The sequence below is a fragment of the Paracoccus subflavus genome, assembly GCF_004310345.1.
GTDB classification, from domain to species: Bacteria; Pseudomonadota; Alphaproteobacteria; order Rhodobacterales; family Rhodobacteraceae; genus Paracoccus; species Paracoccus subflavus.
Window position 1 is genome coordinate 1 of the sequence record NZ_SISK01000005.1, and the last position, 56,095, is coordinate 56,095.

Here is a 56,095-nt window from a genome sequence, read left to right on the forward strand (position 1 = left end):
GCCGAAGCCGTTCAAACTGCGCGTCGCTTAACCAGAACTCCGAAGCCATGTCCGTCCTCCTGCTTCAAACCGCAGGGAATCACACTTCGGCCCAGCGGGGAATCCCGTTTATGGGTCCAGACACTAGGCCGGTTGGCTTTCGGATCGCATTTTTGATAGGGTCCGGCGAAACGCCTTTTGCAACGGGGACGCAGCCCATGGCCTATGAAACCATCATCGTCGAAATCGAGGACAGCGTCGCCTTGATCCGGCTGAACCGCCCAGACGCGCTGAACGCGCTGAACGCCGCGCTGATCGGCGAACTGGGTCAAGCCCTGGCCGACGCCGATCGCAACGACAAGATCCGCTGCATCGTGCTGACCGGGGGCGAAAAGGCCTTTGCCGCCGGTGCCGACATCAAGGAAATGTCCACCAAGACCTTTGTCGATGCCTATGACGAGGATCTGTTCGGCGCCCATGTCGATGCCTTTACGCGCATCCGCAAGCCCATCATCGCCGCCGTCAGCGGCTATGCCCTGGGCGGAGGGTGCGAACTGGCAATGATCTGCGATTTCATCATCGCCGCCGACACCGCCAAGTTCGGCCAGCCGGAAATCAACCTCGGGATCATCGCGGGAATCGGCGGCACCCAGCGCCTGACGCGCTTCGTGGGCAAGTCCAAGGCCATGGACATGCACCTGACCGGCCGCTTCATGGATGCCGCCGAGGCCGAGCGTTCGGGCCTTGTCAGCCGTGTCGTCCCCGCCGCCAAGCTGATCCCCGAGGCGATGGCCGCGGCCCGCAAGATCGCCGAAAAGTCGCAGGTTTCCATCAAGGCCGCCAAGGAAGCCGTCAACCGCGCCTTCGAAACCACCCTGGCCGAAGGCCTCCTGTTCGAACGCCGCAGCTTTCACGCGCTGTTCGCCACCGAGGACCAGAAGGAAGGCATGGCCGCCTTTCTGGAAAAGCGCGAGCCGCAGTTCCGCGACCGCTGATTTTTGCTTTTCTTTCCGGGCCGCCTGCCTTATAGGGCCGGGCTTACATGCGCGTGGGCCCGCTTAGGCAAGAATCATGGCTGCTTCCAGCGAAGCGGTTCTTTGGGTCTTTTGCGCAACCGAAACGCTGAAAGACCAAGAGGACCAGAACCCATGGCCAATACGCCCCAGTCCAAGAAGCGCGCCCGCCAGATCGAGCGCCGCACCGACGTGAACAAGGCCCGCCGTTCACGCATCCGCACCTTTATCCGCAAGGTCGAGGAAGCGATTGCTTCGGGCAATGCCGAGGCCGCCAAGGCCGCCCTGCAGGCAGCCCAGCCCGAACTGATGCGCGGCGTGACCAAGGGCGTTGTCCACAAGAACACCGCATCGCGGAAGATCTCGCGCCTGGCAGCCCGTGTGAAGGCGCTGCCCGCGTCCTGAAACCGTTTCCCCAAGGGGTCGGATTCACAGGAAATCACGGTCTTGCGGGCCGGAAAACAGATCGGGCACGGGACATCCCCGGTGCCCGATCTTTCATTTCCGCGACCGCGCAATATCCGTGCAATGTGGCAAAAATGCCATGATTACAACGCCTTCAGGATTCTTTCCTTTTGAGTCAAGGCTCTCGCAGATTCGGTTTCGTGCCAAGGCTGTCAAGCGCATAGTTCGGTTGCGGGCCTCGTGGCGGCACGGATAACCTGACAGGGCGATTCACGTCGCTGTGTTGGGGACTGGCCGGTCGGCTGCGGATCATTCCGCCATGACGGGTCGGGCCACGGGGCTTACAGGCGCCCTGCTGGCTTCGGGTCTTCTGCGGACGGCTGCCACCGGCTGCATGAAGGCTTGTGTCCAAGGATGGAATGTCGGGTTATTGCCCCGTCATGTGTCCCGTTCCGGGCCGCAGGGGCTTTTGTTTCCGTTGTTCCAGCCCGTCCGATGCGCGCCGCTGAATCCTGTTTCGCCGGACGACCGGCGAAGGCTGGGGACAGGAAAGATAGGGCACAAAACGATGGATGACCTGTGGGGTGAAGCCTGCGCGACGCTGGAGACCAGCGTCGGGCCGAACAATTTCAATCATTGGATCAAACCCCTGCGCCTGACCGGACTCGAATCCGGGATCGCCCATTTCGTCAGCCCGACGCGCTTCATCTCGGACTGGGTGAACCGCCATTTCGCCAAGGACATCATCGGGGTGCTGAGCCGCCCTGGCCAGCCGGTCGAGCGGCTGCGTTTCGACGTGGTGCCGCAGGCCGCGCCGGGCCGCGCCCGGTCCGCCGCATCGGGTTCCGCCGCCTCGGTCCGCCCGGTCGCCTCGGCCGCAGCACCCGCCACGACGCGCGCGCTGCGCGCCGACCTGGGGGCGCCGCTGGACCCGCGCTATACATTCGGCAATTTCGTGGTGGGCAAGCCCAACGAACTGGCCCATGCCGCCGCCCGCCGCGTGGCCGAGGGCGGCCCGGTGGGTTTCAATCCGCTGTTTCTGTATGGCGGCGTGGGTCTGGGCAAGACGCATCTGATGCATGCCATCGCCCATGACTATCAGATGCGTCACCCTGCGGCGCAGGTTCTGTATCTGTCGGCCGAGCAGTTCATGTACCGATTCGTGCAGGCGCTGCGCGAAAGCACGATCATGGATTTCAAGGGCATGTTCCGCAACGTGAACATGCTGATGGTCGATGACGTGCAGTTCATCGCCGGCAAGGACAGCACGCAAGAGGAATTCTTCCACACCTTCAATGCCTTGGTCGATCAGGGCAAGCAGATCGTGATTTCCGCCGACCGCGCCCCTGCCGAGATCAAGGGCCTTGAGGAACGCATCAAGTCGCGCCTGTCCTGCGGGTTGATCGTGGACCTGCACCCGACCACCTACGAGCTGCGTCTTGGCATCTTGCAATCCAAGACCGAAGGGTTCCGCGCCCAGCAGCCCGACCTCCAGATCGGCACAGGCGTTCTGGAATTCCTGGCCCACCGCATCACCACCAACGTCCGCGTGCTGGAAGGCGCGCTGCAACGCCTGTTCGCCCATGCCAGCCTGCTGCGCCGCGAGATCACGCTGGAGGTTGCCCAGGAATGCCTGGCCGACATCCTGCGCACCAACGACCGCAAGATTTCCATCGACGACATCCAGCGCAAGGTGGCCGAGCATTACAACATCCGCCTGGCCGACATGGTGGGTCCGAAACGCGCCCGCAACATCGCCCGGCCGCGCCAGATCGCCATGTATCTGTCGAAACAACTGACCAGCCGCAGCCTGCCGGAAATCGGCCGCCGCTTCGGCGGGCGCGACCATACCACCATCATGCACGGCATCCGCAAGATCGAGGAACTGCTGTCCGAGGACAAGGCCATCGCCGAGGATGTGGCCATGCTGAAACGCCTTCTGGAGGCGTGAACGAAACCCTTGTGACTGCCCCCGCAGCCCGCTACAAATCAGGTCCGTTTACGGGCCGGAAAGGCCGCAGGCACAGGGAAAAGCGATGAAATTCTCGATCGAGCGCGCCGTTCTGGTCAAGGCCGTGTCGCAGGCCCAGTCGGTGGTGGAGCGTCGCAATACCATTCCGATCCTGGCCAATGTCCTGATCGAGGCGACCCCCGAAGGCGTCAGCTTTCGCGCGACCGACCTTGATACCGAGGTGGTGGACCAGGCCGCGGCCCAGGTCGAACGGCCCGGCGCCACCACCGTCAGCGCCGTGATGCTGAACGAGATCGCCAGAAAGCTGCCCGACGGCGCCCTGGTTCAGATCAGTTCGGACGATGCCTCGGGGCGGCTGTCGGTGCAGGCCGGGCGGTCGTCCTTCAGCCTGGCCACGCTGCCGCGCGAGGATTTCCCCATCATGGCGTCCAGCGAATACGGCACCCGCTTCAAGGCCCGTGCCGATGTCCTGCGCCGTCTGTTCGACAAGGCCAAATTCGCAATTTCCACAGAGGAAACCCGGTATTACCTGAACGGCGTCTATATGCATGTGGCCCAGGCCGACGGGGCGCCGGTCCTGCGCTGCGTGGCGACCGACGGGCACCGGCTGGCGCGCATCGACGCCCCCCTGCCGGTGGGCGCCGACGACATGCCGGGCGTGATCGTGCCGCGCAAGACGGTGGCCGAACTGCGCAAGCTGCTGGACGACGACACGGCCGAGATTTCCGTGTCCGTCAGCGAAACCAAGGTCCGTTTCGCCACCCCCACGCTGACCCTGACATCCAAGGTGATCGACGGGACGTTCCCCGATTATTCCCGCGTCATCCCCCTGAACAATGCCCGCAAGCTGGAGGTGGACGCCGCCGATTTCGCGCGCGCGGTGGACCGCGTGGCCACCGTCAGCAGCGAACGTTCGCGCGCGGTCAAGCTGGCGCTGGATCAGGACCGGCTGATCCTGTCGGTCAATGCCCCCGACGCGGGCGCCGCCGAGGAGGAGCTGATCGTGGCCTATGCCGACGATCCGCTGGAGATCGGCTTCAATGCCAAGTACCTGCAGGAAATCGCATCCCAGGTGGATCGCGACAATGCCGTGTTCCTGTTCAACGGCTCGGGCGATGCCGCGCTGATCCGCGAGGGCGGGGATCAAAGCGCGGTCTATGTCGTCATGCCGATGCGCGTGTGATCCTAGGCCACCTTTCGCTGGCGCAGTTCCGGTCCTGGTCACGGCTGGATCTGGACCTAGACCGGCGGCCCGTGGCGATCTTCGGTCCGAACGGATCGGGCAAGACCAACATTCTGGAGGCCGTGTCGATGCTGGCGCCAGGCCGGGGCCTGCGGGCGGCACCGGCGCCGGACCAGGCGCGGCAGGGAATGGACGCGGGCTGGCGCATCCGTGCCACGCTTGGCGATCATGCGGTGGATACCGCCGCCTTGCCCGGCCAGCCGCGCGCCGTCCTGATCGACGACAAGCCGGTGGCGCAGACCGCACTGGGACGCCTGTTGCGCATTCTGTGGTTGGTGCCCGCCATGGACCGGCTGTGGTCCGACCCGCCCGAGGCACGGCGGCGGTTTCTGGACCGGGTGACTCTGTCGCTGTTTCCCGACCATGCGGATCTGGCGCTGACCTATGACAAGGCAATGCGGGAACGAAACCGCCTGCTGCGCGACGGGATCGGCGATCCCGGCTGGTACCGCGCCCTGGAATCGCAGATGGGCAGGGCGGGTGCCGCGCTGACCCGCAACCGGCAGGCGGCGCTGACGGCCATCATGGCCGCGCAGGACGGCGGCGATTTTCCCGCAGCCACGCTGACCCTGCTGCCCGGCGAGGGTCATGCCGACGACCCGGACCCGGACAGCATCGCTTCCCGCCTTTGCGGGATGCGGTCGCGGGACCTTGCTGCCGGCCGCACGCTGGCCGGCCCGCACCGCGCCGACCTGGGCGCCCATTGGGGACCGCAGGACATGCCCGCCGCGCTGTCATCCACCGGAGAGCAAAAGGCGCTGTTGCTGTCGCTGATCCTGGCCAATGCCCGTGCCCTGTCGGACCAGCCGGTCGTTCTGCTGCTGGACGAGGTCGCGGCCCATCTGGACGCCGATCGCCGCGCCGCGCTTTACGACGCGGTCGCCGCCCTGCCCGCGCAAAGCCTGTTGACCGGCACCGGACCGGAACTTTTCGCGGCCTTCGGACCCCGCGCGCGCCGCCTGTCCGTGACCCGGATCGAAGGGTTGTCGCAGGCTGCCGAAACGGTCGCCTGAATCCCGTCAGGAAAGCAGAAAAACCTCGTCTTTCCCGTGACTTTGCCGGTCAGAATGCTTATATCGGGGCTACAGGAACAGGACAGCATCACCCATGAACGACGCAGCCCCGCAGACCGCCGAATACGGCGCCGATTCCATCAAGGTTCTCAAGGGGCTGGAGGCCGTGCGCAAGCGGCCCGGCATGTATATCGGCGATACCGACGACGGGTCCGGCCTGCATCACATGGTCTATGAGGTCGTGGACAATGGCATCGACGAGGCCCTGGGCGGACATGCCGATTATGTGAAGGTCAAGATCCACGCCGACAGCAGCGTGTCGGTCCGCGACAACGGGCGCGGCATCCCCACCGACATCCATGCGGGCGAAGGTGTATCGGCGGCCGAGGTCATCATGACCCAGTTGCACGCGGGCGGGAAATTCGACCAGAACAGCTACAAGGTGTCGGGCGGGCTGCACGGGGTCGGCGTGTCGGTCGTCAACGCCCTGTCGGACTGGCTGGAACTGCGTGTCTGGCGCGGCGGCAAGGAACACTATGCCCGGTTCGAACATGGCGACACCGTGGAACACCTGCGCGTCGTGGGCGATGCGGAACCCGGCGAAAAGGGAACCGAGGTGCGGTTCTTGGCATCCGCCAAGTCCAACCACCCGGACGGCACGTTCAGCAACCTGGATTATGTCTTCAAGACGCTGGAAAACAGGCTGCGCGAACTGGCCTTTCTGAACAGCGGCGTGCGCATCATCCTTGAGGATGAACGTCACGCCGAGGTGCAGCGGACCGAACTGTTCTACGAAGGCGGGGTGCGGGAATTCGTGAAATACCTCGACCGGTCCAAGGCCGCCGTGATGTCCGAGCCGATCTTCATGACCGGCGAACGGAACGGCATCGGGGTCGAGGTCGCGATGTGGTGGAACGACAGCTATCACGAAACGGTGCTGCCGTTCACCAACAACATCCCGCAGCGCGACGGCGGCACCCATCTGGCGGGCTTTCGCGGGGCGCTGACCCGCGTGATCGGCAAGTATGCCCAGGACAGCGGCATCGCCAAAAAGGAAAAGATCGATTTCACCGGCGACGACGCGCGCGAGGGGCTGACCTGCGTGCTGTCGGTCAAGGTGCCCGACCCGAAATTCTCCAGCCAGACCAAGGACAAGCTGGTGTCGTCGGAGGTCCGCCCGGCAGTGGAAAACCTGGTCGGCGAAAAGCTGGCCGAATGGTTCGAGGAAAATCCGACCGAGGCCAGGGCCATCGTCGGCAAGATCATCGAGGCGGCGCTTGCCCGCGAGGCCGCGCGCAAGGCCCGCGAACTGACCCGTCGCAAGACGGCGATGGACGTGGCCTCGTTGCCCGGAAAGCTGGCCGATTGCCAGGAGAAAGACCCCGCCCTGTCCGAACTGTTCATCGTCGAGGGCGATTCGGCAGGCGGATCGGCCAAGCAGGGCCGGTCGCGCCAGAATCAGGCGGTTCTGCCGCTGCGGGGCAAGATCCTGAATGTGGAACGGGCGCGATTCGACCGGATGCTGTCGTCCGAGATGATCGGCACGATGATCACTGCGCTTGGCACAGGCATCGGGCGGGACGAATTCAACCTGAACAAGCTGCGCTACCACAAGATCGTCATCATGACCGATGCCGACGTGGACGGCGCGCATATCCGTACCCTGCTGCTGACGTTCTTCTTCCGGCAGATGCCCGACCTGATCGAGGCGGGACATCTGTATATCGCCCAGCCGCCGCTGTACAAAGTGTCGCGCGGGCGGTCCGAGGTCTATCTCAAGGACGAGGCCGCGCTGGAGGATTACCTGATCCAGCAGGGGATCGAAGGGGCGGCACTGAGGCTGGGGTCGGGCGAGGAGATCGTCGGCGCCGACCTGGCCCGCGTGGTGGACGAGGCGCGGGCGGTTCGGCGCATCCTGCGTGCCTATCCCACCCATTATCCGCCCCATGTGACCGAACAGGCCGCCATTGCAGGCGCCCTGAAGCCGGGGCGGATCGATCAGGATGCACAGGACGTGGCCGATGCGATTGCCGGCCGGCTGGACATGATCGCCGCGGAATACGAACGCGGCTGGACAGGCCGCCCCACCCAGGACGCGGGCATCCGTCTGTCCCGCACCCTGCGCGGGGTCGAGGAAAACCGGACCCTGGACGGCCAGATGCTGCGCAGCGCCGAAAGCCGCCGCCTGGGCGAAATGACCAGCGCCTTGCAGGATGTCTATGCCCGGCCCGCCCGGCTGGTGCGCAAGGACCGCGACCAGCCGATCTTCGGTCCGCTGGGCCTGCTGCAGGCGATCTTTCTGGAAGGAGAAAAGGGTCTGTCCCTGCAACGCTACAAGGGTCTGGGCGAAATGAACCCCGAACAATTGTGGGAAACCACCCTAGACCCGGCCGCCCGCACCCTGTTGCAGGTCCGCATCGAAGATGTGGCCGAGGCCGAGGATCTGTTCACCAAGCTGATGGGCGATGTGGTGGAACCCCGCCGCGAATTCATCCAGCAAAACGCCTTGAGCGTGGAAAACCTTGATATCTGAGCCGCAATGTGGCGCATCTGCCGCATTTGCGGGCCTATCGGCACATTGTGCAACAGGATGCAATAAAGGGTGATTGCCAGTCCCCAGGGTTGTGCTTATCGCAGGATGGAACTCTGGCTTGGACGACCTTCTGCACAAGGGATCTCGGGATGCGCCACGCATCGTTTCTTGCCGCCTGCGCGCTGGGCATGACCCTTGCCGCCGGTGCCCATGCTGGCGGCCTTGTGGTTGCGATCGAACCCGCCCGACCGTTGCCGTCCCAGGCGGCGCAGGCCGCTGACTGGGCTGGGGGCTATGTCGGCGGATCGCTGGGCTATGGTTTGGGCGGACAGGATGCCGTGGGCTTTGATCGCTATGTGGGCGATATCCAGATCGGCCGCGACAGCAATCTGGCGCAGGCCGATGTCGATGGTTTGACGGCGGGCCTGCATGCGGGCTATCGCTGGCAGGGGGGCCGCTGGATCTTTGGTCCCGAACTGTGGTTCGAGGGCGGCAGCATCGATGCCCGCGACAGCGTTTCCCCGACCGGGGCCATTGTCGTGGAATCGGGCGTGAATCATCTGGTCGGGCTGCAACTCAAGGCGGGATATGCCGCCACTCGGCAGATGCTGGTTTACGGAAGCGCAGGCGCCGTTCAGGGCGATCTGGATTACGCCCTGACCAGCGACGATGGGTCCGAGACCGTGAACTATGACGCGACTGGCTATTCGTTGGGTCTGGGTGTCGAGCGCCGGATGCGCGACCGCCTGTCGGTCTTTGCCGAATGGCAGTATCGCAGCTTGGGCGAAACCGAGGTGACCTTTGGCGATGCCGCGGCCAGCGTCCTGACCCGGGCCACCCCCTCGCACCATCACCTGAAGCTGGGCGTCAACTTCAGCTTCTGACAAGTCCCGGATCGGCGTCAGGCACGGCGGGATCGGCCGGGGCGCAGCGCCGTGCCGACCGGCACCGGCAGGGCGCGGGCGCCGCAGGCAATGGCCAGACCATGCGGCACCAGGGCCGCCAGAGCCGGCGCATCGATGGGCAGCCCGCCCGTATAGGCGCCAAAGGCCGGCAGAATCAGGTGATCGCGTCCCGCCAGAAAGCAGCGCCGCCGGTCGCCCGCAAGCCGCAGGCAGGGATGGAAATGCCCCGACACGTCCGGCCCTGCGCCCACCTGATGGCGCAGCACAAGGCCGTCGCCCGCCAGTTCCGCCACCGTTTCACCCGGCAGGCGCGGACAAACGGGCGAAGGGTCATGGTTTCCGCTAACCCAAATCCAGCGCCGCCCCCAGGCCATGCCGCGCAGCCGGTCGCACAGCATGTCGGGCAGGGCCCGCACCGCCGCGTCGTCGTCGAACCCGTCGCCCAGGCTGACCACGGCGGCGGGATCGGTGGCCGCGATCTCGGCGTCCAGCCGGTCCAGGGTGGCCAGCACCTCGTAGGGCGGCAACAACGATCCGCCCCGCCGGGCCATCCGCTCGGATTTGCCCAGATGCAGGTCGGCCACGATCAGCCAGCGACGGTCCGGCCAGAACAGCGCGCCCGAGGGCCGGGCCTCGACCCGGTGGCCTGCAAAATCGAAGGCGTGGCTCACGTCAGACCGGCCTCGGCCATCAGGGCAGCCGCTTCGGCCTCGGCCAGGCGTTCGCGGCCCTGGCCCGCGATGGGCACCCGGCCGAATTCCAGCAGCAGGGGCGCGGCCAGCGGCGTCACGCGGTCCAGCATCCGGTGGTCGTGATGGGGGGAATGGTCCAGCATGTCCTCGATCCGGCCGAAATCGACAAGACCCCGTCGCGCCTCGTCCGCGGTGATCCGCAGCAGCAGGTGATCGGGGTCATAGCGGCGCAAGGTATCGTAAAGGATGTCCGAGGAAAAGGTCGCCTGCTTGCCGGACTTGCGGCCCCCCGGCATGTTGCGCTGGATCAGCCCGGCAATGATGGCGACATTGCGGAAGGTCCGCTTCATGACCGTGTTCCCTGCCAGCCAGTCGCCAAGCCCTGCGCGCAGTCCGTCGCGGTCCAGCAGCGGCTCGGGATCGGTGACGGGGTCCAGCGACCAGATCCACAAGGCATAGTCGGTCGCCAGGAATCCCAGCGGTCCAAGGCCGGCGTTCTCCATGGTGTTGGTCATCAGCAGGCCCAGCGTCTGCAAGGCGTTGCGCCCGGCAAAGCCATACAACGCGAAATGCCACTGGCCGCGATGGGGAAAGCTTTCGCTCAGCAGCACGCCTGGCCGCGGCAGGGCGCTGATGCGGGCCTGAAGGGCCAGCCAGTCGGCGGTGTCCGGAGGCAAGGCGCCGTGGCGCGAGCGATCGCCGATCAGGGCCTGCACCCGGTGCGACAACTGGGTGGATGTCGCCAGCTTCAGCCCGGAATAGACGGCGATCCGCGGTTGTTTCGTGGGCTGCCTGGTCACTTCGACGGTCAGTTCGCGCAACCCCTCATAGCGCACCGTCTGCCCGCCGATCAGAAAGGTATCGCCCGGCACAAGGGTCGCGGCAAAACTTTCCTCGACCTCGCCCAGCAGGTTGCCGCCGCGACCGCGAAAGCGGACCTTCAGCATCTCGGCCTCGACGATGGTGCCCACATTCATGCGCAGGTTGCGCGCCGCGCGGGGGTCGCGCAGCCGCCACAACCCGTCGCGTTCCATCAGCCGCTGCCAGCGGTCATAGGCACGCAGCGCATATCCGCCGGTCGCCACGAAATCGAGGCAGTCGTCGAACTGCGCGCGGGTGAGGCCGCGATAGGGTCCGGCCGTGCGCACCTCGGAAAACAGGGCATCGGCATCGAAGGGACCGGCGCAGGCGGTCAGCAGGATGTGCTGGCACAAGACATCCAGCGGGCCAGGGCCGCGCGGGTCGCCGTCAAGGTCGCGTTCGCGCACGGCCTCGAGCGCCGCCACGCATTCGATCACCTCGAAGCGGTTGGCAGGCACGATCCGGGCGCGCGAGGGGGCGTTGTAGCGGTGGTTGGCCCGTCCGATCCGCTGGACCAGCCGCTTGACGTTCTTGGGCGCGCCGACCTGGATCACCAGATCGACCGCGCCCCAGTCGATGCCCAGATCCAGGCTGCCGGTGGCCACCACGGCGCGCAACTCGCCCGCCGCCATCGCGGCCTCGACCCGCTGGCGGGCGTCGCGCGCCAGGCTGCCGTGGTGCAGGCCGATGGGCAGGTTGTCGTCGTTGGCGGCCCACAGCGCCTGAAAGAACAGCTCTGCCTGGGCGCGGGTATTGATGAAGATGATGGTGGTGCGGGCCTGCCGGATCTGGTCCAGGACCTCGGGGATGGCGTAATGGCCACCGCCGCCGGCCCAGGGCGCGGGACGGGCGGTGGCCAGCATGGCGATATCCGGATCGGGGCCGGGATCGGCCTGGATGATCGCCGCCCCGCCCATGAACCGGGCCAAGGCGTCCGGGTCCTCGACCGTGGCCGACAGGCCGGTGGCCGCCACGCCGGGGGCCAGTGTGCGCAGGCGGGCCAGGCACAGCATCAACTGATCGCCGCGCTTGTTTTCCGCAAGCGCGTGCAGTTCGTCCAGCACCACTCGTTTCAGGCTGCCGAAGATCTGCGGCGCCTGTTCATAGGACAGCATCAGGGCCAGCGATTCCGGCGTCGTCAGCAGGATCTGCGGCGGATCGACCCTTTGCCGCGCGCGCTGCGAGGATCGCGTGTCGCCGGTCCGATCCTCGACCCGGATAGGCAGGGTCAGTTCGGCCACCGGACGCGCCAGGTTGCGCGCGATGTCCGCCGTCAGCGCCTTGAGCGGCGAGACATAGAGCGTGTGCAGCCCATCATGCCCGTCGCGCAGCGCCACCAGCGAGGGCAGGAACCCGGCCAGCGTCTTGCCGCCGCCGGTGGGCGCGATCAGCAGGGTATCACCCTGGGCCTCCAGCAGGTCCAACTGATGGGGATGAGGCTGCCAGCCTTGCCGGGCGAACCAGTCCTGGAATTGGGGCGGCAGGGTCACGCGATCATCGCCTTGAGCGTGGAGAGGTGATCGGCCTCGGCCACCGGCTTGTCCCAGCGGATGCGGCTGATGCGGGGAAAACGCATGGCGACGCCCGCCTTGTGGCGGCCCGATGCGTTCAGTCCCTCGAAGGCGACCTCCAGCACCAGTTTCGGCGCCACCGACCGGACGGGTCCGAACCGTTCGATGGTGTTGTTGCGGACGAACCGGTCCAGTTCGCGCAATTCCTCGTCGGTAAAGCCGAAATAGGCCTTTCCCACGGGCACCAGTTGGTCAGCGTCCCACAGGCCGAAGGTAAAGTCGCTGTAGAATCCCGACCGCTTGCCGTGCCCGCGCTGCGCATACAGCAGCACGGCATCGACCACATGCGGATCGCGTTTCCATTTGAACCAGGGACCGCGCGGTCGGCCGCCGACGTAAACTGAATCGCGGCGCTTGATCATCACGCCCTCGATCACCGCGGCGGGGGGATCGGCGCGCAGGGCGGCCAGATCGTCCCAGGTGGCAAAGGGCAGCAGGGGCGAGACGTCGATGCGGTCGCTGCCGAAATCGGCGCCGTCCAGCACGGCGCGGCGTTGGGTCAGGGGCAGGTCGCGCAGGTCGCGGCCCTGCCAGATCATCAGGTCATAGACGCGCAGGCTGGCCGGATGGCTGTCCAGCATCCCGCGGCCCACCTGCTTGCGGCCCAGCCGCTTTTGCAGGTCGCCAAAGACCGCCACGTCATCGCCCCGCCGCACCAGCAGTTCACCGTCCACGGTGCCGTCGAAATTCAGCGCCTCGATCAGGTCGGGAAAGCTGGTGCCGATGTCCTCTCCGGTCCGGGAATACAGGCGCCGGACGCCGCCGTCGTTGATCGCCTGGACGCGGATGCCGTCCCATTTCCATTCGGCGACATAGTCCTCGGGCCGGAACGCCTGCAACTGGTCCAGATCGACGGGCGTGGACAGCATGACCGGCCGGAACGGCGCCTTCGCCGCCTGTTCGGGACGCGGCCCGCCCGCGATCCAGTCGAACAGCGGCTGATAGGGCGGCGTCAGGCCGTGCCAGATTTCCTCGATCTGGGCCACGTCCGGATCGCCCATCTCGGCCAGCGCGATCCGGGCCATGCGGGCCGACAGGCCGATGCGCATGTTGCCGGTCGCCAGCTTCAGGAAAGCCAGCCGCTGCGACGCCCCCAACCGGTCCAGCATTCCGGCGATGGCCGTGGGCAGCCCCGCCTTGCCGGTGTCAGACAACAGGGCCACGGCCTGATGCAGGGGAACATCCTCGTCCCGGTCGGTGTCCCACAGCAGGGCGATGGTTTCGGCCAGATCGCCCACGAAGTCATAGGACAGCGCAAAAAGCTGTTCGTCCACACGCTCGACCATCAGACCGCGCAGCAGGCCCGGCGTCACGGTGCGCAGCTTCAGACCGCCGGTCAGCGCGGCCAGGGCAAAACCGCGATCCGGGTCGGGCGTCTGTTCCAGATAATGCCGCAGGATACGCAGCTTGGCGTTGCGCGCGGGCGTGAAGGCCAGGCGTTCCAACAGGGTGGAGAAGGCCCTCATTCCGGCTCGTCCTCGTATCCGACCAGCCGCAGCGGGCGGGCGGGGATGCCCTCAAGCTCGCACCAGCGCATCAGCCCGTCCTCGGCCCCGTGGGTGATCCAGACCTCGGACGGGGCCAGTTCGGTGATCGTCCGCGTGACCTGCGGCCAGTCCACATGGTCGCTGATGACCAGGGGCAGTTCCACGCCCCGCTGCCGCGCCCGTGCCCGCACCGTCATCCAGCCCGAGGCAAAACCGATCACCGGATCGCGGAACCGCTGCACCCAGGCGGAGGCAAAGGCCGAGGGCGGGGCGATCACCAGTTGCGCCTCGACCTGTTTCGCGGTTGCGGGCACCAGCGGGCCAAGGTCGATCCCCTGTTCGACATGATAGTCGCACAGCCGTTGCAGCGCGCCGTGGATGGCGATCGGCCCGTCGATGCCCGCCTGCCGCGCCAGCATGATCAGCCGTTGCGCCTTGCCCAGGGCATAGGCGCCGATCAGGTGGGGACGTTCGGGAAATTCCGCCATGCTGGCGATCAGCCGCGTCATCTCTCCGGCAGGGTCGGGGTGCTTGAAGACCGGCAGACCGAAAGTCGCCTCGGTCACGAAGATGTCGCAGGCCACGGGCTCATAGGCCGCGCTGACCGGGTTCGGATGGCGGCAGTAATCGCCAGACACGACGATCCGGGGGCCATGGTCCGGCTGCACGGCGATCTGGGCCGATCCCAGGATATGGCCTGCGGGATGAAAGCTGACGGTGGTGTCGCCCACGCGGAGGGGGCCGTCCGCCGCCTGCGTCTGGCCCGCGAAATCGGTCCCATAGCGGATCGCCATGATCTCCAGCGTCTGGCGCGTCGCCATGACGGCGCCATGCCCGGACCGGGCATGGTCGCCATGGCCGTGGGTGATCAGCGCGCGGGGCACCGGGCGGATCGGGTCGATGTAGAAATCGCCGGGGGGGCAGTAAAGACCGGCCGGCGTGGGGTGCAGGATCTGATCGGCGCGCATGGGTCCAAGATGACGAAGAATTACCGCAATTCAACGCGGCCCTGTGACGGGCGTTCCCGCTCAGGCAGGCGGCACGCGCCGGACCGGGGTCGCAAGGGGCGGCGCCTTGGACATCTGCACGGCCAGGATACCCGCCATGATGATGGCCACGCCGATCACGTCGCCCGCCCCGAACCGTTCGCCCAGCAAGGCCGCACCGACCGCCACCCCGAAGAACGGCGTCAGGAAATGGAATGTCGCGGCCCGCGTCGCGCCGATCCGGCCCACCAGCTTGAACCAGACCCAGGTTGCCAGCACGCCCGGCACGATCACGGTGTAAAGAAAGGCCCAGACCAACCGCGGATTGGGATCGACCCGCCAATCCTCGAGGATCGGGGCCAGCACCCACAGCGTCGCTGACCCGACCAGCATCTGTAGCCCGACGATCATCATCACATTGCCCCCCGAACTGGCCCCCCGCACGGTCAGGGTCGCCACCGCCAGCGCCAGGGCGGCGGCAAAGCACAGGGCGATGCCGGTCGGGTCGCTGCCCCCTTGCAATCGCGTGCCCATGATGATGGCTACCCCGGTCAGCCCCAGGACCAGTCCCGCCACCCCCATGGGCCGCAGCCGTTCACCCAGCAGAAATCCCAGCGCCGCAACAATCAGCGGCATGGTCGCCGCGATGATCGAGGCCAGCCCGGCCTCGATCCACTGCATCGCCACCCAGTTCAGGCCCAGATAGAGCGCGTTCTGGCACAGCCCCAGGACCACCACCGCCCGCCATTGCGCCCGGGTCAGCGCCCGCCAGGTTTCGCCCATTAGCCAGGCGATGACGACGCCCAGTGCCCCCGACAGCAGAAAGCGCAGGGCAAGCGCGAACAGCGGCGGCACCTCGGTCACGATCATCCGGGTCGAGGTAAAGGCCGAGGCCCACATCACCGCAAAGAACACCCCCATCAGGGTCGCGCGAATATCCATGCGGAAGGCTCCGTTTGCAGATGATGCAGAAGGGCTAGCAGAGCCAAAACAGCCCCGAAAGGCCGAAAACAGAAAAGGCCGCGCCCGATGACGCGGCCTTGGTCATGCGATTGTGCCGCGATCAGCCGTTCACGCTGTCCTTCAGCGCCTTGGCGACCGTCACCTTGACCTGCTTGTCGGCGGGCTTGGTCATCATTTCCTGGGTTTGCGGGTTGCGGACCTGGCGTTCGGGACGGGCGCGGCAGGCGATCTTGCCGATGCCGGGGATCGTGACCGAACCGCCATTGGCAACTTCGCGGGCGACCACGGCGGCGATCGCGTCCAGGGCGGCCGAAGCGGATTTCTTGTCGGACCCCATCTCCTCGGCCAGAGTCGCGACCAGTTGGGTCTTGGTCATCGGTTTCGCGGACGGCGTAGCCATGAATCTGTCTCCTCTTGCCCGGTTCACTGGGGCCTGCAATTGGCGCCTTTTGCGGCATATCGCCTGCTACACACGGTTTTCGGCCACAGTTCAAGCATTTTTCGCTGTTTACTCGAAAACCGCTCCGTCATTGCCGGTTTGGCGTGGCGCTACAGGAACGCCGTCTCGTTGAAGGACCGCAGCTTGCGCGAATGGATGCGCTCGAGCGGGGTTTCGCGCAGCTTTTCCATGGCGCGGATGCCGATCAGCAGGTGGTTGGCGACCTGCGTGCGATAGAAATCGGTCGCCATGCCGGGCAGCTTCAGTTCACCATGCAGGGGCTTGTCGCTGACGCACAGAAGCGTGCCATAGGGCACCCGGAACCGGAACCCGTTTGCGGCGATGGTGGCGCTTTCCATGTCCAGCGCCACCGCGCGCGACAGCGACAGCCGGTGGACGGGGCCGGACTGGTCGCGCAGTTCCCAGTTGCGGTTGTCGATGGTCGCCACGGTGCCGGTGCGCATGATGCGTTTCAGTTCATAGCCGTTCAGTTGCGTGACTTCGGCCACGGCGTCCTGCAACGCCACCTGCACCTCGGCCAGGGCCGGGATCGGCACCCAGACGGGCAAGTCGTCGTCCAGGACGTGATCCTCGCGCAGGTAGGCATGGGCCAGAACGAAATCGCCCAGCGACTGGCTGTTTCTCAGCCCCGCGCAATGCCCGACCATCAGCCAGGCATGGGGACGAAGAACCGCGATATGATCGGTCGCGGTTTTGGCGTTGGATGGTCCCACGCCGATATTGACCAGGGAGATGCCCTGCCCGTTCGCGCGTTTCAGATGATAGGCCGGCATCTGCGGCATCTTGGTCAGCGCGGCCAGCGGCGCCTCGGGATCGGTGATCTGCTGGTTTCCGGGCGCCACAAAGCTGTCATAGCCCAGCGACGGGTCACCCAGCACGCGGCGGGCAAAGGATTCGAATTCGTCCACATAGAACTGATAGTTGGTGAACAGGACAAAGTTCTGGAAATGCTCGGATGCGGTGGCGGTATAGTGCTGAAGCCGCGCCAGCGAATAGTCGACCCGCTGCGCGGTGAAGGCCGCCAGATGCAGCGATCCGTCGGACATCGGCCCCGCCACGCCGTTCACGATGTCGTCGTTCATGGTGTTCAGGTCGGGCACGTCGAAGACGTCGCGCAGCGAGAAATCCAGAACGCCTTCCTGCGGGACCGCCAGGTCGCTTTGCGCGGCGACGGCGAAATGAACGGGCATCGGCGTGTCGCTGGCCCCCACCGTCACGGGGACGCCATGGTTGCGGATCAGCAGGGCAATCTGTTCGCGCAGATAGTTCGCGAACAGGTCGGGCCGGGTGATGGTGGCCGAATAGCTGCCGGGGGCCACCACATGACCAAAGGACAGGCGCGAATCGACCAAGGGATGCGTCGGTACGGTCAGCCGCAGTTCGGGATAAAAGGCGCGGTATCGCGCGGTCGGCCGGTCTCCTTCCAGCGCCCTGACGAAGTGGTCCAGAAGAAAGCCTGTCGATTGGTCGTAGAGATCCTGCAACCGGGCGACCGCGGCGGCGGCATCGGTAAATTGCTCGCGGCCGGGGGCGTCGGGGGTTTCGACCGGCAGGTAACGGGAATCCGCGTTCATGGTTATGGAACCTCGCTTTCGACAGACCCTGCCAGCCGTGCCCGCGACAGGCAAGCGTCTGGCGCCCCGAGCGGCGCACCGTTACGCTGATGTCATGAGGATGCTTGTTTTCGGTCACGGCTATTCGGCGGGGTTCCTGACACCCCTTTTGCGCAGACGCGGCTGGCAGGTCACCGGCACCACCCGCGGCGACCCCGACCGGGTGGCCCGCACGGGGGCGGTTCCCGCGATCTGGCCGGGGGAAGAACCACGCCTGCGCGACGAAATCGCGACGGCCGATGCCATTCTTGTGTCCGTGGCGCCCGATGCCGGGGGCGATCCGGTTCTGGCGGCGTTCCGGGATGATCTGGCGCGGGCCCGGCCCCGCTGGCTGGGCTATCTGTCCACAACGGGGGTATACGGCGACCGCGGCGGGGGCTGGGTCGACGAAACCAGCGTCCTGGATGGATCAGGCCCGCGCGGGCAGGCCCGCATCCGCGCCGAGACCGACTGGCAGGCCCTGGCAGAACAGGCCGGGCTGCCCCTGCACATCTTTCGGCTGGCCGGAATCTATGGTCCCGGCCGGGGGCCCTTTGAAAAGATCCGCAATGGCACGGTGCGCCGGATCATCAAGCCGGGGCAGGTGTTTTCGCGCATCCATGCCGAGGACATCGCCCGGGTTCTGCTGGCATCCATCGACCGGCCGGCGCCTGGCACGGCCTATAACGTCTGCGACGACGACCCGGCCCCGCCCCAGGACGTGCTGGCCCATGCGGCGGATCTGCTGGGCCTGCCGCCCCCGCCCGAGGTGGCCTTCGAGGATGCGCAGATGACACCGATGGCGCGGTCGTTCTATGCCGACAGCAAGCGGGTTTCGAACCGGCGGATCAAACAGGATCTGGGGGTCGTGCTGCGCCATCCCGATTATCGCAGCGGCCTGGCGGCGATCCTGGCGGCCGAGGCCGAGTCCGAGGGCGCTTCGCCGCATGGACTCTGCCCCGCGCCCGTGCATGATCGCCGCCATGACTGATGTGGATGTCCTGATCGCCGGGGGCGGGCTGAACGGCCCGACGCTGGCGCTTGCCCTGGCCCAGGCCGGGCTGCGCGTGGCCGTGGTCGATCAGCGCCTGGCGCAGACAAGGGCGGGCGAAAATTTCGACGGGCGCGCCTATGCGCTGGCGATCGCCTCGCAACGGCTTCTCAAGTCGCTGGGGCTGTGGGACGGGCTGGCGGGCGACAGCCAGCCGATCCGGCAGGTCAAGGCATCGCAGGGCCGGCCGGGCGAAGGCGCGGCGCCGTTCTTTCTGCATTTCGACAGCGCCGAGATCGAGGAGGGCCCGGTCGGTTACATGCTGGAGGACCGGTTCCTGTATCGCGCCCTGCTGGCGGCAATGCAGGACCGGGTGCAGCACCTGCCGGGCCTGTCGGTCACAGGCCACCATGTCACGGCGGGCCGGGTCGAGGCCGAACTGTCCGATGGCCGCCGTTTGCGCGCTTGTCTGCTGGTCGGCGCCGACGGGCGCGGATCCGGGGTGGCACTGCGGGCAGGCATCCGGCGGCAGGGCTGGGGTTACGGCCAGACGGCGCTGGTTGCCGCCGTGGCCCATGACCGCCCCCATCATGGCATTGCCCATCAGTATTTCATGTCCACCGGCCCCTTGGCGATCCTTCCGCTGCCGGGCAACCGCAGCAGCGTCGTGTGGTCGGAAACCAGCGACAATGCCCATGCCATCGCCGCGCTGCCGGACGAGGATTTTCTGGACGTCTTGCGGCCCCGCTTTGGCGACTATCTGGGCCGGATCGAACTGGCGGGTGCGCGGTTCGCCTATCCGCTCAGCCTGTCGCTGGCGGAACGCTATGTCGCTGGCCGGGTGGCCCTGGTGGGCGATGCGGCCCATGGCGTGCATCCGATCGCGGGACAAGGGCTGAATCTGGGCCTGCGCGACGTGGCCGCCCTGGCCGAGGTTCTGGTGGATGCCGCCCGTCGGGGCGAGGATATCGGATCGGATCTGGTGCTGGAACGCTATCAGGGCTGGCGGCGGTTCGATGCGACTGCGCTGGCGTTGGGCATGGACGGGGTGAACCGGCTGTTTGCCAGCGACAACCCGCTGCTGTCGGCGGTGCGGGGGGCGGGCATGGGGATCGTCACGGCGGTGCCGGCCCTGCGCCGGCGCTTCATGCGGCAGGCGGCGGGGCTGTCGGTCGATCCGATGCCGCGGCTGCTGGCGGGACAGGCGTTGTAAAGAGGCTTTGGCCTCGACCCCTCAAGGCCCCCCCAGGATATTTTCCCCCAGGCAAGGATCAGGCCGCCGCCAGCAGACGGGCCGCCTGGGACAGGTCGGTCGCGAACTGGTCCCGCGCCTGGGCCGCCGCGCCCGCCTCCAGCCGCAGGATCAGGCTGGGATGCCAGGTGATCAGCACCGGTCCGCCGTCCTGCGTGGTTTCCACAGTGCCGCGCCGGGGGGTCAGGGGCGACCGGTTGCCGGTCAGGGCAAAGGCCGCCGTCGCCCCCAGCGCCAGCGTCAGGCGCGGCCGGACAAAGCGGCGCTCCAGATCCAGCCACCCCTTGCAGTGCCGGATCTCGCCGGCGGCGGGGGTCTGGTGGATTCGCCGCTTGCCGCGGGGGACGAACTTGAAATGCTTGACCGCATTGGTCATCCAGGCTTGCGCGAAATCCAGACCCGCCCCGGCCATGGCCTGATGCAGCAACTGTCCCGCCGGACCGACAAAGGGGCGGCCCTGCAAATCCTCGTGATCGCCAGGCGCCTCGCCCACGATCATCAGGGGGGCCGCAGGATCGCCCTCGCCCCAGACGGTCTGGGTCGCGGCATGGCACAGCTCGCAGCGGGTGCAGCGCAGGGCCTGGTCGCGCGCGGCCTCCAGCGTTTCGGGCGGGCGGTCGTTGGGGATCTGGCGGATGCGCGCCGTCACGCGGGCGGCAAAGGCCGGGGCATCGCTGGCCCCGGCGTCGCGCATGGCCTGCACCCGGCGGGGGGCATCGGCCAGCATCTCGGGGATCAGTGCGGTTTCGGAAAGGTTCTTCCAGTATTTCAGCGGCATCTCGGACCGCATGGCATGGGTCTTGATGCGGGCGGGATTGAAGATATTGGCGAAATAGATGTGCCACAGCGCGTGGTTGGCATCGGGGGGGAAATCCGGGCGCGGCGCGGGGGGCGCATAGGTGATGGCGCCGTCGAACCGGGCGATGCCTTGGGGCGTGGCGATCAGCCAGTCCATGTCGGCAAAGCGTTTGGCAAAGAACGGCGTTCCGGCCTCCAGGATCGGATGCTCGGGCTCGAACCAGGCGCCGAAGCTGCGGCGGGGACCGTCGGACGGCAGTTCGTGAAACCGCACAAAGGCATGCATCTTGTGGATATCGCGGCGCACGGATTTGGCCATCCGCCCCAGCCGGTCGGTCAGCGGATCGGCGGGATTGGCGATGAAACCCCGGTCGTCCTGCAACCGGATCAGCGCGCCATACAGCAAGGCCCAGCGTTCCGGGTCGGAATGGCTGGACACCGTGCGGGCCAGGTCCAGAAAATCCCTGGACGCCGTGACCGGATGCGGGCCGGGCGGCGGCAGGGGATCGGCGCCGAACAGTTCGGCGGGGCTGTCGCCATCGGCCCAAGTCACCTGGGCCGAGTCGATGCGGTTGCCGGCCAACTGCCGGGCGGCCGCGCGCCAGGCGTCGAACCGGCCGAAGCGGGGCAGATCGACGCGGATCACAGCAGTTGCAACTGTTCGGGCCGGGGGGCAAAGCGCGCGCGCAGGCCGGCACTGTCGGTCAGGGCGCCGGGATGCCAGTCGGGCAGCGTTACGAAGGGCTGCGCCTTGGACATGATCGCCCCCATGCGCAGCAGGTCGCCATAGCGAACCGGCCCGTTGCGCCGCGCCGCCAGAATCCGCGTCACCGTCTTGGTGCCGAATCCCGGCACGCGCAGCAGCATCTCGCGCGATGCGCGTGCCAGATCGACCGGGAACTGTGCCCGGTTCGCCAAGGCCCAGGCTAGCTTGGGATCGATCGCCAGATCCAGAAAGCCGGACGGGTGGGCCGCGCCGATCTCGTCGGCCTCGAAGCCATAGAAGCGCATCAGCCAGTCGGCCTGATACAGCCGGTGTTCGCGCATCAGGGGCGGCTTGATCAGCGGCAGGGCGGCCGAGGCGTCGGGAATCGGGCTGAAGGCGGAATAATAGACCCGCTTCAGGTCATAGCCAGAATACAGGTTGGCCGAGGTTTTCAAGATGTCCCGGTCCGTCGCCGCATCCGCGCCGATGATCATCTGCGTGGACTGGCCCGCAGGCGCGAATCGCGGCGGGCGCTTGCCGGAGTGAGATTTCTCCTTCGCGGCCTCGCGCGACAGGCGCACATCGGCCATGGCGGCGCGAATCGTCTCGGGGCGCTTTTCGGGGGCCAGTTCGCGGAGGCTGGCATCCTGGGGCAGTTCGATGTTGATCGACAGCCGGTCCGCGTAAAGCCCCGCCTCGGCCACCAGTTCGGGGGCCGCGTCGGGAATGGTTTTCAGATGAATATACCCCTTGAAGCCATTATCCACCCGCAGCATTCGCGCGATGCGGACCATGTCGCCCATGGTCTGGTCCGGGCTGCGGATGATGCCCGACGACAGGAACAACCCCTCGATCATGTTGCGGCGATAGAATTCCAGCGTCAGGGTCACCACCTCCTCGGGCGTGAACCGGGCGCGTTCGACATTGCTGCTGACGCGGTTGATGCAATAGGCGCAGTCGAAGATGCAGAAGTTCGTCATCAGGATCTTCAACAGGCTGATGCAGCGCCCGTCCGGGGTATAGGCGTGGCAGATGCCCATGCCGCCCGACGACCCGATGCCTCCATCCCGCGAATCGCGCCGGGTCGTGCCGCTGGACGCGCAAGAGGCGTCGTATTTCGCCGCGTCCGACAGGATCGCAAGCTTTTGCTGAAGGGTCCGCGGTGCCATGGGCCGAATATATGTTCGTGTTGTGTTCTGTTCAACCGCCCTGTTTCCGGAACCTCACATCCGTGCGAGCGTTCGCTGCCCATGCCATCCGCCAGACGTGATGTGCATCCCCGTTCGGAAAGGATATGATCGTCTGCATGAACCTCAGATCACTCGCCCTTGCGCCCGTCCTTGTTCTTGGCCTCGCCCTTCCGGCCCTGGCCGAGAAGATCCCGTTGACCGAACTGTCGGGCTATTTGAACCGGCTGACCACGGTCACGTCGGAATTCACCCAGGTCAATCCCGACGGCTCGATCTCGACCGGGACGGTCTATATCCAGCGGCCGGGTCGGGTGCGGTTCGAATACAACAATGACAACACGCTGGTGCTGGCATCAAGCGGCAATGTGGCGGTGTTCGATCCGAAATCGGGCGGGCCCCAGCAATACCCGCTGTCGCAGACGCCGCTGTCGATCATCCTTGATGCCAATGTGAACCTGGGCCGCGCCAACATGGTCACGGCGCATACCGAATCGAAGAACGCCACGGTCGTGACGGCCCAGGACCCCCAGAACCCGCAATACGGCAACATCCAGATGGTGTTCACTGCAAACCCGACCCAGTTGCGCCAATGGGTGGTCACCGACGACAGCGGGCAAAAGACCACGGTGATCCTGGGCGAGATGCGCGAAGGCGGGTCGATCCCGGCCTCGAAATTCTCGATCAACAACGAAGTGGCGCGGCGCAACTGATCGGCCAGTCAACTCCGCGACGGAGCCGAGGCGGACGCATAGGCGCCCGCCTGCCGCATCAGCGAGCGACGTGCCAGACGCCGTTGTATCCGTCACCGGTCATGTCACCGGGCTTGCGATCGTCCTTCCACAGATAGAGAGGCCGGCCCTTGTGCGCCCATTGCATCTGCCCGTCACTGCGGCGAATCGGGGCAAAGTCGCCGGTAGCCTCGGCATCCGCGGGGGCAAGCAAGGGCGGCCAGGCCACCGCACAAAGGTCATTGCAGTTCGAAGTCCCGGGCGTGTCCTTGTCAAAGACGTAAAGGGTCATCCGATTGGCATCGGCAAAGACTTCGCCCGACGGAGTTATGACCCGCACCACGCCGGGATTCGCGAACGCCGCCCCGGCCAAGAGCGTGGCGGCAACAATCCCAAGGGCCGACCTTGGGAAAGGGATGGACAGGGACATTGGAATGATCTCCTCTGTATGCGGCACCGATGTGGCTGACCGCGCCGGCATTATATCACAAGGCAGGGTCTGACGGTGTGACGAACGCAAGCGTTGTGCGGTCTGGGTTCACAATCATGCGCCTGCTGGCGCCCGGCACGCGCCGAACGGAATGACCGATCATCCGCCTTGATGGATCGCATCACGCCGCCGGGGCTTGATCTTGGCCGGGAACGGGTTCAACGGTGCCTGCGACGTTCCGCCTCGCAGGTTCCGCCATGTCCGCCCCGTCCCGCCTGTTCACGCCCATCCTGATCGGCGGATCGCTGATCCTGCTGATCAATTTCGCCCTGCGGGCCAGTTTCGGCGTCTTCCAGATCCCGATCGCCGAGGATTTCGGCTGGCCGCGCGCGGAATTCTCGCTGGCCATCGCCATCCAGAACCTGGCCTGGGGCATCGGGCAGCCGATCTTTGGCGCGCTTGCCGAACGCTGGGGCGACCGCTGGGCGATCATCCTGGGGGCGGTGCTGTATTCGGCGGGGCTGATCCTGACGGCCTTCGCGACCACCCCCGCCACGATTCAACTGCTGGAGGTGATGGTGGGCTTCGGCATCGCGGGCACCGGCTTTGGCGTGATCCTGGCCGTGGTCGGGCGCGCCGCCAGCGACGAGAACCGCAGCCTGGCCTTGGGCATCGCCACGGCCGCCGGCTCGGCCGGGCAGGTCTTCGGTGCCCCTTTGGCCGAAATCCTGCTGTCGTTCTATGCGTGGCAGGCGGTGTTCGTCATTTTTGGCGGCATCATCCTGACCTGCCTGCTGTTCCTGCCGATGCTGGGCAACGGCAGGCCCGCTACCCGGCACGAACTGGAGGAAAGCCTGGGCAGCGTGCTGAAACGCGCCTTTCGCGATCCGTCCTATCTGATGATCTTCGTGGGCTTCTTTTCCTGCGGCTACCAGCTTGGCTTCATCACCGCCCATTTCCCTGCCATGATCACCGAGATGTGCGGCCCCATCGACCCCACGGGCATGTTGGCCGGCATCGGCATCACGACCACCTCGGCCCTGGGGGCGGTGGCGATCAGCCTGATCGGGCTGGCCAATATCGCAGGCTCGATCTATGCGGGCTGGCTGGGCAAGCACTATACCCGGAAATACCTGCTGGCGGGCATCTATACGCTGCGGACCATCGCATCGGCGGCATTCATCCTGCTGCCCATCACGCCTTTCAGCGTGATCGTCTTTTCTCTGGTCATGGGCGCGCTGTGGCTGGCGACCGTGCCGCTGACCTCGGGGCTTGTGGCCTATATCTTCGGGTTGCGCTACATGGCGACGCTATACGGCTTTGTGTTCCTGTCCCATCAGATCGGGTCCTTCCTGGGGGTCTGGCTGGGCGGGGCGCTGTACGACACCTATGGCAACTACATGCTGGTCTGGTGGGTCGGCGTCGGCGTGGGTGCCTTCAGCGCGCTGATCCACCTGCCGGTGCGCGAGGCACCGTCCCGCCTGCCCAAGGCAGCCGCAGCGGTTTGACCTGCCGGGGCGGGGGTTCTAGGGTCCGCCCTGTTCCGAAGCCCGGATTCGCCCGATGACCACCCCGACCCGCCGCCATCACCCGTCCGAACGCGCCATCGCCATCCGCTATCAGCAACTGTCGGCCGAGGTGAAGGCCCTGCAGCGGCAGTGCTATGCCCTGGCGACGTTGCGTCTGCGCGCGGCGGTCAAGGAAAACGGCACCGGCGCGGGCCTGGCCGTGGTCAGCGACATCGACGAGACGATCCTGGACAACACCCCTGTCATGGCCCACGCCATGACCCTGGGCGAACATCTGGATGCCTTCGACACCTGGAAGCTGTGGGAACGCGAAGGCGTCCCCAGCCTGTTGCCGGGGGCGGCGGATTTCTTTCGGCTGGCCGACGATCTGGGGGTGGCGATCTTCTATGTCTCGGACCGGTTCGAGGAAAACAAGCTGGCGACCATCGCTACCCTGTCGCGGCTGGGCCTGCCGCAGGTCCATGCCGACCGGGTGCTGTTGTTCGGCCCGACCAAGGCCGAACGCCGCGCCGCCGTGGAACGTAATCACCGGATCGTCCTGCAACTGGGCGACACGCTGCACGATTTCCACGGTGCCTTCGCGGGCGTGACACTGGACGAACAGCACCAGCTTGCCGAAGATCACGCCGGCCGTTTTGGCGATGACTGGATCGTCTTTCCGAACGCGGCCCACGGCACCTGGATGGAGGCGGAACTGCGTCCCTGGGATGCGCCCAAGCTGCGCTAGTTGCCCAGATGCCCCGCAATCGCCCGGCCCAGGGCAAAGGCGCGCTGTTCCAAGATCACCGGGGTTTCGCAGACATAGGTCAGCGATTGCTGCCGTTCGGTGAAGATCCGCTGATCCCAGTCCAGCGCCTCCTCGGCCGCGTCGATGGCGTCGAAATCGGGTTCGGCCGCAGCCTCCAGTTCGGACATGGCGGCGCGACGTTCCTCGATCCGGCGGGCCAGTTCGACCTGGCCCTGGCCATAGCGGGCGATGCCCTCGATCAAGGCCGTCCGGTCGGGTTCGATCTTGCCCATGATCGCCACCATCAGCGCGGTCAGGCGCGCATCATCGGCCCCGGCGGCAAAGCGGGCGATCTCGGCCTCGGCCTCCTCGATGGGTAGGCGACGCTGTTCCAGCCGGGCGGCAAGCGCGTCGATCTGCGGATCGCGGGCCAGTTGCGTGGCGCGTTCGTCGGGCACCGGCCCGGTCCAGACCTGTCCCAGCGACAGATGCGGCTGCTTGCGCTGGATGCAGGGCCATTCGGGATCGGCGCCGGGTGCCGCCCAGGCAGGACCGGCCAGTATCAAGCCAAGCGCAACGATGGTTTTCATCCCCTCTCCTTCCGTCTGGCCCAGAGGCCCTTGGCGGGATCATACATGAACACCGCCGCCCCGAAAAACACCGCAAGGCATCCCGCGACCACGCCAAAGGCCGGCCAGTTCATTTCCAGATACAACGCGAACCGGATCAGTTCGACCGCATAGGTAAACGGATTGGCCGCGCAGATGTCGTGCAGCAGGGGCGAACTTTCCTGCATCCGCCACAGCGGGTAAAGCGCCGAGGACGCAAAGAACATCGGGAAGATCACGAAGTTCATGACACCGGCAAAGTTTTCCAACTGCCGGATGGCCGATGACAGGAACAGACCCAGCGCGCCCAGCATCAGCCCCGACAGGACCAGCGCTGGCAGCACCGCAACATAGCCCCAGGCGGGCGGGCGGATGTCCCAGAACCAGGCGATGGCCAGGAAGGCATAGGCCTGGATGATCGACACGATCACCCCCGCCATCAGCTTGGACCCCAGCAGGAACCAGCGGGGAAAGGGGCTGACCAGCAGCGTCCGCATGGCCCCGGTTTCGCGGTCATAGACCATCGACAGCGACGACTGCATTCCGTTGAACAACTGGATCATCGCCACAAGGCCCGGGGTGACATAGACCTCGTAGAGAACATAGGTCTGATAGGGCGGGGTGATCGACAGGCCCAGGACGGCGCGAAAGCCTGCGGCAAAGATGAACAGCCAGACCAGCGGGCGCACCAGGGCTGCCAGGAACCGCCCGCGCTGCTGGACAAAGCGCAGGGTTTCCCGCCAGGCGATGCCGCGAAAGGCGGTGGCCCAGGCGGCGGCGGGAAAGCGGCGTTCGGTCATGCGGCAGCCCCGGTCAGGGACAGGAACGTCTGCGTCAATCCCGACGGTCCGGCGATGGCGGCGGTCTTGCCGCTGCTCAGCACACGCCCCTTGTGCAGGATCACCAGATCGTCGTCCCCCTGAATCTCGTCCAGGATATGGGTGGCCCACAGGGCCGATACACCCCCGGACGCGATCAAACGGCGGGTCAGCGCCAGAACCTCGGCCCGCGACTTCACGTCGAGGCCCACGGTGGCCTCGTCCAGCAGCAGCAGGTCCGGGCTGTGGATCAGGGCGCGGGCGATTTCCGCGCGCCGCTGCTGGCCCCCCGACAGGGCGGACACGCGATCCCCTGCCCGTTCCTCCAGCCCCACCTGTGCCAGCACCTGCGCGATGCGCGCCCGCGCCGCGCGGCGTCCGATGCCATGCAGGGCCGCGTGATAGGCCAGGTTCTGCGCCACCGACAGGTCGGCGTCCAGCGCGCGGCTTTGGAACACCACGCCCAGCCGGGCCATCGCCTGCGCGGGCTGGCGGCGCAGGTCGAAGCCCGCCACCTCGATGCTGCCCGACACGTTGCTGTAAAGCCGCGTGACCAGCGAGAACAGCGTGGTCTTGCCCGCGCCGTTGACGCCCAGCAGCGCGGTAAAGCTGCCGCGCGGAACGGTTAGCGAAACATCGTCCAGCGCCTGCGTGCTGCCGAAGTGATGCGACAGGCCAGTGATCCGAAGCGCGTCCATGTCTGCTTTGGCCTTATGGGAAAGGGACGGATCGTGACCCGCCCCTGCATCTCGCGGTGCGGAAACCGGACTGTCAAGCTGGCACCGCGCCATCTTATTGGATGGTGAACACCGCCTGCTGGGTTTCGCCCGAGGAACCCGGGATCGACAGGGCATAGCGGCCCGGCGTGATGGCGACAAAGCTGATAACGGCAGTGCCGGCATTGTCGAATTCGAGGCTGTGAACGCCCATCGGGCGGATCTCGATGTCGTTGATGACGATCTCGTTGATCCAGATCGCGCGAAAGAAATCCCCGCCCGACAGCGCCAGCTCCTGACTGCCGTCGGCATTGACCGCGATGCGGTAGAAACCGCCCGATTTCAGGGTGTATTCGCCCCCCGCGACCGGCTGTCCGGACGCCAGCGTCAGCGGCGCCAGATCGGTGCGGTTGTCGCGGGCCATGATGCCCGAAAAGCCATAGTCGAACTTGCCCGCAGCCTCATAGACCGCCGCCGCATCGCCGCCACCTTCGTCCTGCTCCTCGTCGTCGTCGTCATCCTCGGATACGTCGGCTTCGGTCGCAGCGTTGTCTTGCGGCGGGGCAGCGGCATCCTGTGCGGCGACCGGGACCGACAGGCCCGCCAGGATCATGAGAACGGTCAGCAAGCGGAACATGGGTTTTTCCTTTGTGATGAAACGGTGGCGTCAGTCCGGCGCGACCACGACGCCCCAGGGCTGCTGGCCCACGGGAACCGACCGGATCACTTCTTCGGCGGCGACGTCGATCACCGATATGTCGTTGGAATTGCCGTTGGTGGTGAACAGGTATTTTTCGTCCGGGGTAAAGGCCATCTGCCAGACGCGCTGGCCGACCAGCAGATAGTCCTTGACCTCGTCCGTGGCACCGTCGATCACCGCCACCCGGTTCGACGGACCCAGCGCCACGAAGACCTTGCTGCCGTCGTTTGTCACCCGCACGCCGACGGGCTGGATCGCCTCGGGCAGCACGCCCGGGATCTCGAAGCTGATCTTGCCGGTGATTTCCTGCGTCGCCGGGTCGATCACGCTGACCGTGCCGCCGATTTCCGAACTGACATACAGCTTCGATCCGTCGTGGTTGTATTCGGCAAACCGGGGGCGGCTGTCCACCAGCACATTGGCGACGATCTCAAAGCTCTCGGTGTCGATGAAATGCGCCATGTTGGTGGTTTCCGAGGTGTTGATGACGATCTTGCCATCGGGGCTGACGCCCATGCCCTCGGGTTCGACGCCCACCGGAATCTCGGCCAAGACCTGCTTGGTCTTCACATCGACCACGGTAACGAGGTTGTCGTCTTCGTTGGCGATATACAGGGGATTGCCCGACGGGTGCAGCACGAACAGTTCCGGGTCGGGGCCAGAGGGCAGCGTGTGCAGTTCCTCCATCGTCTCGGGGTCAAAGACGCGGACCACGTTGTCGTCGGACGCGCAGACATAAAGTTCGGAACCGTCCGGGGAAATGGTGATGCCGCGCGGGCGGTTGCCGACCGGATAGGTGCCCAGCACTTCGAATGTCTCGCTGTCCAGGACCGTGACGTCGTTGCCCTTTTCGTTGGTGACGAAGACGCGGTTTGCCAGGGCCGGATCGGCGGCCAGCGCCACCAGCGCAGGAGCCAGGACGAGGATATGCTTCATTGAACCTCCGGGAACGAGCATTCGGTTTCGGGACGGTCGATGCCCAGGGTGTCCAGGGCGCTTGTCTGATGCAGATACTGGTCCTGCGGGCTGACCGAGGTGGTCAGCAGCCCGGTCGTCAGCAGGATCGGCTGGCGAAGTTGATGGTCCCAGTCGCGCACGGTCAGTTTCTGGCCCTTGAAACCCGCCACATCGAATTGATCGGACAGGATGAATTCACGCAGGGCGGCCGGATCGGCGGACCGGGTTCGGGTTGCGGCCTCGCCCACGATGCGGATGGCCAGCCAGGCCTGGTAATCCTCTTCCCGGATGGGACGGTTCGCCATGCGTTCAAACCGGTTCTGGTATTGCGTGGCGCCCCAGGCCTCCATCGCGGGATGCCAGCTTCGCGGCACCAGCCCCGCCGACCCCGCGACCGGGCGCGGATCCCAGGTCAGATAGGGCAGATAGGGGGCAAAGATGTCGCTTTCGTCCGCCGCGACCAACACGTCGTAATCGGGTGCGCGCTGTGTGAAGACGGGCATCCGGGCCTGGACCTGGACATGTCCGGAATCGGTGCTGCGGGCGCCGCCGGTATCCTCGAACAGGCGTTCCTCGACGATCCTGGCACCGAACTTGGCGGCGGCACGGCGATAGGCGGCGGCCAGGGCCTGATCCTCGGGGTGGCTGCCGGGGACCAGCAGCCAGTCGGGCCAGTTCTTCCACATCAGGAACTGCGCCAGCCCGTCGGCCAGCATCGCATGGCTGGGTGCGACATGGATGGTGTTGAACCGGCAGTCCGCCCCGCGCAGGGCATCGCCCCGCGCCTGCGCGTTCAACAACATCGCCCGGTCGCCTGCCTGGTCGGCCAGGGCCAGGGTGGTCGCATCGTCGGCCATCACCACGACGAACTGGATGCCCTCGGCGATCACCTTGTCCAGTTCCGCCGCCGCCGTGGCGGGCGTGGCCTTCACCTCGACCGCCTCGAAATCCTGGCCCATGAAGCGGCCGGTGGTATCGTTGTCCTCGATGGCAAGCCGCGCGCCGGCGAATCCCAGATCCGCTGGCGGCAGATCCAGTCGCGAGATCGGCGGCAGGCGCTGTTCGTCCACGCGCAGAACGGCGGCGCGGATCACCTGCATCTCGGGTTGGGCTGTGGCAGGGCCGGCCAATGCGCAGGCGCCCACCGCAATCCCGATGATTCCCTTGAACATTCCATGTCTCCCTTGGGCCATGTTGGGTCGGCCGAGACCTTGCGGCAAGACGGTTTTTGTTCCTGACCGGACCGGGAACAAATGGCTAGGCCTTTGGTCTTATGGACGGCCCCGCCAGCCCGTCGCATGGTCGATCCGCACCAGAACGGGGGATGATGGATGTTTCACAGGATGCTGGCGATCGTTGCGGCAGGGATGCTGACGGGGTTGCTGACGGGACCGGACGCGGCCCATGCGCATGGTCCGTCGCGGATCAAGGCCGAACAGTCGGTGGTGCTGGACGCCACCCCCGACGAGGTGTGGCAGGTCATCGGACGATTCGATGACATGGCCTGGCATCCCGCCGTGGCCCGGACCGAAATGGTGCCCGAAGGCGCCCCCGCCGATGTCCCCGAGGAATCGACCCGGATCCTGTATCTGAAGGCGGACGCCGGCGAGCCCACGATCACCGAACGGCTGATGTCCATCGACCCCGACAAGCGGCAGTACAAATACATGATCACCGATGTCGCGGTCGATGTCCTGCCGGTCACGAACTATTCCTCGACCCTTTCGGTCAAGGACAAGGACGGCAAGGCCGAGGTGGTCTGGAAGGGCGGCTTTTATCGTGGATTTCCCAACAACGATCCCCCGGTCGATCAGAACGACGATGCCGCCCTGGCGGCGGTGAACGCGATCTATCAGGCCGGAATGGATGCCCTGGCCGAACGCTTCGGCACCGCCGAGTGAGATTTGCCGTTCTGGTCTTGATGCTGGCCTCTCCGGCGGTGGCCGGAGATCTGGCCTTTGTGACCAGCCAGAACGCCGAAACGGTGACGATCCTCGACACTGTATCGGGCTCTGTTCTGGCGCAGGTGGCCGTTCCGGGAAAGCCCGCGCCTGTCGCCTATGACCCCGCAGCGGGCCGGGCCTATGTGATCGCGGCGGATACCGGGCGGCTGTTCGTTCTGGACGAGACGGGGGCGGTAACGGACAGCCGGGATCTGGGCGAAGGCGCCTTCGGACTGGCTGCGACGGCGCAGGACGGGCTGTTCGTGACCGACTGGTTCGGGGCCCGGCTGCTGCGCCTGGACCGTGATCTGAACGAGATCTGGCAGACGCCCACCGGAGCGGCACCCGCCGGCGTCGCGGTCAGCGACGATGGCCGCTGGGTGGCGACGGCGGATCGCGACGACGATCGGGTCAGCATCTTTGACGCGCAAACCGGGGTGCTGCTGCACCGGGTCGGCACGGCAGGTGCGCATCCGTTCGGCATTACATTCCACGATGAGCGGTTCTGGACGGCGGATGTCCAGGGAGACAGCGTTTCGGTGATCGACCCTGCCGCGGGAAGGCTGGCGGGATCGATCCCCACCGGCAGCCACCCCTATGCCGTGGCCTTCGCCGGGGGGCGGGGATTTGTGACCAATCAATACGCGGGTACGCTGACCGTCTTTGATCCCGCCACACTGGATGCGGTGGCCGAGATTCCGGTCGGCGATTATCCCGAAGGGATCAGCCCGCTGCCCGGCGGCGATGCCGTGGCGGTCGCGAACTGGGAATCCGACACGCTGGTCATCGTGGACGCTGAAAGCCTGGCAGTGCGGTCGGAATTCCCCATGCCGTCCGGTCCCCGCGCCTTTGGCCAGTTCACGGGTCGTCAGGAGTCGCCCTGACAAGGGCTGCGCCGCCCGCCGCCTGCCAGCCCTCGACCCCGTCGGGGAACCAGTGGACGCCGGCATAGCCCAGGGACACCGCGCGACGCGCGGCGTTCCAGCTCATCCAGCAATCGCTGCGACAAAAGATCACCACAGGCGCGTTCCGATCGCCGTTCGTAGCCTGTTCCAGGCCGCGTTCCAGCCGTGCCTGTTCGGCGGGGGCCAAGGCTTCATAGCCGGTATCCCACAGCCAGACCGCTCCGGGGATCGTTTCATGAACCGGCTCGCGCCAGACCGTTCCTTCGGGCAATCCCTCGGGACGGGTCTTGCGGGGCAGCACATCCAGAAAGGGCACGCCCGCCTCGTGCAGCCGGATCGCCTCGGCCCCGTCGATGACGCTGGCCCCCCGCAGCGTGGCCGGTACCGGCGCGCGATACGGTTCGCCCCGGTATGTATCGGGTTCTGGCACCTGCGCCGCAGCCGATCCCGCCAACGCAAGCGCCAGCAGGATCATGCGGATCACTGGATCAGCTCCTTGCCGTAATCATCGACAAGGGGCACACCGGCATCGCGCAGGATGGCGTCGATCTCGTCCTGGTGGCGACGGATCAGGCTGTTCAGTTCACGCTTCCATTCCTGTTCCGGCAGGCGCACGCCCATGGTGATGCGATAGAACATTCGGGGGCCTTGCGTCTCCTTCAGCAGCGGCGTGAATTGCAGGTCTGGATCGTCCTTGACGCGTGGACCGGCCAGCGGCCCCCACAGCACGGCAGCGTCCAGCGTGCCGTCTTTGACCCCTGCGATCAGATCGCCGACCGGGTCCTTGACGCGGCGGTCCACGAACAGGTCGGCGCCGCGCATGTCCTTGGCCAGCCCGACCTGCGCCATGATGGTGGCAGGCGGCGATCCGGCGATCACCCCGATGGGACGGTCCTTCAACGCCGGGTCGGTCAGACGGTCAACCGACGCAAGATCGCTGTCCCGACGCGTCACGATGCCAAAGACCGAGGTATAATAGTGGTTGGTATTCTGCACCAGCTCGTCGCCCTGGGCATAGCCCATCACGACATCGCATTCCCCGGCACGCAATGTGCGGGTGATGAAGCCCGCGCCCAATGGAAACCAGGTATAGGCGACGGGCAGACCCAGCCATTGCCCGAACGCTTCGGCCAGCCGGTTTTCGAACCCCGATCCGTCGCGCATCGACATGGGCGCATTGGCCGGGTCGGCGCAGACACGGAACTGCGTGGTGGACCGCAGGTCGGCTACCTGAGCCGCCGCAGGGGCCGCGCTCAGTGCCAAAAAGGACGCAATCAGCCAGAACAGGACGGGCATGTCACATCGACATGCAGGAATCTTCCTGCGCCGTATATTCCTCGGACTTGTCCTCGCGCTCTGCCGGGCGTCCGCGCGGCAGGTCGCCCGCGCCGCGGGCCAGCAGATAGACATAGATGTCGTCGATATAGCACCAGACGTTCTTGTTCGTGCCAAAGGCAGGCATCACCTGGTTCTGCGATGCGTCCACCTGCTTCTTGCCCGATGCCACGATTTCCTGAAAGGCGTAATAGTCCATCTGCAGAACCGAGTTCTTCAACGCAGGAGCATAAGTCGATCCTTCGCCATCGGGACCGTGGCAGACATGACATTCGGCCGAATAGCGCCGGAAGCCGTTGAAGGTCGCGAAATCCACGACGCCGTCCTCGATCTTGAAGGTCGGAATGCCCTCGGCATTGTACCACCGGCCATTTTCAAAGGTTTCGGGGGTAATATCCATGCCGTTGGCAAGGACCGGTCCTGCGGCATTGCCGCTGCTGTCAGGTTCAGGCTCGGCGGCACCCGATACCGCGGCTGCCGCGCCGGCGCCGGCATTTGCCGGATCGGTGGCAGGGGCCGGGGTGGTTGCATCCTGCGCCCAGACAGGCGCGGCGATCGTGACACCAAGGGCCAGGGCCGCAAGACCCGTGATGGCTTTCATTCCGTCATTCCTCCCGATTTTTTCGACTGCCCGCTCGTGTCGGGCAAAACTTCCCCCCGCAGGTTAGCTGCGGGGGGAGTCTTTCACAGGACAACTTTGCGTTTGCTGGCCAAAAGTATTAGCCGCTGGTCGCGCTATCCGCAGGGGCCGGTTCCGCTGCGGGATCGGCCGCGGCCGAAGCCTCGCCCGGCAGTTCGAACACGGTCAGTTGGCCACCCAGTTCGGTATAGTCCGACAGCGAGGAATAGCCGCCCACCGCGCCCAGACCGTCGGCGGGATTGGTCAGTCCGGCCGCAAGACCGATGCCCGCCCAGCCGCCGACGCCCGACAGCACGCCGATATACTGCTTGCCGCCGTGCTCATAGGTCATCACGTTGCCGATGATCCCCGACGGGGTCTTGAACTTGTAGAGTTCCTCGCCCGTTTCGGCATCGACAGCCTTCAGGAAACCTTCCAGCGTGCCGTAGAAGACCACATCCCCCGCCGTGGCCAAGGCGCCCGACCAGACCGAGAATTTCTCGGGCAGCGACCACTTGATCTCGCCGTTGATGTTGTCCCAGGCGATGAAGTTGCCCATGCCGCCGTGGCTTTCGGGGGCCGGATACATCGCCAGCGTGGCACCGACGTAAGGCTGGCCTGCCGTATAGGCCACGCGGAAGGGTTCATAATCCATGCAGACATGGTTGGTCGGCACATAGAACATCTGCGTCTTGGGCGAATAGGCCGCCGGCTGCTGGTCCTTGGTGCCAAGGGCCGCCGGGCAGATGCCGGTGGTGTTCTCGTCCTCGCCGTTCTGGGCAGTCGAGTATTCGGCGACCACGGCCGGACGGCCATAGTTTTCCGAATTGGGATCCATGTCCACGCCGGTGGTCCAGTTCACCGCCGGATCATACTTTTCGGCCACCAGCAGTTCGCCCGATTCGCGGTCCAGCGTATAGGCCAGACCGTTGCGGTCGAAATGGGTCAGCAGCTTGCGTTCCTGGCCGTCGATTTCCTGTTCGGTCAGGATCATCTCGTTGACGCCGTCATAGTCCCATTCGTCATGGGGCGTCATCTGATAGAACCACTTGGCCATGCCGGTGTCGGCATCGCGGGCCATGATGGTCATCGACCACTTGTTGTCGCCAGGACGCTGCGACGGGTTCCAGGTCGAGGGGTTGCCGGTCCCATAATAGATCAGGTTCAGGTCCGGGTCATAGGAATACCAGCCCCAGGTGGTGCCGCCGCCGATCTTCCACTGGTCGCCTTCCCAGCTGTTGAGGCTGCTGTCGGCGCCGATGGGTTTGCCCAGATGGGTGGTCTTTTCGGGATCGACCAGCATTTCCTCGTCCGGGCCGGTCGAATAGGCTTTCCAGACTTCGGACCCGTCTGACAGGTTATAGGCGGTGACACGGCCGCGCACGCCGTATTCCCCGCCCGAAACGCCCACGATCACCTTGTCGCCCACCGGCAGGACGGTGGCGGTGTTCGTCTCGCCAGCGGCCGGGTCGCCGGTCTTGACCTGCCATTTCACCTCGCCCGTCATGGCGTCCAGCGCCACCAGCGTGGTGTCGGCCTGATGCGAGAGGATCAGCCCGTCGGCATAAGCGACACCCCGATACACGGTGTCGCAGCACATGACCGCGATCACCTCGGGGTCCTGCTGGGGTTCATAGCGCCACAGGATCCTGCCGTTGTCGTTCAGATCCAGCGCATAGATGTTGTTGGGAAACGGCGAATGGACATACATCACATCGCCGATGACCAGCGGCCCACCCTCGTGACCGCGCAGCACGCCGGTCGAAAAGGTCCAGGCGACGCGCATGTCGCCCACGTTGTCGCGGTTGATCTGGTCCAGTTCGGAATAGCGCGTATTGGCATAGTCGCCGGTCTGGATCGCCCATTGCTCGGGCTTGCCCGTTTCGGTCAGGACGCTTTCGTTGGCATAGACCGACGCGCCCGTCAGAACCAGCACGGCAGCCGTGCTGTTCAGCAATCGTTTCATGAAGTGCTCCTCCGCTGTTGGAAGCAGGCAACGGGCTTCCTCCTCCCGTGCCGTCCATGGGGCAGTCTTTGACCCGGGGACCGATGCGTCAATGCAACCTTCCGGCATTTCACCCTAAAGTCTTACGGTGATTTGCCAGTCCTGTCAGGAAGATCCGGCAAGGCACCGAAACAGACGCTCGGCATGCCACATGACGTGATCGCCCATAAAGGTCTGCACGAAAAAGTAGCTGTGGTCATAACCCGGCTGCATCCGGAACTGGCCCGGCTGACGCCGCGCCATCATGGCCTGGGCCAGCGACTCGGGGCGCAGCTTGTCCAGAAACTGATCGGCGCTGCCCTGGTCGATCAGGATCTCGTCCGGATAGCCGCGTTCGGTCATCAGGATCGTGGCGTCATGGGCACGCCAGGCCGCCCGGTCATCGCCCAGATAGGCCCCAAGCTGCTTTTGCCCCCAGTCGGATTCGGTGGGATTGGCGATGGGCGCGAATGCCGAGACCGACCGAAAGCGATCGGGATGGGTCATGGCGATGGTCAGCGCGCCATGCCCGCCCATCGAATGCCCGGTGATCCCCATGGCGTCGGGCGCCACGGCAAAGGCCCCCGTCACCAGGTCGGGCAGCTCGTCCACGACATAGTCCCACATGCGGAAATGCGGCGCCCAGGGATCGCGGGTGGCATTGACGTAAAAGCCTGCCCCCTGTCCCAGGTCATAAGCCTTGTCATCGGCCACGCCCTCGCCGCGCGGCGAGGTGTCGGGAAAGACAATGGCCATACCCGCCTCGGAGCACCAGTGCTGAGCGGCGGCCTTGGTCATGGCGTTTTCATGGGTGCAGGTCAGGCCCGACAGATACCACAGCACCGGCGCGCGTTCGCCCGCCGCCAGATCCGGCATGAACACCGCGAATGTCATGTCGGTGCCGGTGGCGCGCGAACGATGGCGATAAACGCCCTGCACGCCGCCGAAGCTGCGGTTTTCCGAAAGGGTTTCCAGGCTCATCGCGATCCTCCTGCGGGGTTGCAAGCGCCGGGGCAGTCCCCGGCGCCGCGTCACCAAACGACGCGCGGAACCTGCCCGCAACGGCGAATCGGGCGATGTCCGCCAAAGGGACCGGCTGGGCGGGGGTGGCTTTCGCCATCTGGGCCATCAGCCCAGTTCGTCCACCGACCTGATGACCTTGCCCAGAAGGCCGTAATCCAGCGCCTCTTGCGTGTTCAGCCAGAAATCGCGCTGCGTGTCCTTTTCGATGCGTTCGACCGGCTGGCCGGTCGCCTCGGCAAAGATATGGTTCAGGCGGTCGCGCATCAGGCGCACCTGTTCGGCCTGGATCATCATGTCCGACGAGGTGCCACCGATCCCGCCCGAGGGCTGGTGGATCAGAAAGCGCGTGTTGGGCAGGCAGAAGCGGTTTTCCTTTTTCGCCGCGACAAAGATCAGCGCGCCCGCGCTGGCGACCCAGCCCGAACCGATGGTGCGCACGTTGGGGCGGATGAACTTGATCACGTCGTGGATCATGTCGCCCGATTCCACATGCCCCCCGGGCGAGGAGATCAGCATGTTGATGGGCTTGTCGCTGTCCTCGGCCAAGGCCAGCAGATGTGCCACGGTGCGCTGCGCCAGCTTGTCGTTGATGGCGCCGGCAACGATCACCGTGCGCGACTTGAAATACAGCTTGCCGATCTTGTCGCCCTCGGGCAGGCCCAGGCCCTCGTCCTTGTCGCCCTTGCGGCGGCGGTCGTCCTCTTCCTCTTCCTCGTCGTCGTCATCGTCCAGCCACTGGTGACGCATCGGCCTGCTCCTTTATCTCATGGCGACGGCGGGACCAGCGGCCCCGCCGTTCTTCTTACCTATGCAGCCGTTAGCGATCAGTAAAGAACGACCGAGCGGATCGATTCCCCGCTGTGCATCAGATCGAAGCCCTTGTTGATGTCGTCCAGCGGCATGGTGTGGGTAATCATCGGATCGATCTCGATCTTGCCGTCCATGTACCAGTCCACGATCCGCGGCACGTCCGTGCGGCCGCGCGCACCGCCGAAGGCCGTGCCCTTCCAGACCCGCCCGGTGACAAGCTGGAAGGGACGGGTGCTGATCTCGGCGCCGGCGGGGGCCACGCCGATGATGACCGACTGGCCCCAGCCGCGATGGGTGCATTCCAGCGCGTCGCGCATCACCTTGACGTTGCCCGTGGCATCGAAGCTGTAATCCGCACCGCCGATCTGGTCGAAGGGGGTCTTGGTCATCTCGACGATGTGGCTCACGACGCTGCCTTCGATTTCCCTGGGATTGACGAAATGGGTCATGCCGAAACGCTCGGCCATTTCCTTCTTGTCATTGTTCAGGTCCACGCCGATGATCATGTCGGCGCCCGCCAGCCGCAGGCCCTGGATCACGTTCAGCCCGATGCCCCCCAGGCCGAACACCACACCCTTGGAGCCGATCTCGACCTTGGCGGTGTTGATGACCGCGCCGATGCCGGTGGTCACGCCGCAGCCGATATAGCAGATCTTGTCGAAGGGCGCGTCTTCACGCACCTTGGCCACCGCGATTTCCGGCAGCACCGTGTAGTTCGAGAAGGTCGAGCATCCCATGTAATGGCGGATCATGGTGCCGTCGGGCATGGAAAACCGGCTGGTGCCGTCGGGCATCAGGCCCTGCCCCTGGGTTGCGCGGATCCGCGTGCAAAGATTGGTCTTGCCCGACAGGCAGGACGCGCATTCGCGGCATTCCGGGGTATAAAGCGGGATGACATGGTCACCGGGTTTCAGGGATTTGACGCCGGGGCCGACCTCGACCACCACGCCCGCCCCCTCGTGGCCCAGGATCGCCGGAAACAGCCCTTCGGGGTCGTCGCCCGAGCGGGTGAATTCGTCGGTGTGGCAGATGCCGGTCGCCTTGATCTCGATCATCACCTCGCCCTCTTTCGGGCCGTCCAGGTTGACCTCCATCACTTCCAGCGGTTTGCCAGCCTCCAGGGCTACGGCGGCGCGGGTCTTCATCGTCAACTCTCCTATCCGTTCGGACATACATGGCGGCAGGGGCCGCATTGCGGCCCCTGCAGATTTCGCCGGGTTCAGATCAGCGTCAAGCCGCCAGCGCGCCCGACCGCTTGGCGACATGGGTCGCGATGGCATCCATCAGCGGCGGCGACAGGGCGTCATAAGGTTCCAGCCCCAGTTCGCGCAAACGCGACCGGATGGCATCCATCCGGGACGGATCGACGCCCGATTCGATCACGCTGCTGACAAAGGCCGCGAATTCCGGGGCCGACCAGCCGGATTCGCCCGACAGTTCGGTATGCACGAAATCAAGGCCATAGAATGGATGGTCCTTGTTTTCGATCCGGCCATACATGTGGACGCCGCAATCACGGCACGCATACCGCTGGATCGGGGCGTCCTTGTTGACGACCTGCAGCTTGTCGCCGTTTTCCAGAACCTCGACGGCATCGCGCGATACCACGGCGACCATGCTGAAGATGGCACCCTCGGGCTTCCAGCACTTGGTGCAACCGCAGACATGGTTGTGGGCCGTTTGCGCGCCTACCCGGACCTTGACCGGGTTCGTGGCGCATTTGCAGGTCAGGGTTCCCCCCGAAAACCCCGAATCACCCTGCTTGATGCCGTGATCGACAGCAGGGTGGATCGTCACCCCTTCGGTGTTGGCCATGGTCTTCCCTCCCGATGTTTCCGTCAGCGTCGCCCCATCGGGAACATTCGGCAAGTCAGCGGAAGGTTGTAGCGCCCAGGCCGCCGAGCGCCCGTCAGCTTGCGGGCATCGAGGATACGCCGACCTTTGCAGGGCGCAGCAGGCGGTCGTGCAGGCGGAAGCCGTTGTCCATCACCTGGATGATCTCGCCCGCCTTGGTACCGGGAACGGCGGCCTCGAACATCGCCTCGTGTTCAGAAGGGTCGAAGCGATCGCCGGGCTGGGGGGTGATAAGGGCGATGCCATGCTTGGCAAAGACATTGGACAGCTCGCGCAGGGTCAGTTCGACCCCTTCGATCAGGGCGCTTGCGGCGGCGCGCTGTTCAGGGGTTGCTGCATCCAGCGCACGGGTCAAGGCGTCATGGACCGGCAGCAGGTCGCGGGCCAGGCGCGATCCGCCATACTGTTCGGCGTCGCGGCGATCCTTGTCGGCACGCTTGCGCGCATTTTCGGCATCGGCCAGGGCGCGCATGAACTTGTCGCGGAATTCATCGCGCTCGGCCATGAGGGCTGCGATCTCATCGTCAGGATCGGCCAGGGGGTCAGCCAGAATATCGTCCAGGGGTTGTTCGTTCTGATCGTTCATCGTGTTTCTCATCCTTTCCGGCCGGACAGCACCCGCCCGACCAGTTGCGCCGTGTAGTCCACAATCGGCACGATCCGGCCATAGTTCAGCCGCGTCGGCCCGATGACGCCCACGGCGCCTACAATCTTTCGGTCGGCATTCATATAGGGCGAAACCACCAGAGCGGAACCCGAAAGCGAAAAAAGCTTGTTTTCCGATCCGATGAAAATCCGCACCCCATCGCCCTGTTCGGCCAGTTCCAGAAATTCCACGATGTCGCGCTTGCGTTCCAGGTCGTCGAACAGCACCCGGATGCGGTCCAGATCGGCAATCTCCTGGTCCAGCAGGTTTGAGCGTCCCCGCACGATCAGCCGGGGATCGGACGACTGGTGGTCCCACAGCGCCATCCCGGACTGGACCAGTTCGGCCGCCAGCACGTCCAGCTCGCGCCGGCGGGCCGCGATCTCTTGCCCGATCTGGCCGCGCAGTTCGGACAGGGTCTTGCCCTCGGCCATGGCGTTCAGGAAATTGCCGGCCTCGCGCATGGACGACGGGGTCTGCCCCGCCGGGGGGGTAAACAGGCGGTTTTCGACATGCCCGTCTGCAAAGACCAGCACCACCAGCGCCCGGTCGGGCCCAAGGCTGACGAATTCGATGTGCCGGATCGGCGCCTCGTGCTTGGGCATCAACACCAGGGACGCGCCCCGCGTGATTGACGACAGCGCCGTGCTGACTCGGTCCAGCAGCACGCCGGTGTCGGGATCGTCGTTGCCCAGCGTCTGGTCGATGGCCGCGCGGTCGGTGGCGGTGACCGGATCGACCTCCATCATCCCGTCCACGAACAGCCGCAGCCCCTGCTGCGACGGCATCCGCCCGGCCGACACATGGGGGCTGTCCAGCAGCCCCATAAGTTCCAGATCCTGCATGACGTTGCGCACGGTTGCCGCGCTCAGCTTTTCCGACAGGGCGCGGGTCAGCGTGCGGGAACCCACCGGTTCGCCGGTTTCCAGATAGGTTTCGACCACGCGGCGAAAGATCTCGCGCGAGCGGTCGTTCAGTTCGTGCAGGGCCGAGTTCTGGTTCATGTCCCTCGCGGGGTTGCGTGATGGGCCGGCGGGGCGGTATGGGGCAGCATCTTCGCGAAAGGAAAAACCATGCGCCCGTCTGGCCGGAATCTAAGCCAAATGCGTCCGATTTCAATCGAAACCGGCGTGATGGCCCATGCCGAGGGGTCATGCCTGATCCGGGTCGGCAATACCCATGTGCTGTGCAGCGCCACGCTGGAGGACAGCCCGCCGCGGTTCCTGAAGGGCACCGGTCTGGGATGGGTCACGGCGGAATACGGGATGCTGCCGCGCGCCACCAATACCCGCAACCGGCGCGAGGCCGCCCAGGGCCGCCAGTCGGGCCGCACGCAGGAAATCCAGCGCCTGATCGGGCGCAGCCTGCGGGCAGGCGTGGACCGGGTGGCGCTTGGCGAGCGGCAGATCACCATCGACTGCGACGTGATCCAGGCCGATGGCGGCACCCGCTGCGCCTCCATCACCGGGGGCTGGGTCGCGTTGCGGCTGGCCGTGAACAAGCTGCTGAAGGCGGGCGCGATCATCAGCGATCCGATCATGGACCATGTGGCCGCCGTGTCCTGCGGCCTTTACGCAGGCCAGGCCGTCCTGGACCTGGACTATGCCGAGGACAGCGAGGCCGGGACCGACGGCAACTTCGTCCTGACCGGCGCGGGCCGGTTGATCGAGGTGCAGATGTCGGCCGAGGGCGCCACCTTCAGCCGCGACCAGATGGGGCAGCTTCTGGATCTGGCCGAGGCGGGCATGGCCGAACTGGTCGCCGCCCAGAAGGCCGCCGTCGCATGAGGCGTTTCGACGGCACCCGCCTGCTGATGGCCACCCACAACGCGGGCAAGCTGGACGAGATGCGCGCCCTGCTGGCCCCTTACGGTGTCGACGTGGTGGGCGCCGCGGACGCGGGCCTGCCCGAGCCGGAGGAGACGGAAACGACCTTCGTCGGCAATGCCCGCATCAAGGCGCGCGCGGCGGTTCAGGCAACCGGGCTGCCGGTCCTGGCGGATGACAGCGGCCTCTGCGTCGATGCCCTGGACGGGGCACCGGGCGTCTATACCGCCGACTGGGCGGAAACCGGCAACGGGCGTGATTTTCGCATGGCCATGCAGCGGACCTGGGACGAGCTTGACTTTGCAAACGCCCCTGCCCCGCGCAGGGCGCAATTCCGCTGCACCCTTGTCCTGATGTGGCCCGACGGCCACGACGAGGTGTTCGAGGGCGTCTTGCCCGGTCAGGTCGTCTGGCCGCCGCGCGGGGTTGAAGGCCACGGCTATGACCCCATCTTCATGCCGGACGGGCATGATATGACCCTGGGAGAAATGCCGCCTGCGATGAAGAACGGCCTCAGCCATCGGGCGCGGGCGGTGGAGCAGATGATAAGGGGCAGCTTTGCAGAGAATCTCGACCGGATCGCCCTTTGAAGCGGCGATGGGCTACAGCCGCGCGGTGGTGAAGGGCGACTGGCGCTTTGTGTCGGGCGTCACCGGCTATGACTATGGCGCGATGACCATGCCGGACGATCCATGCGAACAGGCCCGGAACTGCTTTCGCACGATCTTTTCGGTTCTGAAGGATGCGGGCTTTGCCCCCGGCGACATCGTGCGCGTGCAATACACCGTCACCGACGCGACTCTGGTAGAGGCGATCACCCCCGCCCTTGCCGAAGCCATGGGCACCATTCGTCCCGCCGCGACCATGGTCATCGCCGGCCTGATCCGGCCCGAGATGAAGGTCGAAATCGAAGCAACGGCGATGCGGGCATGATGATGCCGGAACCAGAGAATTTTGCGGAAGACTGGCGGGCCGGAGGCTTTGGCCTTTATGTCCACTGGCCGTTCTGTCAGGCGAAATGTCCCTATTGCGACTTCAACAGCCATGTCGTGCCGGTCGTGGATCAGGCCCGCTGGGCCGCCGCGCTGTCGTCGGAAATCGCCCGCCTTGGCGCCGAACTGCCGGGCCGTCATCTGGGCAGCATCTTCTTTGGCGGCGGCACGCCATCGCTGATGGAGCCCGAAACCGTGGATGCGGTGCTGCGCGCCGCCCGTGCCGCCTGGGGCTTTGCCAATGACATCGAGATCACGCTGGAAGCGAACCCCACCAGCGTGGAACGAGGCCGCTTTCAGGGCTTTGCGGATGCCGGCGTGAACCGGCTGTCGATGGGCATCCAGGCGCTGAACGATCCCGACCTGCGCGCCTTGGGCCGGATGCATTCCGTGGCCGAGGCTCGGGCGGCCTTCGATGTGGCGCGATCCTGTTTCGATCGGGTCAGCTTTGATCTGATCTATGCCCGTCAGGGCCAGACGCGGGCTGCTTGGCGCGCGGAACTGGCCGAGGCGCTGGCGATGGCCGTCGATCACCTGTCGCTGTACCAGTTGACCATCGAGCCGGGCACAGCCTTTGGCGCGCGGGCCGCGGCGGGCAAGCTGCGCGGCCTGCCCGACGACGATCTGGCTGCCGACATGTATCTGGAAACCCAGGATATCTGCGAGGCGGCGGGCCTGGCGGGCTATGAGACCTCGAACCATGCCCGCCCCGGCGCGAAAAGCCGCCACAACCTGGTCTATTGGCGCCAGGGCGACTGGGCGGCGGTCGGTCCCGGCGCGCATGGCCGGATCACCACCCCCGCCGGGCGCTTTGCCACCGAGGCGCACCGGGCTCCGGCAGTCTGGCTGAACGCCGTGGAGCGGCAGGGAACGGGGGAATGCCTGCGCGAGTTGGTGCCCTTGGACGAACAGGCGACAGAATACCTGCTGATGGCGATGCGATTGTCCGAAGGACTGGATCTGGCCCGTCATGCCCGGCTGGCGGGGGCGCCCCTGGACCCTGGCGCCATCGCGCGCCTGGCTGATCTGGGCATGGTCGTTCGCCAGAACGGCCGCCTGCAAAGCACGCGGCAGGGCAGGCCGCTGCTGAATGCCATCCTGCGCGAACTGGCGGCCTGATGCGACAGCGGTTGTGGTATGTTCTGGGCTTTGTCGCGCTGGGCATGGGCATCGTCGGAATCGCCCTGCCGGTGGTGCCGACCGTGCCCTTTCTGCTGCTGGCTGCGGCCGCCTTTGCACGCAGCAATCCCCGCCTGGAACGGCGCATCCTGGACCATCCGACCTATGGCCCGCCCGTCCGGGCCTGGCGCGAGCATGGCGCCATCAGCCGTCTGGCCAAAATCTGGGCCACGCTGGCCATGGCCGGCGGCGTGGGCTTCAGCCTGCTGGCGGGAATGCCCCCGTGGGTCGTGGCGGCGCAGGCAATGATCTGCACCGTCATCGGCGCCTATGTCGTCACCCGGCCCGAAATCTAGGCCGTCCTGTGTGCCCCAAGCCCGCAAACCCTGTGTCCCCGCCGCCCTTGGCCGGCCGGATCGAAGGACTGGCAATAGTGGATCTGGCCCGGCGGTTGATCGGGGCAGAACTGCTGGTGCGCGGCGTCGGCGGCATTGTCATCGAAACCGAGGCCTATGGCCGCGACGATCCGGCCTCGCACAGCTTTCGCGGGCCGACACGCCGCAACACCGCGATGTTCGGACCGGCGGGCCATGCCTATGTCTATCGCTCCTATGGCATCCACCTGTGCCTGAATGTGGTGGGCCGACCCGGCGAGGCCGTGCTGATCCGTGCGCTGATGCCGACCCGGGGACAAGAAGCCATCGCGATGCGCCGGAACAGTCCGGCCCTGTGCAACGGGCCGGGCCGTCTGACGCAAGCCTTGGGGGTCCGACCCGAGGATGACGGCGCCCCCTTCGATGGCGGCGATCTGTCGCTGACGCTTGCCGATCATCCCGGTCCCCTTCTGACAGGGCCGCGTATCGGCATCAGCCGGGCGCAGGATCGGCCCTGGCGCTTTGGCCTTGCAGGGGCACCGGGCCTCAGCCGGCCGTTTCCGGCGTAAGGGCCTATCCCACCACCCGGGACAATGCCCCGTCTATGGCGTCTGTGATGCGGTCGATGTCGTCGGAGGTGGCGATGAGCGCCGGCGAGAGGCACAGGGTGTTGTTGAACCCCGGCAGCGAGCGGTTGGTGGCGCCGATGATGACGCCCTGGGCCAGACAGTCGGCCACCACCGCCTGAACCTTGCGTTCGTCCAGCGGTTCCTTGGTGGCCCGGTCGGCGACCAGCTCGGCCCCGCAGAACAGGCCCTTGCCGCGCACATTGCCGATCACCGAGTGTTTTTCCTGAAGCGCGCGCAGGTTGGCCAGCACCCGCGCGCCCATGGCCGCGGTATTCTCGAGCAGTCCCTCATCCTCGATGATGCGCATGTTCTCCAGCGCGGCGACCGGGCCGGCGGTGCAGCCGCCGAAGGTGGAAATGTCGCGGAAATAGCCCATGGGGTCGGCCGCGTCGTCCTTGAACATCTCGAACACCCGCTCGGTCGTCACCGTGCAACTGATCGCGGCGTAACCCGAGGCCACGCCCTTGGCCATTGTCACAAAATCGGGTTCGATCCCGTAATGCTGATAGCCGAACCAGGTGCCGGTGCGGCCCAGCCCGCAGACCACCTCGTCGATGTGCAACAGGATGTCGTATTTGCGGCAGATCTCCTGGACGCGCGGCCAATAGCCCTCGGGCGGGGTGATCACGCCGCCGCCCGCCGTGACCGGCTCCAGGACGATGGCGCCCACGCTGTCGGGGCCCTCGCGCAGGATCACCTCCTCGATGGCGTCCGCAGCACGCTCGCCATAGTTTTCCACCTCCCACTGCGCGCGGTATTCCAGGCAGTGGGGCACGCGCACGAAGCCGTCGGGGTATGGCCCGTATTGCATGGCGCGCTGATCCTGGCCGGACGTCGCCAGCGTGCCCAGTGTGGTGCCGTGATAATCGCGATCCCGGTAGAGAATCTTCCATTTCCGTCCGCCGTGATGACGGGCCGCGATCTGGCGGACCATCTTGTAGACCTTCTCGTTGGCCTCTGATCCCGAATTCGAATAATAGACACGGGCCATCCCCGGCATCTTCTGGATAAGCCGTTCGGCAAACAGCGCCCCCGGCACCGTGCCCGCCGCCCCCGCGTAATAGTTCAACTTGACCAACTGGTCGCGGATCGCATCGGCGATGCTGGTCCGGCCATAGCCCACGTTGACCGTCCACACGCCGCCCGAGACCCCGTCCAGATATTCGCGCCCGGTCGCGTCCCACAACCGCATTCCCTTGCCTTCGACAAAGACGCGCGGATCGGTGGTTTCATATTGCTTGTGCTGGCTCAGGTGATGCCAGACATGCGCCCGGTCGGCGGAAACCACGTGGGAAAGGTCGTTCAAGGGATGGTCGAGAGACATGGGGACTCCTCTAGCAGCCGTGGCGGCATCGTTTCACGAAACCGGGTTCTCTCTCGAAAGGCAAGCGAAAGCCTGTCCCGACCGGAACGGACGGGCCCGTGCCGGGTTGATCCTTTCCGAAAGGAGATCAATCATGGCACAGCACTTCGATCCCAAGGCAGAGAACGAAAAGCATTCGGTCCAGCAGGCGGCCCAGCAGGCCAAGATGGGCAATGCCGATCCCGTTCTGAACCCCAAGCAGATGCAGCGATCGAACGAACCCAATGCGGGCGGCCAGAATCGTGAGGCGGGCGACCGTCCTGCCCGCACCAACGACCGTGCCACCAATGGCGGTGAGTAAACAGCCGACACAGGCATGATCCGGGGCCGACGCATCGGCGTCGGCCAGGCGACAGGTCAGGCCGCAGGATTGTCGAAAACGGGAACTGTCCCGATACGGCGCGGTTACATCCTGCGTTATTCGGATATCAGGACAAGCCCGTGTCGAAAGCCCCGTCGGAACCCTTGCCGGATCTGGAACTGGCCGATGTCGAGGCGGCGCAGACGGCCGCCAAACACCGCCATCACCCCCTTGTCAGAACCCTGGGCGCCATGAGCGAAATCGCCGACCAAACCCCGCTTGCGGTGGTCTGCGGGGTTGTTATCGCCGGGGGGCTTGCCGCACGCCGTGACGATCTGGTGCGGACAGGGATGCGCATGATGGCCGCACATGTTCTTGCCAACCTGGTCAAGCGTCGCATCAAGAACCGGGTTCGCCGATCACGACCGACCGAGGTTGTGGAAAAAGACCGCTATGTGTTCGAAGCGGGCGAAAGCCGGAACGGGAACGATACCTCCTTCCCCTCGGGGCATACCGCTGGCGCCGTGGCCGTGGCGCGCATCGTGGCAGGCGACCTGCCGCACCTGGCCCTGCCGGCCACAAGCATCGCCGTCCTGATCGGCGCCGTTCAGATTCCGCGTGCCAAGCACTATCCGCTGGATGTCGCGGCCGGCGCCGTTCTGGGCCTGGCGGCTGCGTGGACGGTCGATCGCATCGTGCCGCGCCCCTGTCGGCCATGAATGTGCCATCCTGGTGTTCCATGCCCATGGCAAAAACACATACGTCAGGGAACACGACCGGTCCTGAGCGGTTGAGCGGCTGCCAACCGCATTGCCAGCCGCCTTGCCAGTATCCGGGGAACCCATGGACATCACACTTGATTTGAACGGCACGTCCCATCGTCTGGACGTTGACCCGCGCACCACGCTGCTGGATGCGCTGCGGCATGATCTGGGCCTGACGGGCACCAAGAAGGGCTGCGACCATGGGCAATGCGGCGCCTGCACGGTGTTGATGGACGGCCGAAGGATCAATTCCTGCCTGACGCTGGCCTGCATGGCCGAAGGCAAGGAAATCACTACGATCGAGGGTATCGGCACCCCTGACCAGTTGTCCCCCCTGCAGCAGCAGTTCCTGGACCACGACGGCTTTCAATGCGGATACTGCACGCCCGGCCAGATCTGTTCGGCCACCGCCATGCTGGAGGAAATTGCCGCGGGCTGGCCCAGCCACGCATCCGGATCGCTGGAGGGGCCGTTCGATCTGTCCCATGCCGAAATCGCCGAACGCATGAGCGGCAACCTGTGCCGCTGCGCCGCCTACAGCAATATCGTCGCGGCAATCCGGCAGGCGGCCAAGGCCGATGCCCTGCACAAGGATGCGGCATGAAACCGTTCTCGTTTCATCGCGCGGCCTCGGTCGCCGACCTGCCTGCGGGCGCCACGATCATCGCGGGGGGCACGAACCTGCTGGACCTGATGAAGCTCGAGGTGATGACCCCGGATGCCCTGGTGGACATTACCCGCCTGTCACTGGACCGCATCGAGCCCGCGGCAGACGGCCTGCGGATCGGCGCCCTTGTCCGCAACAGCGACCTGGCTGCCGACGCTGTCATCCGGCGCGACTATCCGGTCCTGACGCGTGCCCTGTTGGCGGGGGCCAGCGGGCAGTTGCGCAACATGGCGACCACTGGCGGCAACCTGATGCAGCGGACGCGGTGTCCGTATTTCTATGACCGCCGTATGGCCTGCAACAAGCGCGAGCCCGGCACGGGCTGTGCGGCGATCGGGGGGATCACCCGCAACCATGCGATCCTGGGCACCTCGGATCATTGCATCGCAACCTATCCGGGCGACATGGCGGTGGCGTTGCGCGCGCTTGACGCCGAAGTCGAGATCGACGGCCCCGCACCCCGCCGGGTGCCGCTGGCGGATTTTCACCGGTTGCCCGGTGACACGCCCCATGTCGAAACCGTTCTGAAACCCGGCGAGATCATCACCGCCGTGGTCCTGCCTGCCCCGGTCGGGGGCCAGCAGCGTTACCGCAAGGTGCGCGACCGGGCATCCTATGCCTTTGCGCTGGTTTCGGTCGCAGCGGTCATCAGGGTTCAGGACGGGCGCATTGCCCATGCCGCCCTGGCTTTTGGCGGGGTCGCGGCCAAACCCTGGCGCGACCCGGATGCGGAACGCCTGCTCATCGGTCAACAGCCATCGGACGCGCTGTTCCAGAGCGCAGCCGACACGGTGCTGCGTCTTGCACGCAGCCAGGGCGACAATGGCTTCAAGATTCCCCTTCTTCGTCGCACGCTGATTGCGACGCTGCGGGATGCAACCGGCATGGAGGCAGCGGCATGACACGGCATCTGCGGGTCGATGAACCGATCCACGACAGTCCCCTGGACCAAATGGCCCAGGGTGTGCTGGGACAGCCGCTGAACCGGTTGGAAGGTCCGCTGAAGGTATCCGGCCGCGCGACCTACGCGGCCGAGTCCCGGCCCCGTGGCATGGCTTATGGCGTTCTGGTCCAGGCAGCCATTCCGGCTGGAAAGGTTCTGGGGATCGAGGATGCGCCCGGCGCCATCGCGGTCATCCAGGACAAGCGGATGATCCGGTATGCAGCGCAGGGTTTGGCAGAAGAAGGTCCGAAAGCAGGCCCGGAAGAGGTGGAATACATGGGCCAGGCCATTGCCCTGGTGGTGGCCGACAGCCTGGAAGCCGCGCGCCATGCGGCGCAGAACCTGAAAATCCGTTACGACGTGCAGGATGTACCCGTCGATCCGACCGCCGTTGTGCCCGAACTGCCCCCGAAGAAACAGTCCTCGACCGGCGATCTGGACAAGGCCATGCAGCAGGCCCCCTTCAGCGTCGATGCCGTCTGGCATACCCCCACCCACGCCGCAGCCGCGATGGAGCCCCATGCCGCGATCGCCGAATGGGACGGCGACAGCGTGACCATACGCGCCGGATTGCAGATGCTGTCGTCGAACCGCAAGCAAATGGCCGATGCTTTGGGCATCCGCCCGAAAAAGCTGCGCTTGCTGGCGCCCTATGTCGGGGGCGGCTTTGGATCGAAGCTGGGGATCAATGCCGAAGCGGTGGCAGCGGCCATTGCCGCCCGCGAATTGGGCCGCCCCGTGCAGGTGGTGATGACGCGCCAGCAGGTCTTTGATCTGGCGCACCGGCGATCCGAGACGCGCCAACGCATCCGGTTGGCCTGCGACCACGAAGGCCGGTTGACCGGGATCGGTCACGAGGCGCTTGTGTCGAACCTGCCGGGGTCCGACTTTTCAGAACCCGTAACCCAGGCCACGCCCTTTACCTATGCAGCGGCACACCGCCAGATCGTTCATGCCGTGGCCCGCATCCACCGCAGTTGTGCGGGGTCGGTCCGCGCGCCTGGCGAGGCGGTCGGCGTCACCGTATTCGAATGCGCCCTGGACGAATTGGCCGAAGCGGCGGACATTGATCCGGTGGCGTTGCGGCTGCGCAACATCCCCACCGTCGAGCCCGATACCGAACGCCCCTTTTCCAGCCACAAGCTGGCCGAAGCCCTGCACGAAGGCGCGGAACGATTCAATTGGTCGGAACGTCGGCCTCCCCGCCAGCGGGTCGAGGGAGAGTGGTTCATCGGCATGGGCATGGCGACCGCCGTTCGGGTGAACCAACTGGTCGAAGCGCGTGCCAAGGTGACGCTGGGCCCAGATGGCAGGGCGATTGTCGAAACCGACATGACCGACATCGGAACCGGCACCTACACCATTTTGGGCCAGATCGCCGCCGAAGCCCTTGGCCTGCCGCAAGAGCGCGTCGAGGTAAGGCTGGGCGATACTGATTTCCCCCCTGCGACGGGATCGGGTGGATCGTTCGGGGCCGCGTCCAGCGGCACCTCGGTGTATCTGGCATGCGAGGAGGTTCGGCAGCAGATTGCAAAAGCCATGGGTTGCGAGGCTGTGGATCTGACGCTCCAGAACGGACTGGCGCGGGCGGGGAATGTAGAAAAGCCTCTCTCCGATGTGATCCAGTCCCCCCTGGTCGGGGAAGGATATGTCGAGCCGGGAAAGACGGAAAAATCGGTCCGGCAGGCGACCTGGGGCAGCCATTGGGCCGAGGTTGCGGTGAACCGCTGGACTGGCGAGGTCCGCGTGCGGCGGATGCTGGGACTATTTTCCTGCGGGCGCATCCTGAATGAAAAGACTGCCCGGTCGCAATGCCTGGGCGGAATGGTGTTCGGCATGGGAATTGCCTTGACCGAAGCACTGGAACACGATCCCCGTGACGGTCACGCCGTCACGCGCGATCTGGGGGAATACCATATCCCCTGTCATGCCGATGTTCCCCATCTCGAGGTGCATTTCGTCCCCGAGCGCGATCCCTATGTCGGCCCGCTTCAGGCCAAGGGCATCGGAGAGTTGAGCATCTGCGGATCGGGCGCGGCGATCCTCAACGCCATCCACAATGCCTGCGGCATCAGGGTGCGCGATCTGCCTGCCACGCCGGACAAGATCATTGCGGCACTGGATCCATAGAACCAAGATCATCGGACCCCGGATCGGCCGCAACCTCGCCGTTCAGGCGCTGTTGCGGCCCAGAAGCTGGCAAAGCCTGTCCAGTTGGTCAAGATCGCCATAGGCAATCGTGACGGTACCGCCCTTCTGGCCGTCATGGTCGATAATCACCGGCATCTTCAATTGTGCAGACAAATCAGCCTCCAATGCCCGCGTGTCAGCGTCCTTATCGTTGTTTTTGCCGGATTTTCGGGTCGTTTTCGGGAGGTTTAGATCGGACTTCTGGCGCACGAGATTTTCGGTTTCCCGAACGGACAGGCCGTTGTCGATGATCTTTCGCGCCAAGGCGATGGGATTATCGGCGGTTATCAGCGCGCGCGCATGGCCTGCCGATAGCCTTCCCTCCTTGACATGGTCCTGGATGGGGTCGGGCAAGGTCAACAAGCGCAGAAGGTTGGCGATATGGCTGCGGCTCTTGTTCAATGCTTCGGCCAGTTTTTCCTGGGTATGGCCAAACCGATCCATGAGTTGACGAAAGGATGATGCTTCCTCGATAGCATTCAAATCGGCCCGCTGAATGTTCTCGATGATCGCGACTTCCAGAACTTCGGTATCGGACAGGTCGCGCACGATGACTGGCAATTCGTGCAACTGGGCCATTTGCGCTGCGCGCCAGCGGCGTTCGCCGGCCACGATCTGATATAGGCTGTCGTCCCCTGGATGCTTCCGGACAATCAAGGGCTGCAAGACCCCGCGCTGCCGCAAGGAATCCGCCAGTTCCTGCAAGGCGGCGGGATCGAAACTGCGCCGGGGTTGGTCGGGATTTGCGATAATCTGCTCGATGGGGACCAAGGTCCGATCCTTGACGGATTTGGCTTCCGGTGGGCCATCCAGGTCCAGATCGGCCATCAGCGCCGACAGTCCGCGTCCCAGTCCACGCTTGGCCAGTTTATTGTCGGTCATCAGGCAGCCTCTTTGACAAGGTTCAGTCGAGCGGCGAATTCGGCAGCAAATTGACGATACGCGGCGCTGCCCTTTGATGCAGGATCGTAGATCAGAACGGGTTGCGCAAAGGACGGAGCCTCTGAGACGCGCACATTCCGTGGAATGACCGTAGGGTAAACAAGGTCTCCCAAGGTGGCACGAACATCAGCTTCAACCTGCTGAGACAGATTGTTGCGATAATCGGACATGGTCAACAAGACCCCGTTCACGCGAAGGTCAGGATTTCCGGCATTTCTCACCTGTTTGACGGTGCTCAACAACTGAGACAATCCTTCCAAGGCATAAAACTCTGCCTGCAACGGGACCAATACCCCGTCGGCCGCCATCATGGCGTTCAACGTTAAAAGACCCAGCGCAGGGGGACAATCGATCAGAATGATGCGTTCCGGCTCGGGCAGGTCTAGCTTGTGCCGCAAAAGACGGGTCCTGTCCTTTGTCTGCGACAACTCCAGATCTGCCGATGAAAGATCCGAAGTGGCGGCAACAAGATCAAGATGCGGGATACCGGATGCGACCGTGCAATCTGCAAGACTTTCAGGCCCCGCAAGAAGGTCATAGACGGTTGTCCGGCGCTGATCGACCGGAATTCCCAAACCGGTCGAGGCATTTCCCTGAGGGTCCAGATCGATCAGGGTCGTCGGGTATCCTGCCATAGCCAAGGCGGCGCCCAGATTGATGGCGGTCGTGGTTTTTCCAACCCCACCCTTCTGATTCGCAATGGCGATGATTCTATTTCGCGCCATATGACACCTTGCTGATTTCCAAAATGGCTGCCTCCTCCTGAGTTTTACTAGGATGCGCCGTCCACAAGAAGTCCCATTGTTCTTGAGCGTCGCGAAGCTCTGCCCGCCATTTTTTGCCTTTCAACAAAAAGGCGCGGCCGTTCTGTGACAAATGACGCGCCAGATATGGCATAAGATCAGGCAAGCCCGCAAGAGCCCGTGCACTGATGATATCAGCCTTTAATGGTTCAACACATTCAATCCGTTGCGACAGGACAACAGCGTTTTTCAGGTTTGTTTCGCGGATAACCTGACGAAGAAATGTTGCTTTTCTTTGATCGCTCTCCACCAACGTGAACCGGGTCCCCGTATGCACCTTGGAAAACGCTACAACCAGTCCCGGTAGTCCGCCGCCGCTTCCCAAATCGACCCAATGGCCGGCTGCGACAGGCGCCAAATCAGCCAATTGAAGACAATCTTGAATGTGACGACTGGTCAACGTCGTCATATCATTGGGAGATACGAGATTGATCTTTAGATTCCAGCGACGCAGCAAAGCCTCATATTGTATCAAGAGATCCTTTGTTTCACGTGAAACACTCATGCTGCATAGCGGCCGGCGCGAACTACTGCCAAAAGCAAGGTGAGCGCGGCAGGGGTCATGCCTTCTATTTTTGAAGCTGCTGCCAAGGTGGGCGGTTTGGACAACGACAACTTGGTCTTGAGCTCGGCTGAAAGTCCCAGGATACTGTCATAATCAAGTTCCCCCGGTAGTGAAAAATTTTCATTTTGCTGTAAAAGCTCCGCGTCTCTGACCTGCCGATGCTCGTAATTCGCGTACAAAGCATCATTTCTCAATTGCTGAAGCGTAGAAGGATCAAGACCATTACCTTCAGGCCAAAGAGCTTGAGATTCAAGAAGCTGACTTTCGCATTGTCCAAGCAAGGCGAACAACGAGCGAGACTGACCATCTTGACGTACAGCAAACCCCCGCTTCTCTAAAAAAGAAGGAGAAAAAACGGTCTTCTCGGCAATCTTTCTTGCCGTTTCATATGCTTCCTGCCGCCGCATGAACATCAGCCTGCGGTTTTCTGACACACATCCAAGAGCAAGTCCAAAAGGCGTCAACCTTTGATCGGCATTGTCTGCACGAAGGGTCAGTCGAAATTCGGCCCGAGATGTGAACATACGATAAGGTTCGGTTACCCCACGTCCTATCAGATCATCGACCAGGACCCCGATATAGCTTGTCGTCCGGCTGAAATGAATAGGCTCCTTGCCCAGGGCCTCTGAGGCGGCATTCAAGCCTGCCACCAATCCCTGAGCCGCTGCTTCTTCATATCCCGTTGTGCCATTGATCTGTCCAGCGAGGTAAAGACCCCTTGCGGACTTTACCCGCAGGGAGCGATCCAGAGACCGGGGATCAACATAATCGTATTCGACTGCATATCCAGGTTGAAGCACAACCGCATTCTCTAATCCCGTCATGCTTCTCACATATCGAATCTGGACATCAACAGGCAGCGACGTTGATATGCCGTTCGGATAGACAGTATGATCTTCCAGACCTTCTGGCTCAAGGAAAACCTGATGGGCTTCCTTTTCGGCAAACCGTAGCACCTTGTCCTCGATCGAAGGGCAGTATCGTGGTCCCGTTCCTGAAATATGCCCCCCATACATGGCGGAGCGATCAAGATTCTCCTTGATGATCTCATGCGTGCGCTGATTGGTGTAGGTGATGCCGCATTCGATTTGCGGCAGGGCGACCCTTTGATTAAGATAGGAAAACAATACTGGATTGTCGTCTCCAGGTTGTGATTCCAATACCACAAAATCGATGGTGCGCCCATCCAGACGGGGAGGGGTTCCGGTTTTCAAGCGCCCGAGGGGTAGACTCAGTGAGCGGATCGCACCCGCAAGTCCCTTGGATGTCTTGTTACCCCAACGCCCCGCAGGTCGGCTTTCATCGCCAATATGGATCATTCCATTGAGGAACGTTCCTGTGGTTATCACCACTGTCTTTCCAGATATAGCAGTACCGTCTGCTAAAACAATGCCATTTATACGGTCGCCCTTTTCAACAAGGCTTTCCACCTCGCCAAAGATCACATCCAGACCCTTCATGCATCTGATGGCATTCCAGGCATTTTGCCGGTACTGGGCCCGATCCATTTGAGCGCGTGGACCCTGTACGGCCGGCCCCTTTCGTCGGTTCAACAATCGGAACTGAATTCCGGACCGATCTGCCAGCACTCCCATCAGCCCATCCAGAGCGTCAATTTCCCGAACAAGATGTCCCTTGCCCAGGCCTCCAATCGCGGGGTTGCAGGACAGGGC

The 56,095-nt window shown here is 64.9% G+C and carries 55 protein-coding genes and 1 pseudogene (1 of these 56 cut by a window edge); 25 read left to right on the plus strand and 31 right to left on the minus strand.

What is annotated here, in order from left to right; genetic code table 11:
• Positions 1–197 precede the first annotated feature (197 nt).
• The 7 genes from EYE42_RS07985 to EYE42_RS08015 all read left to right on the plus strand — a co-directional run bounded on the left by EYE42_RS07985 (position 198) and on the right by EYE42_RS08015 (position 9,042).
• Positions 198–974 (plus strand): enoyl-CoA hydratase, encoded by a 777-nt coding sequence (locus EYE42_RS07985; protein ID WP_130990796.1) that lies wholly within the window; start codon positions 198–200, stop codon positions 972–974.
• A 153-nt stretch (positions 975–1,127) separates the two neighbouring features.
• Positions 1,128–1,397 carry a 30S ribosomal protein S20 gene (gene rpsT / locus EYE42_RS07990; RefSeq protein WP_130990797.1) on the plus strand — a complete coding sequence of 90 codons (270 nt, stop codon included), beginning with the start codon at positions 1,128–1,130 and terminating at the stop codon, positions 1,395–1,397.
• A 568-nt stretch (positions 1,398–1,965) separates the two neighbouring features.
• Entirely contained in the window at positions 1,966–3,348 is a 1,383-nt protein-coding gene (gene dnaA / locus EYE42_RS07995; RefSeq protein ID WP_130990798.1) for a chromosomal replication initiator protein DnaA, read from the plus strand.
• Between the two features lie 85 nt (positions 3,349–3,433).
• On the plus strand, positions 3,434–4,552 hold the full coding sequence (dnaN, locus tag EYE42_RS08000) for a DNA polymerase III subunit beta (RefSeq protein WP_130990799.1): 1,119 nt from the start codon (positions 3,434–3,436) through the stop codon (positions 4,550–4,552).
• Complete coding sequence (recF, locus tag EYE42_RS08005; protein WP_130990800.1) at positions 4,549–5,625, plus strand: DNA replication/repair protein RecF; 1,077 nt, start codon at positions 4,549–4,551, stop codon at positions 5,623–5,625. Before dnaN ends, recF begins: the two co-directional genes overlap by 4 nt.
• 94 nt (positions 5,626–5,719) lie before the next feature.
• Complete coding sequence (gene gyrB / locus EYE42_RS08010) at positions 5,720–8,158, plus strand: DNA topoisomerase (ATP-hydrolyzing) subunit B (protein WP_130990801.1); 2,439 nt, start codon at positions 5,720–5,722, stop codon at positions 8,156–8,158.
• Between the two features lie 149 nt (positions 8,159–8,307).
• Positions 8,308–9,042 (plus strand): outer membrane protein, encoded by a 735-nt coding sequence (locus tag EYE42_RS08015; protein WP_130990802.1) that lies wholly within the window; start codon positions 8,308–8,310, stop codon positions 9,040–9,042.
• A 17-nt stretch (positions 9,043–9,059) separates the two neighbouring features.
• Here EYE42_RS08015 and pdeM read toward each other — a convergent pair whose 3' ends face one another.
• The 7 genes from pdeM to EYE42_RS08050 all read right to left on the minus strand — a co-directional run bounded on the left by pdeM (position 9,060) and on the right by EYE42_RS08050 (position 17,657).
• Positions 9,060–9,734, minus strand: coding sequence for a ligase-associated DNA damage response endonuclease PdeM (gene pdeM / locus EYE42_RS08020; protein WP_130990803.1), 675 nt, complete (start codon positions 9,732–9,734; stop codon positions 9,060–9,062).
• The gene (locus EYE42_RS08025) at positions 9,731–12,106 is read right to left on the minus strand and encodes a ligase-associated DNA damage response DEXH box helicase (protein ID WP_130990804.1); all 2,376 of its coding nucleotides are present in this window, start codon (positions 12,104–12,106) and stop codon (positions 9,731–9,733) included. The genes pdeM and EYE42_RS08025 overlap by 4 nt, the downstream gene beginning before the upstream one ends.
• Positions 12,103–13,653: a cisplatin damage response ATP-dependent DNA ligase gene (locus EYE42_RS08030; RefSeq protein WP_130990805.1), complete on the minus strand. Its 1,551-nt coding sequence runs from the start codon at positions 13,651–13,653 to the stop codon at positions 12,103–12,105. Before EYE42_RS08030 ends, EYE42_RS08025 begins: the two co-directional genes overlap by 4 nt.
• Complete coding sequence (locus tag EYE42_RS08035) at positions 13,650–14,642, minus strand: ligase-associated DNA damage response exonuclease (protein ID WP_130990806.1); 993 nt, start codon at positions 14,640–14,642, stop codon at positions 13,650–13,652. The genes EYE42_RS08030 and EYE42_RS08035 overlap by 4 nt, the downstream gene beginning before the upstream one ends.
• Positions 14,643–14,702: 60 nt before the next feature.
• Positions 14,703–15,602 (minus strand): DMT family transporter, encoded by a 900-nt coding sequence (locus EYE42_RS08040; protein WP_130990807.1) that lies wholly within the window; start codon positions 15,600–15,602, stop codon positions 14,703–14,705.
• Between the two features lie 121 nt (positions 15,603–15,723).
• Positions 15,724–16,023: an HU family DNA-binding protein gene (locus EYE42_RS08045; RefSeq protein WP_130990808.1), complete on the minus strand. Its 300-nt coding sequence runs from the start codon at positions 16,021–16,023 to the stop codon at positions 15,724–15,726.
• Between the two features lie 149 nt (positions 16,024–16,172).
• Positions 16,173–17,657, minus strand: a complete 1,485-nt coding sequence (locus tag EYE42_RS08050; protein WP_130990809.1) for an AMP nucleosidase — start codon at positions 17,655–17,657, stop codon at positions 16,173–16,175.
• Positions 17,658–17,751: 94 nt separating this feature from the next.
• On the opposite strand from EYE42_RS08050, the gene EYE42_RS08055 reads away from it, so the two are divergent.
• Both EYE42_RS08055 and EYE42_RS08060 read left to right on the plus strand, forming a co-directional pair.
• Positions 17,752–18,666, plus strand: coding sequence for an SDR family oxidoreductase (locus tag EYE42_RS08055; protein ID WP_130990810.1), 915 nt, complete (start codon positions 17,752–17,754; stop codon positions 18,664–18,666).
• Positions 18,659–19,879: a UbiH/UbiF/VisC/COQ6 family ubiquinone biosynthesis hydroxylase gene (locus EYE42_RS08060; protein ID WP_130990811.1), complete on the plus strand. Its 1,221-nt coding sequence runs from the start codon at positions 18,659–18,661 to the stop codon at positions 19,877–19,879. The genes EYE42_RS08055 and EYE42_RS08060 overlap by 8 nt, the downstream gene beginning before the upstream one ends.
• A 58-nt stretch (positions 19,880–19,937) precedes the next feature.
• Here EYE42_RS08060 and EYE42_RS08065 read toward each other — a convergent pair whose 3' ends face one another.
• Both EYE42_RS08065 and EYE42_RS08070 read right to left on the minus strand, forming a co-directional pair.
• A complete protein-coding gene (locus tag EYE42_RS08065) occupies positions 19,938–21,362 on the minus strand; it encodes a UdgX family uracil-DNA binding protein (protein ID WP_130990812.1) in 1,425 nt (474 codons plus the stop codon).
• Complete coding sequence (locus tag EYE42_RS08070) at positions 21,359–22,591, minus strand: putative DNA modification/repair radical SAM protein (protein WP_130990813.1); 1,233 nt, start codon at positions 22,589–22,591, stop codon at positions 21,359–21,361. The genes EYE42_RS08065 and EYE42_RS08070 overlap by 4 nt, the downstream gene beginning before the upstream one ends.
• A 137-nt stretch (positions 22,592–22,728) precedes the next feature.
• On the opposite strand from EYE42_RS08070, the gene EYE42_RS08075 reads away from it, so the two are divergent.
• Entirely contained in the window at positions 22,729–23,322 is a 594-nt protein-coding gene (locus EYE42_RS08075; RefSeq protein WP_130990814.1) for a LolA family protein, read from the plus strand.
• Positions 23,323–23,380: 58 nt separating this feature from the next.
• On the opposite strand, the gene EYE42_RS08080 is transcribed toward EYE42_RS08075, so the two are convergent.
• Positions 23,381–23,770, minus strand: coding sequence for a COG4315 family predicted lipoprotein (locus tag EYE42_RS08080; protein WP_130990815.1), 390 nt, complete (start codon positions 23,768–23,770; stop codon positions 23,381–23,383).
• A gap of 257 nt (positions 23,771–24,027) precedes the next feature.
• Here EYE42_RS08080 and EYE42_RS08085 point away from each other — a divergent pair, with 257 nt between their 5' ends.
• Together EYE42_RS08085 and EYE42_RS08090 are read left to right on the plus strand one after the other, a co-directional pair.
• Entirely contained in the window at positions 24,028–25,278 is a 1,251-nt protein-coding gene (locus EYE42_RS08085) for an MFS transporter (protein ID WP_130990816.1), read from the plus strand.
• Between the two features lie 55 nt (positions 25,279–25,333).
• Positions 25,334–26,026 carry a 5'-nucleotidase, lipoprotein e(P4) family gene (locus EYE42_RS08090; protein ID WP_130990817.1) on the plus strand — a complete coding sequence of 231 codons (693 nt, stop codon included), beginning with the start codon at positions 25,334–25,336 and terminating at the stop codon, positions 26,024–26,026.
• On the opposite strand, the gene EYE42_RS08095 is transcribed toward EYE42_RS08090, so the two are convergent.
• The 6 genes from EYE42_RS08095 to EYE42_RS08120 form a co-directional block, all read right to left on the minus strand.
• Positions 26,023–26,616, minus strand: coding sequence for a hypothetical protein (locus tag EYE42_RS08095; protein WP_130990818.1), 594 nt, complete (start codon positions 26,614–26,616; stop codon positions 26,023–26,025). The genes EYE42_RS08090 and EYE42_RS08095 overlap by 4 nt on opposite strands.
• Positions 26,613–27,434 carry an ABC transporter permease gene (locus EYE42_RS08100; RefSeq protein WP_130990819.1) on the minus strand — a complete coding sequence of 274 codons (822 nt, stop codon included), beginning with the start codon at positions 27,432–27,434 and terminating at the stop codon, positions 26,613–26,615. The genes EYE42_RS08095 and EYE42_RS08100 overlap by 4 nt, the downstream gene beginning before the upstream one ends.
• A complete protein-coding gene (locus tag EYE42_RS08105; RefSeq protein ID WP_130990820.1) occupies positions 27,431–28,150 on the minus strand; it encodes an ATP-binding cassette domain-containing protein in 720 nt (239 codons plus the stop codon). Before EYE42_RS08105 ends, EYE42_RS08100 begins: the two co-directional genes overlap by 4 nt.
• A gap of 94 nt (positions 28,151–28,244) precedes the next feature.
• Positions 28,245–28,805, minus strand: coding sequence for a cupredoxin domain-containing protein (locus tag EYE42_RS08110; RefSeq protein WP_130990821.1), 561 nt, complete (start codon positions 28,803–28,805; stop codon positions 28,245–28,247).
• Between the two features lie 30 nt (positions 28,806–28,835).
• On the minus strand, positions 28,836–29,804 hold the full coding sequence (locus EYE42_RS08115) for a YVTN family beta-propeller repeat protein (protein ID WP_130990822.1): 969 nt from the start codon (positions 29,802–29,804) through the stop codon (positions 28,836–28,838).
• Positions 29,801–30,997 carry an ABC transporter substrate-binding protein gene (locus EYE42_RS08120; protein WP_425466558.1) on the minus strand — a complete coding sequence of 399 codons (1,197 nt, stop codon included), beginning with the start codon at positions 30,995–30,997 and terminating at the stop codon, positions 29,801–29,803. Before EYE42_RS08120 ends, EYE42_RS08115 begins: the two co-directional genes overlap by 4 nt.
• 171 nt (positions 30,998–31,168) lie before the next feature.
• Here EYE42_RS08120 and EYE42_RS08125 point away from each other — a divergent pair, with 171 nt between their 5' ends.
• Entirely contained in the window at positions 31,169–31,726 is a 558-nt protein-coding gene (locus tag EYE42_RS08125; protein ID WP_130990823.1) for an SRPBCC family protein, read from the plus strand.
• Positions 31,723–32,652, plus strand: coding sequence for a YncE family protein (locus tag EYE42_RS08130; protein ID WP_130990824.1), 930 nt, complete (start codon positions 31,723–31,725; stop codon positions 32,650–32,652). Before EYE42_RS08125 ends, EYE42_RS08130 begins: the two co-directional genes overlap by 4 nt.
• On the opposite strand, the gene EYE42_RS08135 is transcribed toward EYE42_RS08130, so the two are convergent.
• The 10 genes and pseudogenes from EYE42_RS08135 to hrcA all read right to left on the minus strand — a co-directional run bounded on the left by EYE42_RS08135 (position 32,627) and on the right by hrcA (position 41,948).
• Positions 32,627–33,148: a PQQ-dependent catabolism-associated CXXCW motif protein gene (locus EYE42_RS08135; protein WP_170309498.1), complete on the minus strand. Its 522-nt coding sequence runs from the start codon at positions 33,146–33,148 to the stop codon at positions 32,627–32,629. The two genes, EYE42_RS08130 and EYE42_RS08135, sit on opposite strands and share 26 nt — an antisense overlap.
• A gap of 5 nt (positions 33,149–33,153) precedes the next feature.
• A complete protein-coding gene (locus EYE42_RS08140; RefSeq protein WP_130990825.1) occupies positions 33,154–33,969 on the minus strand; it encodes a quinoprotein dehydrogenase-associated putative ABC transporter substrate-binding protein in 816 nt (271 codons plus the stop codon).
• Between the two features lies 1 nt (position 33,970).
• A complete protein-coding gene (locus EYE42_RS08145; RefSeq protein WP_130990826.1) occupies positions 33,971–34,609 on the minus strand; it encodes a c-type cytochrome, methanol metabolism-related in 639 nt (212 codons plus the stop codon).
• 187 nt (positions 34,610–34,796) lie between these two features.
• Positions 34,797–36,593 (minus strand): annotated as a pseudogene (locus EYE42_RS08150) (methanol/ethanol family PQQ-dependent dehydrogenase); the annotation flags it as partial.
• Positions 36,594–36,737: 144 nt separating this feature from the next.
• Entirely contained in the window at positions 36,738–37,592 is an 855-nt protein-coding gene (fghA, locus tag EYE42_RS08155; RefSeq protein WP_425466559.1) for an S-formylglutathione hydrolase, read from the minus strand.
• 147 nt (positions 37,593–37,739) lie between these two features.
• Entirely contained in the window at positions 37,740–38,381 is a 642-nt protein-coding gene (locus EYE42_RS08160; RefSeq protein WP_130990828.1) for an ATP-dependent Clp protease proteolytic subunit, read from the minus strand.
• A gap of 77 nt (positions 38,382–38,458) precedes the next feature.
• Positions 38,459–39,589 carry an S-(hydroxymethyl)glutathione dehydrogenase/class III alcohol dehydrogenase gene (locus EYE42_RS08165; protein ID WP_130990997.1) on the minus strand — a complete coding sequence of 377 codons (1,131 nt, stop codon included), beginning with the start codon at positions 39,587–39,589 and terminating at the stop codon, positions 38,459–38,461.
• Between the two features lie 85 nt (positions 39,590–39,674).
• The gene (gfa, locus tag EYE42_RS08170) at positions 39,675–40,259 is read right to left on the minus strand and encodes an S-(hydroxymethyl)glutathione synthase (protein ID WP_130990829.1); all 585 of its coding nucleotides are present in this window, start codon (positions 40,257–40,259) and stop codon (positions 39,675–39,677) included.
• A 94-nt stretch (positions 40,260–40,353) separates the two neighbouring features.
• A complete protein-coding gene (locus tag EYE42_RS08175; RefSeq protein WP_246020656.1) occupies positions 40,354–40,884 on the minus strand; it encodes a nucleotide exchange factor GrpE in 531 nt (176 codons plus the stop codon).
• A gap of 8 nt (positions 40,885–40,892) precedes the next feature.
• Entirely contained in the window at positions 40,893–41,948 is a 1,056-nt protein-coding gene (hrcA, locus tag EYE42_RS08180; RefSeq protein WP_130990831.1) for a heat-inducible transcriptional repressor HrcA, read from the minus strand.
• Between the two features lie 69 nt (positions 41,949–42,017).
• Between hrcA and rph the strand changes: the two genes are divergently transcribed.
• From rph to EYE42_RS08210, 6 genes are all read left to right on the plus strand, one after another.
• Entirely contained in the window at positions 42,018–42,731 is a 714-nt protein-coding gene (gene rph / locus EYE42_RS08185; protein ID WP_130990832.1) for a ribonuclease PH, read from the plus strand.
• Positions 42,728–43,360: an RdgB/HAM1 family non-canonical purine NTP pyrophosphatase gene (rdgB, locus tag EYE42_RS08190; protein ID WP_130990833.1), complete on the plus strand. Its 633-nt coding sequence runs from the start codon at positions 42,728–42,730 to the stop codon at positions 43,358–43,360. The genes rph and rdgB overlap by 4 nt, the downstream gene beginning before the upstream one ends.
• Positions 43,329–43,703, plus strand: coding sequence for a RidA family protein (locus EYE42_RS08195; RefSeq protein WP_130990834.1), 375 nt, complete (start codon positions 43,329–43,331; stop codon positions 43,701–43,703). Before rdgB ends, EYE42_RS08195 begins: the two co-directional genes overlap by 32 nt.
• Positions 43,700–44,881 carry a radical SAM family heme chaperone HemW gene (gene hemW, locus EYE42_RS08200; RefSeq protein WP_246020658.1) on the plus strand — a complete coding sequence of 394 codons (1,182 nt, stop codon included), beginning with the start codon at positions 43,700–43,702 and terminating at the stop codon, positions 44,879–44,881. Before EYE42_RS08195 ends, hemW begins: the two co-directional genes overlap by 4 nt.
• Complete coding sequence (locus EYE42_RS08205) at positions 44,881–45,237, plus strand: YbaN family protein (protein WP_130990835.1); 357 nt, start codon at positions 44,881–44,883, stop codon at positions 45,235–45,237. The genes hemW and EYE42_RS08205 overlap by 1 nt, the downstream gene beginning before the upstream one ends.
• A gap of 77 nt (positions 45,238–45,314) precedes the next feature.
• Entirely contained in the window at positions 45,315–45,824 is a 510-nt protein-coding gene (locus EYE42_RS08210) for a DNA-3-methyladenine glycosylase (protein ID WP_246020660.1), read from the plus strand.
• 4 nt (positions 45,825–45,828) lie between these two features.
• Here EYE42_RS08210 and tpa read toward each other — a convergent pair whose 3' ends face one another.
• On the minus strand, positions 45,829–47,208 hold the full coding sequence (tpa, locus tag EYE42_RS08215) for a hypotaurine--pyruvate aminotransferase Tpa (protein ID WP_130990836.1): 1,380 nt from the start codon (positions 47,206–47,208) through the stop codon (positions 45,829–45,831).
• Positions 47,209–47,341: 133 nt separating this feature from the next.
• Between tpa and EYE42_RS08220 the strand changes: the two genes are divergently transcribed.
• The 5 genes from EYE42_RS08220 to EYE42_RS08240 all read left to right on the plus strand — a co-directional run bounded on the left by EYE42_RS08220 (position 47,342) and on the right by EYE42_RS08240 (position 52,052).
• Positions 47,342–47,548, plus strand: coding sequence for a hypothetical protein (locus EYE42_RS08220; protein ID WP_130990837.1), 207 nt, complete (start codon positions 47,342–47,344; stop codon positions 47,546–47,548).
• 140 nt (positions 47,549–47,688) lie between these two features.
• Complete coding sequence (locus EYE42_RS08225) at positions 47,689–48,267, plus strand: phosphatase PAP2 family protein (RefSeq protein ID WP_130990838.1); 579 nt, start codon at positions 47,689–47,691, stop codon at positions 48,265–48,267.
• A 124-nt stretch (positions 48,268–48,391) separates the two neighbouring features.
• Positions 48,392–48,916: a 2Fe-2S iron-sulfur cluster-binding protein gene (locus EYE42_RS08230; protein ID WP_130990839.1), complete on the plus strand. Its 525-nt coding sequence runs from the start codon at positions 48,392–48,394 to the stop codon at positions 48,914–48,916.
• Complete coding sequence (locus EYE42_RS08235) at positions 48,913–49,881, plus strand: FAD binding domain-containing protein (protein WP_130990840.1); 969 nt, start codon at positions 48,913–48,915, stop codon at positions 49,879–49,881. The genes EYE42_RS08230 and EYE42_RS08235 overlap by 4 nt, the downstream gene beginning before the upstream one ends.
• A complete protein-coding gene (locus EYE42_RS08240; RefSeq protein WP_130990841.1) occupies positions 49,878–52,052 on the plus strand; it encodes a xanthine dehydrogenase family protein molybdopterin-binding subunit in 2,175 nt (724 codons plus the stop codon). Before EYE42_RS08235 ends, EYE42_RS08240 begins: the two co-directional genes overlap by 4 nt.
• Before the next feature lie 42 nt (positions 52,053–52,094).
• On the opposite strand, the gene EYE42_RS08245 is transcribed toward EYE42_RS08240, so the two are convergent.
• The 4 genes in view from EYE42_RS08245 to mnmG are tightly spaced (at most 26 nt apart) and all read right to left on the minus strand, a layout consistent with a single transcriptional unit that may run on beyond the window.
• The gene (locus EYE42_RS08245; protein WP_130990842.1) at positions 52,095–52,994 is read right to left on the minus strand and encodes a ParB/RepB/Spo0J family partition protein; all 900 of its coding nucleotides are present in this window, start codon (positions 52,992–52,994) and stop codon (positions 52,095–52,097) included.
• A complete protein-coding gene (locus EYE42_RS08250; RefSeq protein ID WP_130990843.1) occupies positions 52,994–53,779 on the minus strand; it encodes a ParA family protein in 786 nt (261 codons plus the stop codon). Before EYE42_RS08250 ends, EYE42_RS08245 begins: the two co-directional genes overlap by 1 nt.
• The gene (gene rsmG, locus EYE42_RS08255; protein ID WP_246020661.1) at positions 53,766–54,332 is read right to left on the minus strand and encodes a 16S rRNA (guanine(527)-N(7))-methyltransferase RsmG; all 567 of its coding nucleotides are present in this window, start codon (positions 54,330–54,332) and stop codon (positions 53,766–53,768) included. The genes EYE42_RS08250 and rsmG overlap by 14 nt, the downstream gene beginning before the upstream one ends.
• 26 nt (positions 54,333–54,358) lie before the next feature.
• A protein-coding gene (gene mnmG / locus EYE42_RS08260; RefSeq protein WP_130990845.1) for a tRNA uridine-5-carboxymethylaminomethyl(34) synthesis enzyme MnmG crosses the window boundary here: on the minus strand, positions 54,359–56,095 show its 3' portion. 120 nt of this gene lie beyond the right edge of the window; 1,737 of the gene's 1,857 nt are visible here — the last part of the coding sequence; its start codon lies beyond the right edge, outside the window; its stop codon occupies positions 54,359–54,361.

Bases quoted from the DNA above. Each gene is read 5' to 3' on its own strand.
- EYE42_RS08045 (WP_130990808.1), bottom strand. From the start codon at position 16,023: ATGGCTACGCCGTCCGCGAAACCGATGACCAAGACCCAACTGGTCGCG.
- EYE42_RS08070 (WP_130990813.1), bottom strand. From the start codon at position 22,591: ATGGCACCGCGGACCCTTCAGCAAAAGCTTGCGATCCTGTCGGACGCG.
- EYE42_RS08055 (WP_130990810.1), top strand. From the start codon at position 17,752: ATGAGGATGCTTGTTTTCGGTCACGGCTATTCGGCGGGGTTCCTGACA.
- rdgB (WP_130990833.1), top strand. From the start codon at position 42,728: ATGAGGCGTTTCGACGGCACCCGCCTGCTGATGGCCACCCACAACGCG.
- tpa (WP_130990836.1), bottom strand. From the start codon at position 47,208: ATGTCTCTCGACCATCCCTTGAACGACCTTTCCCACGTGGTTTCCGCC.
- EYE42_RS08135 (WP_170309498.1), bottom strand. From the start codon at position 33,148: ATGATCCTGCTGGCGCTTGCGTTGGCGGGATCGGCTGCGGCGCAGGTG.
- EYE42_RS08140 (WP_130990825.1), bottom strand. From the start codon at position 33,969: ATGCCCGTCCTGTTCTGGCTGATTGCGTCCTTTTTGGCACTGAGCGCG.
- EYE42_RS08035 (WP_130990806.1), bottom strand. From the start codon at position 14,642: ATGCGCGCCGATCAGATCCTGCACCCCACGCCGGCCGGTCTTTACTGC.
- EYE42_RS08145 (WP_130990826.1), bottom strand. From the start codon at position 34,609: ATGAAAGCCATCACGGGTCTTGCGGCCCTGGCCCTTGGTGTCACGATC.
- EYE42_RS08240 (WP_130990841.1), top strand. From the start codon at position 49,878: ATGACACGGCATCTGCGGGTCGATGAACCGATCCACGACAGTCCCCTG.
- EYE42_RS08250 (WP_130990843.1), bottom strand. From the start codon at position 53,779: ATGGCGCGAAATAGAATCATCGCCATTGCGAATCAGAAGGGTGGGGTT.
- rph (WP_130990832.1), top strand. From the start codon at position 42,018: ATGCGCCCGTCTGGCCGGAATCTAAGCCAAATGCGTCCGATTTCAATC.
- EYE42_RS07985 (WP_130990796.1), top strand. From the start codon at position 198: ATGGCCTATGAAACCATCATCGTCGAAATCGAGGACAGCGTCGCCTTG.
- EYE42_RS08230 (WP_130990839.1), top strand. From the start codon at position 48,392: ATGGACATCACACTTGATTTGAACGGCACGTCCCATCGTCTGGACGTT.
- EYE42_RS08060 (WP_130990811.1), top strand. From the start codon at position 18,659: ATGACTGATGTGGATGTCCTGATCGCCGGGGGCGGGCTGAACGGCCCG.
- gyrB (WP_130990801.1), top strand. From the start codon at position 5,720: ATGAACGACGCAGCCCCGCAGACCGCCGAATACGGCGCCGATTCCATC.
- EYE42_RS08160 (WP_130990828.1), bottom strand. From the start codon at position 38,381: ATGCGTCACCAGTGGCTGGACGATGACGACGACGAGGAAGAGGAAGAG.
- EYE42_RS08080 (WP_130990815.1), bottom strand. From the start codon at position 23,770: ATGTCCCTGTCCATCCCTTTCCCAAGGTCGGCCCTTGGGATTGTTGCC.
- fghA (WP_425466559.1), bottom strand. From the start codon at position 37,592: ATGAGCCTGGAAACCCTTTCGGAAAACCGCAGCTTCGGCGGCGTGCAG.
- EYE42_RS08040 (WP_130990807.1), bottom strand. From the start codon at position 15,602: ATGGATATTCGCGCGACCCTGATGGGGGTGTTCTTTGCGGTGATGTGG.
- EYE42_RS08030 (WP_130990805.1), bottom strand. From the start codon at position 13,653: ATGAGGGCCTTCTCCACCCTGTTGGAACGCCTGGCCTTCACGCCCGCG.
- EYE42_RS08235 (WP_130990840.1), top strand. From the start codon at position 48,913: ATGAAACCGTTCTCGTTTCATCGCGCGGCCTCGGTCGCCGACCTGCCT.
- EYE42_RS08175 (WP_246020656.1), bottom strand. From the start codon at position 40,884: ATGAACGATCAGAACGAACAACCCCTGGACGATATTCTGGCTGACCCC.
- gfa (WP_130990829.1), bottom strand. From the start codon at position 40,259: ATGGCCAACACCGAAGGGGTGACGATCCACCCTGCTGTCGATCACGGC.
- hrcA (WP_130990831.1), bottom strand. From the start codon at position 41,948: ATGAACCAGAACTCGGCCCTGCACGAACTGAACGACCGCTCGCGCGAG.
- EYE42_RS08205 (WP_130990835.1), top strand. From the start codon at position 44,881: ATGCGACAGCGGTTGTGGTATGTTCTGGGCTTTGTCGCGCTGGGCATG.
- EYE42_RS08050 (WP_130990809.1), bottom strand. From the start codon at position 17,657: ATGAACGCGGATTCCCGTTACCTGCCGGTCGAAACCCCCGACGCCCCC.
- EYE42_RS08245 (WP_130990842.1), bottom strand. From the start codon at position 52,994: ATGACCGACAATAAACTGGCCAAGCGTGGACTGGGACGCGGACTGTCG.
- hemW (WP_246020658.1), top strand. From the start codon at position 43,700: ATGATGATGCCGGAACCAGAGAATTTTGCGGAAGACTGGCGGGCCGGA.
- EYE42_RS08095 (WP_130990818.1), bottom strand. From the start codon at position 26,616: ATGAAAACCATCGTTGCGCTTGGCTTGATACTGGCCGGTCCTGCCTGG.
- EYE42_RS08090 (WP_130990817.1), top strand. From the start codon at position 25,334: ATGACCACCCCGACCCGCCGCCATCACCCGTCCGAACGCGCCATCGCC.
- EYE42_RS08100 (WP_130990819.1), bottom strand. From the start codon at position 27,434: ATGACCGAACGCCGCTTTCCCGCCGCCGCCTGGGCCACCGCCTTTCGC.
- EYE42_RS08125 (WP_130990823.1), top strand. From the start codon at position 31,169: ATGCTGGCGATCGTTGCGGCAGGGATGCTGACGGGGTTGCTGACGGGA.
- EYE42_RS08085 (WP_130990816.1), top strand. From the start codon at position 24,028: ATGTCCGCCCCGTCCCGCCTGTTCACGCCCATCCTGATCGGCGGATCG.
- rpsT (WP_130990797.1), top strand. From the start codon at position 1,128: ATGGCCAATACGCCCCAGTCCAAGAAGCGCGCCCGCCAGATCGAGCGC.
- dnaN (WP_130990799.1), top strand. From the start codon at position 3,434: ATGAAATTCTCGATCGAGCGCGCCGTTCTGGTCAAGGCCGTGTCGCAG.
- EYE42_RS08105 (WP_130990820.1), bottom strand. From the start codon at position 28,150: ATGGACGCGCTTCGGATCACTGGCCTGTCGCATCACTTCGGCAGCACG.
- dnaA (WP_130990798.1), top strand. From the start codon at position 1,966: ATGGATGACCTGTGGGGTGAAGCCTGCGCGACGCTGGAGACCAGCGTC.
- EYE42_RS08075 (WP_130990814.1), top strand. From the start codon at position 22,729: ATGAACCTCAGATCACTCGCCCTTGCGCCCGTCCTTGTTCTTGGCCTC.
- EYE42_RS08110 (WP_130990821.1), bottom strand. From the start codon at position 28,805: ATGTTCCGCTTGCTGACCGTTCTCATGATCCTGGCGGGCCTGTCGGTC.
- EYE42_RS08120 (WP_425466558.1), bottom strand. From the start codon at position 30,997: ATGTTCAAGGGAATCATCGGGATTGCGGTGGGCGCCTGCGCATTGGCC.
- EYE42_RS08220 (WP_130990837.1), top strand. From the start codon at position 47,342: ATGGCACAGCACTTCGATCCCAAGGCAGAGAACGAAAAGCATTCGGTC.
- EYE42_RS08015 (WP_130990802.1), top strand. From the start codon at position 8,308: ATGCGCCACGCATCGTTTCTTGCCGCCTGCGCGCTGGGCATGACCCTT.
- EYE42_RS08115 (WP_130990822.1), bottom strand. From the start codon at position 29,804: ATGAAGCATATCCTCGTCCTGGCTCCTGCGCTGGTGGCGCTGGCCGCC.
- EYE42_RS08165 (WP_130990997.1), bottom strand. From the start codon at position 39,589: ATGAAGACCCGCGCCGCCGTAGCCCTGGAGGCTGGCAAACCGCTGGAA.